Source organism: Methylobacterium oryzihabitans, assembly GCF_004004555.2.
GTDB classification, from domain to species: Bacteria; Pseudomonadota; Alphaproteobacteria; order Rhizobiales; family Beijerinckiaceae; genus Methylobacterium; species Methylobacterium oryzihabitans.
The window spans coordinates 57672-114671 of the sequence record NZ_SACP01000018.1 but is presented as its reverse complement, the minus strand read 5'-3'; the positions used below and the strand labels follow the sequence as shown (position 1 = coordinate 114671).

Here is a 57000-nt window from a genome sequence, read left to right as displayed (position 1 = left end):
GGGCCGGCAGATCACCGGCGCGGCGGCGTTCGGGCTGATCGTCCTGAGCCTGTCGGGGCTCTACCTGCGCTGGCCGGCTTCGCGGGCGCGCGACTGGCGGGTCTGGCTGAAGCCCGCCCTCGGCCGCCGCGGCCGGCCTCTCTACTGGTCGCTGCACGCGGTCGTCGGCACCTGGGTGCTGGTGCTCTACCTCGTCATGGCGCTGACCGGCCTGTGGTGGTCCTACGGCTGGTACCGCGCCGGGGCGACGATGCTGCTCACCGGCCGTGCCCCGGCGGCGGAGGCGCGGCCCCCGCGCGACGAGGCCGGCCGCGCCGGGCCCGTCCCGGCCCTCGATCCGGCCTTCGCGGCCTTCCGGGCCGCCGCCGGCCCCTACGCCTGGGCGAGCGTGAGCGTGCCGCGCAACCCCGCCGGCACGGTCCGCATCCGCTCGCTCGCCGCCGACGCCCCCCATCCCCGCGCCCGCGACGAGTGGCGGATCCGGCCCGACGGGCGGATCGAGGGCAGGACCCTCTACGCCGCCGAACCCCTCGGCGAGCGCCTCGTCACCGCGATGCTCGACCTGCACCAGGGCCGCTGGTTCGGCATGGCCGGCACCGTCGCGTTCCTGCTCGCCGCCCTGGCGATGCCGCTCTTCGCGGTCACCGGGCTGCTCCTGTATCTCGGCCGGCGCCGCAGCCGGCGGCGGATTGCGCGGGCGCCGGCGGTTCCGGCCGCGGCGTCGCGGTGACGGCGACCGCCGCCCGGGCGGCGCGGCCGAACAGCAGCGTCGCGGCGGCGACGCCGCCGAGCTGGAGCGCGCAGCCGGCGGCCTCGGCGGCGCTCGGCCAGCGCGCCTCGAACAGGAAGCCGTAGACGAGGCCGAACACCGTCTCGGCGACGATGAGCTGGGCCGCCAGCGCCAGGGGCAGCCGGCGGGCGGCGACCATCCAGCTCCAGGTCGCGAACCACGACCCGACCACCCCCATCAGCAGCGCCCAGGCGGCGAAGACCTGCCACTCGCGCTCCGACACCGGCGCGCCGTCGCCGAGCGAGACCAGCGGCAGCAGCGGCAGGCAGCCGAGCGCGGCGCCGAGGCCCTGGATCCCGGTCCAGCGCAGCCCGTCCGGCGCGTCGGGCGCCCGCATCACCGCCGCATTCACGAGGCCGTACGCGATCCAGATCACCAGGGCGAGCCCGGCGAAGGCGGTGCCGAGCCACACCGCCTCCCGGTTCTCCGGCGGCGCCTGGGCGAGCGCCGCGGCATCGACCAGGGCGACGCCGGCCGCGATGGCGGCGAGCGGCAGCGCCAGCCGGCGCCAGGGCAGGGCGCGTTCGCGCAGGTTGGCGATCACCGGCAGCACCACCGGCATCGTCCCGATGACGACCGGCGGGATCGCGGCCCCCGCCGACCGCACCGCGAAGGCGGCGGCGACGAAGTAGGCGACGTAGCCGATCCAGCCGAGCAGCAGCCCGGTGACGAGGCGGCGCGGGCCGAGCCCCCGGGGCCGCAGGCGCGGATGCAGCATCAGCCCGGCCGACACCACCCCGAAGACGAGGTAGCGCGCCACCGTCAGGTCCCAGGTCGTGAACGGCGCCACCGCCCGCGGCGCCACGAAGGTCAGCCCCCACAGCGCGCAGGTGACGAGGCCGGCGGCGATGCCGAGGATCATGACGGATCTCCGAGGCCCGGGCGGTGCCGGGCGTGTGGGGGGGACGATCGGCTCCATCCGACGACGCGGCTTCGCGCGGTTCACGGCCGATCGCCTCGCGGTGCGATAGAGCGATTCCGGGACGGCGTCGCGGCTCGACGTGACGGGCCCGGGGTTCCTTTCCCGTCCGCGTCCACACGCCCGGGAAACGGACGGGACGGCAGCGGGGGAGGCCGGCTTCCGCGGCGCGAAGAGCGCGACCGGGAGCCCTGCCGGTCGGATTCCTTCCGAGTGTGACCCGGGCGCCGATTGCCGATCCGGCACCGCGGCGGCCATAACTTCGACATCGGGGGGGCGCAGGGCGGGGACGGGCGCGCGGCGGGGGCGGCGGCGCGTTCGAGCCCGGAAGCGCATGTCAGGTGGTCACGCCAGTGCTGGAAGCGGTCGAGACCTCGATCCCCGCGGAACCCTCTCCCACGGGACCGGCCGGTGACGCGCGCCGGTCGCGGGCGCATCGCCGTGCGCGCCGGCACAGCGTCCAGGTGCGCTGGCTGCGCCGGGCGATCCCGCTGGCCGCCGGCCTCTCGGCGCTCGCCATCGCGGCCGCGGCGTGGCTCAACCCGTTCGCCGATCTCGGCGTCTCGGTCAGCCTCGGCTCGATCGGGGTGTCGGGCTCGAAGGTGACGATGGAGAGCCCGCGCCTGTCCGGCTACCGCTCCAAGGACAACCGCCCCTACGAGGTGACCGCCCGCGCCGCGCTCCAGGACGTGCGCAAGCCGTTCATCATCGAACTCGAGAGCATGCGCGGCCGCCTCATCACCGACGCCAGCGGGGGGCTGGCCCATATCGAGGCCGCCGCCGGGGTGTTCGACACCCAGAAGGAGGCGCTGGAGCTGAACCGCAGCATCCGCCTGTGGACCGACAAGGGCCAGGAGGCGCGGCTGACCTCGGCCCATGTCGACTTCAAGTCCGGCAGCATGACTTCCGCCGAGCCGGTCACCGTGACCATGCCGACCGGCTCGATCCGCTCCGACACCATCGCGGTCGCCGAGAACGGCAAGACGATCTCGTTCGTCGGCAACGTCAAGGCGGTGTTCACCAGCCAGCCCGAGCCCGAGGCGCCCGTGACCCTGCGCACCTCGTCGGCCGAGATCCGGGACGACCGTCCGTGAGACCTCTCCTCCGCCCCGCGCTCGCCGCGATCCTGCTGCTCACCGTGCCGGCGCTCGCCGCCAACGGCGAGACCGCGCCGCCGGCCGCCAAGGAGCGCAATTCCGGCTTCGGCGCCTTCGGCAAGGGCACCGGCAAGGAGCCGATCAAGATCGACGCCGACCGCCTCGACGTGTTCGACCGCGAGAACCGGGCGGTGTTCGCCGGCAACGTCGTGGCGGTGCAGGGCGACAGCACGATTCGCTGCTCCAGCATGACCGTGCACTACCAGCGCAAGCAGGACGGCAAGGGCGGCGACAAGGCGGCCGATCCCAAGCCTGCGGAGACGAAGCCCGCGGAGACGAAGCCCGGCGACCCGACCGACGGCAGCGCGATCAGGCAGGTCGTGTGCGCCGGGCCGGTGACGGTGGTGTCGAAGGATCAGGTCGCGACCGGCGACAACGCGGTGTTCGACCGGGTCGCCAACCGCGTCGTGCTGACCGGCAACGTCGTGCTGAGCCAGTGCCAGAACGTCACCCGCGGCAGCCGCCTCGTCTACGACATCACCACCGGCCGGGCGAACATGGACCCGGTGGCGGGCGGGCGCGTCTCGGCGATGTTCGTGCCGGGCGGCAAGGACGAGAAGAAGCCCGAGGGCAAGCAGGCGGGCTGCCCGCAGCCGGCCCAGCCGGTCGCCGGCGCCAAGGCGGCGCCCAGGCCGAGGGCGCAGGCGAACTGAGATCCTGGCCCCGGCGTCACACCGGCCGGGTTCCGCACCGATGAGGCCGGTCCGCGCCTGTTGATCGCCGGAATTCGGTGGCACAAGAGGTTGACAGGGGCCGCCCGGCCTCGCCACATCCCGGGTACCATGAGCGATCCCGCCAACCAGAATACCGCCGGCGTTTCCGCCAAGCCCCCGCGGGAGAGCAAGCCCCCGCTTGAGATCCTGCTCTGCGCGCCGCGCGGCTTCTGTGCCGGCGTCGTGCGGGCGATCGACGTGGTGGAGCGCGCCCTCGCGATCTACGGGCCGCCGGTCTACGTCCGGCACGAAATCGTCCACAACAAGTACGTGGTCGAGGGCCTGAAGCGCAAAGGCGCGGTCTTCGTCGCCGAACTCGACGAGGTCCCGGACGGCAAGGCCCCGGTGATCTTCTCGGCCCACGGCGTCGCCAAGACGGTGCCGCAGACCGCCGAGGCGCGCCGCCTCATCACCATCGACGCGACCTGCCCGCTGGTGACCAAGGTCCACCGCGAGGCCGAGATCCACCACAAGCGCGGCCGCCACGTCCTGCTGGTCGGCCATTCCGGCCACCCGGAGGTGGTCGGGACCATGGGGCAACTGCCCCCGGGCTCGATCACCCTGGTCGAGGACATCGACCAGATCGAGGCGCTGACCGTCGACAACAGCCAGAACCTCGCCTGGGTGACCCAGACCACCCTGTCGGTCGACGACACCCGCCACATCGTCGAGGCGCTGAAGGCGAAGTTCCCGGCGATCGTCGGTCCCCACAAGGACGACATCTGCTACGCCACCACCAACCGCCAGGAGGCGGTGAAGCAGATCGCGCCGCTCGTCGACGCGCTGATCGTCGTCGGTTCCTCCAACTCCTCGAACTCGCAGCGCCTGCGCGAGGTCGCCGAGCGGGTCGGCTGCCCGATCACCCGCCTGCTCAACCGCGCCGAGGAGATCGACTGGGCCGCCTTCGAGGGCATCCGCCGCCTCGGCCTCACCGCCGGCGCCTCGGCGCCCGAGGTGCTGGTCGAGGAGATCATCGACGCCTTCGCGGCCCGGTTCGAGGTCACGGTCGACACCGTCTCGACCACGACCGAGGACATGGTCTTCCCGCTGCCGCGCGAGCTGCGCAGCGAAGCGGCGGAGTAGTCCGCCCGCGTCACGGCCCGGCCGTCCGAGGCGTCGCCCCATTCCGGGGCGACGCCTTTTTCGCGTCCTCTCACCCCAGCCTTAGACGGAAATCCCGGCCGTGGCGGTCTACACCGAAGTTCCCGACGAGGCGCTCGCCGCCTTCCTGGCCGCCTACGACATCGGCGACCTGCTGTCCTACAAGGGCATCGCCGAGGGGGTCGAGAACACCAACTTCTTCCTGCACACCACCGCCGGCTCCTACATCCTGACGCTGTACGAGAAGCGGGTCGCCGAGGGCGACCTGCCGTTCTTCCTCGGGCTGATGGAGCATCTCGCGGCGAACGGCCTTGCCTGCCCGCAGCCGATCCGCAACCGGGCCGGGGAGGCGCTGGGCCGCCTGTGCGGCCGCCCGGCGGTGATCGTGACCTTCCTCGACGGCGTCTCGGTGCGCCGGCCGGCGACGCGCCATTGCCGGGCGCTCGGCGCGGCGCTGGCCGGGCTGCACGCCGCCGGGGCCGGTTTCGGGATCCGCCGGCCGAACGCCCTCTCGGTCGCGGCGTGGCGGCCGCTCTTCGCCCAGGCCGAGGCGCAGGCCGACACCGTGGCGCCGGGCCTCGCCGCCCGCACCCGCGCCGACCTCGCGGTCCTCGAAGCCGGCTGGCCCCAGGACCTGCCGGGCGGGGTCATCCACGCCGACCTGTTCACCGACAACGTGTTCTTCATCGGCGACGCGGTCTCGGGCCTGATCGACTTCTACTTCGCCTGCAACGACGCCTTCGCGTACGACCTCGCGATCTGCCTCAACGCGTGGTGCTTCGAGGGCGACGGGTCGTTCAACCGCACCAAGGGGCAGGCGATGATCGCCGCCTACCAGGGGGTGCGGCCGCTGGAGCCGGCCGAGGTCGCCGCACTGCCGCTGCTGTGCCGGGGCGCCGCCCTGCGCTTCATGCTGACGCGGCTGGTCGACTGGCTCAACGTGCCCCCCGGCGCCCTGGTGAAGCCGAAGGACCCGCTCGAATACGACCGCAAGCTCGCCTTCCACCGCCGCGTCGCCGACGCCGCCGAGTACGGCTGGGCGTCGGCGGGCTGAGCGCCGGTCAGCGCCGCTCCAGCAGCGTCACGACGAGCGCCGCGGTCGCGAACAGGCCGCCGACGAGGCAGAGCGCCGGCCAGCCGGCCGCCGCGAAGGTGCGGGTGCCGACCGACGCCCCGACCGCGCCGCCGACGAAGATGAGGGTGAAGAACACCGTGTTGATGCGGCCCCGCGCGCCGGCCGCGAGGGCGTAGACCCGGGTCTGGTTGGCGATCAGCGCCGCGTTGATGCCGATGTCGATCAGCAGCACGCCGACCACCAGCGCGACGAGCGAGGTGCCGCCGAACAGGCCGAACACCGCGAAGGCCGCGATCGTGAGCAGCGCCCCGCCGACCACCACCGGGCGCGGGCTGCGGCTGTCGGCGAAGCGGCCGGCGAGGGGGGCGACCAGGGCGCCGGCGGCGCCGACGAGGCCGAACAGGCCGGCCCCGGCCGGGTCGAGCCCGAAGGGCGGCCCCTGCACCAGCAGCGCGAGGCTGGTCCAGAAGGCGTTGAACGCGGCGAAGAGCAGCGCCTGCGACAGCGCCGCGCGCAGCAGCGCCGGGTGGGTCCGCACCAGCTCCAGGACGGAGCGCATCAGCGCGCCGTAGCCGAGATGGCGGGCCGAGGGCGTGTGCGGCAGGGTCAGGGCGGCCATCAGCGCCAGCAGCAGCGACAGCCCGGCCGCGGCCCAGAACACCGCCCGCCAGCCGAAGCCGGCGCCGACGAACCCGCTCGCCGTGCGGGCGAGCAGGATGCCAAGCAGGAGCCCGGTCATCACCTGCCCGACCATCCGGCCGCGGCTGGCATCCGGCGCCAGCTCGGCCGCGAACGGCACCGCCTGCTGCGCCGCCGTCGACAGCACCCCGATCACGAAGCTCGCGCCGACCAGCACCGTGACGTCCGGCGCCAGGGCGGCGACGACCAGGACCAGGGCCAGGGCGACGAGCTGGCCGACGATCAGCCCCCGGCGGGGATACTTGTCGCCGATCGGAACCAGCCCGAGGATGCCGAGCCCGTAGCCGGCGAGCGTCGCGGTCGGCACCAGCACGGCGGCGGCGTGGCCGAGATCCTGCTCCAGCAGCCCGAGCAGGGGCTGGTTGTAGTAGATGTTGGCGACGGCGCCGCCGGCGATCAGGCTCAGGCTGATGCGGGTCGCGGCGGTGAGCGCGGGGACGCGGCCGGCCGTGACGGGCGGGGCGGGCGAGGCGGTCATGACGGGTGGCGGCTCCGGACGGATCCCGCACAAGGTAGGGATCCGCTGCACCGCAGCAGCCGTCGCGCCCGCGGGGCCGCCCTGTCCTGCGGACATGGCGCGGCCGGTCCGCCGGTGCCCGGATCGGGCCGCACGGGCGCCGCTCCGGGCCACGACTTGAATCGGATGCCGTCGATCCCGAAATGATGGGGACGGACGGAGTTCACGGCGCCGCTCGATCAAGTCGGCATCTTGATCAGGGATGGTCGCCGCTCTCACTGTCGTCGCCGCGAGGAACGAAACCCTGCGGCAGAATGGTCACCGCGGCAAGCGGGGCCCTATGCAACGAGGAGGAGTGTGGATGTCGCATTACCGCGTGCTGTTCGCCAAGCAGATCCTCGGCGTGCCGTTCACCATCGGCGCCGTGGAGATCACCCGCGCCCGCGATTCCGAGCGCGCGCTGCGGGCCGCGACCCTGCGCTTCGCCCGCCAGCACGGCGTCGAGGACTGGCGCGAGCGCGCCGACCGGGCCGACGTGACCGAGACCGAACCGGCAGCGGCGTGAGGCCGGCGGGTCCGGCCGGCGGCTCAGGCCGCCGACCCGCCCGCGAGCCGCGTCCGGGCGCGGCCGACGCCCCAGGCCAGCGCCGCCGCGACGGCCGGCCAGGTGAACAGCAGCACCGCCGCCGGCAGCGGCAGGTGCCAGGCGATCAGCGCCCCGACGCAGCCGGCGACCGAGCCGAGGATCGGGACGTAGAACACCGGGATCGCGATGAGGACGGCGAGCGCCACCGGCATGCCGGTGAGATGCACAAGGCCGGCCTGCACCGCCGCGAGGTTGGTCAGCCCCATGGCCAGGAACACCAGGAAGGCGAGGATCGGCATCGGTCGGGTCCCGTGACGAGGAGCGGCCATCCAAGCACCGGCGGCCGCGGGAAGTGTGGCGGAGCGCCGGCGGCGCATGGTTTTCCGCGCCGGTGTGGCGTGCAGACCACGCTTCAGCCGATCGGCCCCGGCAGCGCCTGCTCGGCCTCGATGGTCAGCCGGGCCTCGTGGCGTCGCACGAACAGCCACAGGGCGATGCCGCCGAACACCACGATCGCCAGCATGGCGAGGCCGACCGGCCCGGCGATGTGCTCGATCGAGCGGCCGCAGAAATAGGCGCCGAAGCCCATCAGCGACGCCCAGGCGATCCCGCCGGCGGCGTTGAACAGGAAGAAGCGGCGGGCGTCGAACTGGTTCACCCCGGCCAGCAGCGCGGCGTAGGCCCGCAGCATCGCGGTGAAGCGGCCGAAGAACACGATCTTCCCGCCGTGCCGGCGGAAGAGGTACTGGCCGAGCTTGAGCCGGCGGTGGTCGAGGGCGATGGCCTTGCCGTACTTGAGCAGCAGCGGCATGCCCCAGCGCCGCCCGACCCAGTAGCCGAGATTGTCGCCGAGGATCGCCGCCGCCGCCGCCGAGGCGACCACGAGCCAGATGCTGATGCTGCCGGTGCTGCCGGCATAGACCGCCGCGGTGATGAGAGCGGTCTCGCCCGGCATCGGCACGCCGGCGCTCTCGAGGGTGATGACGAAGAAGATCGCCCAGTATCCGTAATGCGCGATCAGGTCGGCGACCGGCAGGTCGTGAAGGAAGGACATCGGGTCCTCGTCGGCAGGTCCGGGGGCGATGAGCCGCCGCCGGGCCGGGTGTGGCGAAAGGGAACGGGCCCGGCGCCCGAAAAATCCGGCGCGGACGGGATGACGGGGTGGCCCGAGATCGTGGCTGTTCCAGGGCGCCGGCGGCCGGGTGGCGTTCAGCAATCTTGTCGCAACGTGCCGGCCGTACTGGTGACGTATTACCCTGGCGGATGGCCGGACGGGGCGCAGAGGGCTTCGATCCCGCCGGTGCGGTGGCGGCCCGGAGGCCGGGACCACCTCGCCGGCGCGGGTCTCGGAAACGCGAATGAACGAGTTGTCTCCCATCCGGACCGACGATGCCCAGGCGGAAGGGCGGTCGCGGCGCGGCAGGAGCTGGATCGTCTGGCTCCTGGTCCTGGCGCTGCTCGGCGGCGCCGGGTACTGGGGCTATCGCACGTACTGGCAGCCCGGCGCGCGGCCGCAGGCCGGGCCGGGACAGGCCGCCGGCCGCGCCGGCGGCCGGCGCGGCGGCATGGAGGGTCCCCAGGCGGTCGGCGTCGCCGCGGTGACGACCGGCGACATGCCGGTGACGTTCGCGGGCCTCGGCACGGTGACGCCGCTCGCCACCGTCACCATGCGCTCCCAGGTCAGCGGCTACCTCACGGCGGTCGAGTTCCGCGAGGGGCAGGCGGTCCGGCGCGGCGACGTGCTGGCGCAGATCGACGTGCGTCCCTACGAGGCGCTGCTGGCGCAGTACCAGGGCCAGCTCCAGCGCGATCAGGCCCTGCTCCAGAACGCCCGCCTCGACCTCGCCCGCTACCAGACCCTCAACCGGCAGGACTCGATCTCGAAGCAGAACGTCGACACCCAGGCCGCCACGGTGAAGCAGTACGAGGGCATCGTCGCCTCCGATCAGGCCCAGATCGACCAGCAGAAGCTCAACATCCAGTACGGCCGCATCGTCTCGCCGGTCGACGGCCGCGTCGGCCTGCGCAAGGTCGATCTCGGCAACTACATCTCGGCCGGCACGACCGATATCGTGGTGGTGACGCAGACCAAGCCGATGTCGGTGCTGTTCATCCTGCCGGAGGACCGGGTGCAGCGGGTGCAGGCGCGCCTGCGCGGCGGCGCGAGGCTGCCGGTGCGGATCTTCGACCGCAGCGACACGACCGAACTCACCACCGGCACCCTCGACACGATCGACAACCAGATCGACCCCACCACCGGCACGTTCCGGCTGCGCGCGCTGTTCCCCAACGACGACGAGCGGCTGTTCCCCAACCAGTTCGTCAACGTCCGGCTCCTCGTCGACACGATCCGCGACGCCACCCTGGTCCCGGCGGCGGCGATCCTGCGCGGCACGCCCGGCACCTACGTCTATCTCCTGGGAGCCGACGGCAAGGTCGCGGTCCGGCCGGTCGCCATCGGCGAGACCGACGGCCTGCGCACCGTCGTGACCTCCGGGCTGGCGCTCGGCGACAGGGTGGTGGTCGACGGCACCGACCGCCTGCGCGACGGCGCCGAGGTCCGGGTCGTCGGCGAGGGCGAGGCCGCCGGGGACGGCAAGGCACGGCGCCGGCCGGCCGAATCGGCGGCCGAGGCCGCCCCCACCCCGACCGCCCCGGCCGGCGAGGCGCCGCCGGAGGCCGGCCGCCACCAGGGACGGCGCCGGCCGGCCGCCCCGTGAACCCGTCGCGCCTGTTCATCCTGCGCCCGGTCGCCACGTCGCTGCTGATGCTGGCGATCCTGCTGACCGGGATCCTGTCCTACTTCAACCTGCCGCTTTCGGCGCTGCCCTCGGTCGACTACCCGACGATCCAGGTCCAGACCTTCTATCCGGGGGCGAGCCCCGAGGTGATGACCTCGGCGGTGACGGCGCCGCTGGAGCGGCAGTTCGGTCAGCTCGCCAACCTCAACCAGATGTCGTCCCAGTCCTCGGCCGGGGCGTCGGTCATCACGCTGCAGTTCAACCTCGACCTGCCGCTCGACATCGCGACCCAGGAGGTCCAGGCGGCGATCAACGCCGCCGGCAACCTGCTGCCGAGCGACCTGCCGGCGCCGCCGGTCTACGCCAAGGTCAACCCGGCCGACGCCCCGATCCTGACGCTGGCCCTGACCTCGAAGACCATGGCGCTGACGCAGGTCCGCGACCTCGCCGAGAGCCGGCTCGCCCAGAAGATCAGTCAGGTCGCCGGGGTCGGCCTCGTCACCATGGCGGGCGGCCAGCGCCCGGCGGTGCGGGTGCGCTTCAACACCCGGGCGCTCGCCGCCTACGGCCTCAACATCGACGACCTGCGCACCACGATCGCCAACCTCAACGTCAACACGCCGAAGGGCTCGATCGACGGGCCGACGCAATCCTACACCATCAACGCCAACGACCAGATCCGCGACCCGGCCGCCTATCGCGACGCGATCGTCGCCTACCGCAACGGCAACCCGGTGCGGATGTCCGACGTCGCCGAGGTGGCGGACGGGCCGGAGAACGTCTGGCTCGGCGCCTGGAGCGACACGACTCCCGCGGTGATCGTCAACATCCAGCGCCAGCCCGGCGCCAACGTCATCGCGGTGGTGGACCGGATCAAGGCGCTGCTGCCGCAGATCCAGGCCACCCTGCCGGCGGCGGTCCAGGTCACCCCGCTCACCGACCGCACGGTGACGATCCGCGCCTCGGTCCACGACGTGCAGGTCGAGCTGCTGCTCGCCATCGCCCTCGTGGTGCTGGTGATCTTCCTGTTCCTGCGCTCGCTGCCCGCCACCCTGATCCCGAGCCTGTCGGTGCCGCTCTCGCTGGTCGGCGCGCTGCCGGTGATGGATGCCTGGGGCTTCTCCCTCGACAACCTGTCGCTGATGGCGCTCACCATCGCGACCGGCTTCGTGGTCGACGACGCCATCGTGGTGATCGAGAACATCGCCCGCCACGTCGAGGAGGGCGAGAGCCCGCTCGAAGCGGCGCTGAAGGGCTCGCGCGAGATCGGCTTCACCATCATCTCGCTCACCGTGTCGCTGCTCGCGGTGCTGATCCCGCTGCTGTTCATGGGCGAGGTCGTCGGCCGGCTGTTCCACGAATTCGCCATCACCCTCGCCGCCACCATCGTGATCTCGGCGGTGGTGTCGCTGACGCTGGTGCCGATGCTGTGCGCGCGCCTGCTGCGCCACCAGCCGCCGCAGGCGCGCGCCCGCGGCCGCCTCGGCGCCGCCGCCGGCCGGATGATGGAATCCGGCCTCGCCGTCTACGGCCGCACCCTGCGCCTCGTCCTCGACCACCAGGGCTCCACCCTGCTGGTCGCCCTCGCGACCGTGGTCCTGACCGTCACGCTCTACGTCGTGATCCCGAAGGGCTTCTTCCCGATCCAGGACACCGGCCTGATCCAGGGCGTCACCCAGGCCGACCAGACCGTCTCCTACGGCGCGATGGCCGAGCGCCAGGGGCGGCTGGCGGAGGAGATCCTGAAGGATCCCGACGTCGCCGGCCTGTCGTCGTTCATCGGCATCGACGGCCAGAACGTCACGCTCAATTCCGGCCGCTTCCTCATCAGCCTCAGGCCGCGCGAGGAGCGCCGCGAGAGCGCCGGCGCGATCATCCGCCGGCTCGCCGAGCGCACCCGGGGCATGGCCGGCATCACCCTCTACATGCAGCCGGTGCAGGACCTCACCATCGACACCGCGGTGAGCGCGACCCAGTACCAGTTCACCCTGGAGAACCCCGACCTCGCCGCCTTCGACACCTGGGTGCCGCGCTTCGTCGACCGCCTGCGCGACCTGCCCGAACTCGCCGACGTGGCGAGCGACCTGCAGGCGGACGGCCTGTCGGCCTACGTCACCATCGACCGGGCGACGGCGGGCCGCTACGGCATCACCCCGGCGACGATCGACAACGCGCTCTACGACGCCTTCGGCCAGCGCATCGTCTCGACGATCTTCACCCAGTCGAACCAGTATCGGGTCATCATGGAGGCCGATCCCGACCTCCACCGCACCCTCGAGTCCCTCGGCCAGATCTACCTGCCGTCGGCCACCGCCGCCAACGGGCAGGTGCCGCTCTCGGCGATCGCCACGATCGGCGAGCGCCGTTCGCCGCTGCTCATCAGCCATCTCGGCCAGTTCCCCGCCACCACGATCTCGTTCAACCTCGCCCCCGGCGCCTCGCTGGGGCAGGCGGTGGCGGCGATCCGGGCGGCGGAGCGGAGCCTCGGCCTGCCCGAGAGCTTCGCCCTGCGCTTCCAGGGCTCGGCGCTGGCGTTCCAGGCCTCGCTCAACAACACCCTGTTCCTGGTGCTGGCCGCGATCGTGACGGTCTACATCGTGCTCGGCGTGCTCTACGAGAGCTTCGTCCACCCGGTGACGATCCTCTCGACCCTGCCCTCGGCCGGAATCGGGGCGCTCGCCGGCCTGATGCTGTTCGGGCACGACCTCGACATCATCGGCATCATCGCGATCGTGCTGCTCATCGGCATCGTCAAGAAGAACGCGATCATGATGATCGACTTCGCGCTCCAGGCCGAGCGCGAGCAGGGGGCCGACCCGCGCGACGCGATCACCGAGGCGTGCATCCTGCGCTTCCGGCCGATCCTGATGACGACCTTCGCGGCGCTGTTCGCCGCGGTTCCGCTGATCCTCGGCACCGGCACCGGCTCGGAGCTGCGCCAGCCCCTCGGCATCGCCATCGCGGGCGGGCTGATCGTGAGCCAAGTCCTGACGCTCTACACGACGCCGGTGATCTACCTCGCCTTCGACCGGCTCGCGCGGCGCCTGTCCGGGCGCCGGGGCGGGGGCCTGCGGCGGGGCGAGGTGGTGCCGTGAGGGGCGGTGACGGGCTTTTCGGCCTCCCCTTTTCCCGGACGACTGGAGCGATAGCGGAAGGAGATCCGGGATCCAGCACAGGAAGTGCCGCGAAGCGGCTCACCAGCGGCAACGTTGCAGAGAAGCGGACGCTTCGCGACTTGTCGTGCTGGATCCCGGATCTCCTTCCACTGCGTTCCAGTCGTCCGGGAAAGGGGGCGGCAAGCCTGACGCCGGCATGGGCTAGTCTCCCCTCGCCACCGGACGCCCCCCGGTGAACCTCTCGGCCCCCTTCATCCTGCGCCCGATCGCGACGACGCTGCTCACCCTCGGGGTGGTGCTCGCCGGGCTGTTCGCCTTCGTGAAGCTGCCGGTGGCGCCGCTGCCGCAGGTCGACTTCCCGACCATCCTGGTCCAGGCCCAGATGGCCGGAGCGAGCCCGGAGACGATGGCGAGCACCGTCGCGGCGCCCCTGGAACGGCGTCTTGGCCAGATCGCCGACGTCGACCAGATGACCTCGACGAGTTCGGTCGGGTCGACCCGGATCGTGCTCCAGTTCGGGCTCGACCGGAACATCGACGGCGCCGCCCGCGACGTGCAGGCGGCGATCAACGCCGCGCGGGCCGAGCTGCCGACGGCGCTGCGCCAGAACCCGACCTACCGCAAGTTCAACCCCGCCGACTCGCCGGTGCTGATCGTCGGCCTGACCTCGAACACCCTGAGCCCCGGCACGCTCTACGATTCCGCCGCCACCGTGCTGCAGCAGAAGCTGTCGCAGCTCGAGGGCATCGGCAACGTCGACATCGGCGGCGCCTCGCTGCCGGCGGTGCGGGTCGAGCTCGATCCGTGGGCGCTGTTCAACTACGGCATCGGCCTGGAGGGCATCCGGGCGGCGCTGGCCAGCGCCAACGCCAACTCGCCGAAAGGGGCGATCGAGGTCGGGCCGCGCCGCTACCAGCTCTACGCCAACGACCAGGGCCGGGTGGCGGCGGATTACCGCGACATCGTCGTCGCCTACCGCAACGGCGCCGCGGTGCGCCTCTCCGACGTGGCGCAGGTGGTCGACGGGGTCGAGGACCGGCGCAACCTCGGCCTCGTCAACGGCAAGCCCGGGGTGATGCTGCTGGTCTACAAGCAGCCCGGCGGCAACGTGGTCGAGACCGTCGACGCCCTCAAGGCGGCGCTGCCGCAGCTCAAGGCGGCGCTGCCCGGCGACGTCGAGCTCGTCGTCGCCGGCGACCGCAGCGTCACGATCCGGGCCTCCCTGGCGGAGGCCGAGCGGACCCTGGTGATCTCGGTCGGCCTCGTGATCCTGGTGGTGTTCGTGTTCCTGCGCTCGCCGCGGGCGACCCTGATCCCGGCGGTGGCGGTGCCGGTCTCGCTCATCGGCACCTTCGCGGTGATGTATCTGTGCGGCTACAGCCTCGACAACCTGTCGCTGATGGCCCTGATCGTCGCCGCCGGCTTCGTCGTCGACGACGCCATCGTGGTGCTGGAGAACGTCCAGCGGCACATCGAGGAGGGGCGCGGCCGGGTCGAGGCCGCCCTGCTCGGCGCCCGCGAGGTCGGCTTCACCGTGCTGTCGATGAGCCTGTCGCTGGTCGCGGTGTTCCTGCCGATCCTGCTGATGGGCGGCCTGATCGGCCGCCTGTTCCAGGAATTCGCCGTCGTGCTGTCGCTGGCGATCCTGATCTCCCTCGTCGTGTCGCTGACCACGACCCCGATGATGTGCGCCCGCCTGCTGGTGGCCGAGGAGCATCGCGGCCGGCCCGGGCGGCTCGCCCGCCTGCTGGAAGCGGGATTTTCCGCGCTGCTCGCCTTCTACCGGCGCACGCTGGGCTGGTCGCTGCGCCACGGCCCGCTGGTGATGCTGGTCCTGCTCGGCACGGTAGCGCTCAACGTCTGGCTCTACGTCATCGTGCCGAAGGGCTTCTTCCCGCAGCAGGATACCGGCCAGATGATCGGCGGCGTCCAGGCCGACCAGCGCATCTCGTTCCAGGCGATGAGCGTGAAGCTGCGCGAGGCCACCGCGATCGTGCGGGCCGACCCGGCGGTGGAAAGCGTCGTCGGCTTCACCGGCGGGCGGGGCACCAACTCGGCCAACGTCTTCGTCGGCCTCAAGCCGCGGGGCGAGCGCGACCCGATCGGCGCCGTCATGGCGCGGCTGCGGCCGAAGCTCGCCGGCATCCCGGGCGCCCGGCTGTTCCTGTTCCCGCGCCAGGACCTCAGCGTCGGCGGCCGCCAGAGCTTCGCCCAGTTCCAGTACTCGCTCCAGGGCGACAGCGCGGCGGACCTCTACGAGTGGACGCCGAAGCTCCTGGAGGCGATGCGCGCCGACCCGACCTTCGCCGACGTGAATTCCGACCAGCAGCAGGGCGGCCTCGAGACCCTGCTGGTGATCGACCGGCCGACCGCCTACCGCTACGGCCTGACCCCGGACACGATCGACAACACCCTCTACGACGCCTTCGGCCAGCGCGCGGTCTCGACGATCTACAACCCGCTCAATCAGTACCGGGTGGTGATGGAGATCGCCCCGCGCTACCTCGGCAATCCCGAGACGCTCAAGCTGATCTACGTCTCGACCTCGGGCGCGCGGGCGCGGGGCTCAGCGGTCACCAACGCGGTGGCGGGCACCGTCGAGGGGGCGGCGGCCGACCCGACCGCGGCTGCGGTCGCCACCGATTCGGCCCGCAACGCAGCCGGCAACGCCATCGCGGGCGGGCGCTCCGGCGCCTCGTCGAGCGCGCCGGTGAGCAGCGCCAAGGAGACGATGGTGCCGCTCACCGCCTTCGCCCGGTTCGAGACCGGCAACACCCCGGTCCAGGTCAGCCACCAGGGCCTGTTCGTCGCCACCACGCTGTCGTTCAACCTGCCCCCCGGAAAATCGCTCAGCGACGCCACCGCGGCGATCGACCGGCACATGCGCGCCCTGCGGATCCCGGCGACGATCCACGGCGAGTTCGCCGGCGCGGCGCGCAGCTTCCAGGCCTCGGCCTCGCGCCAGCCGCTGCTCATCCTGGCCGCCCTGCTCGCCGTCTACGCGGTGCTCGGCATCCTGTACGAGAGCGTCGTCCACCCCGTCACGATCCTCTCGACCCTGCCGTCCGCCGGCATCGGCGCCGTGCTCGCCCTGATGCTCGCGGGCGAGGAATTCGGCGTCATCGCGCTGATCGCGGTCTTCCTGCTCATCGGCATCGTCAAGAAGAACGCGATCATGATGATCGACTTCGCGCTCCACGCGGAGCGCAGCCGCGGCCTGTCCCCGCGCGAGGCGATCACCGAGGCCTGCCTCTTGCGCTTCCGCCCGATCCTGATGACAACCCTGGCGGCGCTGCTCGGGGCGCTGCCGCTGATCCTCGAGACCGGCGAGGGCTCCGAGCTGCGCCGTCCGCTCGGCATCGCCATCGTCGGCGGCCTCACGGTGAGCCAAGTCCTGACCCTCTACACGACCCCGGTGGTCTACCTCTACCTCGACCGGTTCCGGCTCTGGGCCAGGCGCCGCCGCCCCTCCGGTCCGCTCCCGGCCGGCGAATGACGGTCCGCGCGCTCCTCCGCACGGCCGCCGGCGGCCTGCTGCCGCTCGTCCTCGGCGGCTGCCTCGTCGGGCCGGACTACGCGCGCCCCTCGGTCGAGACGCCGCTCGCCTTCAAGGAGGGCGGTGCGCCGGCGGGCGATCCCGGCGGCCCCCGCGGTCCGGGCCGCAACTGGCGACCGGCCCGGCCGAGCGACGGCGCCGACCGCGGCGACTGGTGGCGGGTCTTCCGCGACGGCCAGCTCGACCGGCTCGCCCGGCTGATCGACGTCGACAACCAGAACCTGCGCGCCGCCGTCGCCTCCTACCGCCAGTCGCGGGCCCTGGTGCAGGAGGCCCGCGCCCAACTGTTTCCCACCGTGCTCGGCGCACCCTCGATCACCCGTGCCCGCACCCTCGGGATCGAGCGCACGACGGTGAATCTCCAGGGCACCGCGAACTGGGAGCTCGACCTGTTCGGCCGCATCCGGCGCCAGATCGAGAGCGACGTCGCGGCGGCGCAGGCCAGCGCCGCCGACCTCGCGGCGGTGCGCCTCGCCAACCAGGGCGAGCTGGCCACCGCCTATTTCCAGCTCCGCTACCAGGATTCGCTCCAGGGCCTGCTCGACCGCACGGTCGAGGCCTACCGGCGCTCGCTCGCCATCGTGGAGAACCAGTACGCCGCCGGCGTCGCGGCGCGCTCCGACGTCATCACGGCCCAGACCCAGCTCCAGACCACCCAGGCCCAGGCGATCGCGGTTGGGCTCCAGCGGGCGAACCTCGAACACGCCATCGCGACGCTGATCGGCCGGCCGCCCTCGGAACTGTCGCTGTCGCGCCGGGACCTCGCGACGCGCCCGCCCGCGGTGCCGGTGCGCCTGCCCTCCGACCTCCTGGAGCGCCGGCCCGACATCGCGGTGGCCGAGCGCAACGTCCAGGCGCAGAGCGAGCAGATCGGCGTCGCCGTGGCGGCGTTCTACCCCACGGTGACGCTGTCGGCCTCGGGCGGCGTCTCGGGCGGCACCGGGCGGGCGCTGTTCTCCGCCGCCAGCACGGTGTGGTCGGTGACCGGCGCGGCGAGCCAGGCGCTGTTCGACGGTGGCGCCCGGTCGGCGGTGCTCCAGGCGGCGCGGGCGGCCTACGACGTCACGGTGGCGAACTACCGCCAGACCGTGCTGACCGCGTTCCAGGAGGTCGAGAACGGGCTGGCCGGCCAGCGCATCCTGGCGAAGCAGGCGGCGGCGCAGGAGATCGCGGTGCTGTCGTCGCGCCGGGCCGTCGAGATCGCCCTCAACGAGTACCGGGCCGGCACCCAGAACTACACCACGGTCGTGACCGCGCAGGCGATCGAGCTGAACAACGAGGTGACGGCGCTGCAGATCCTGCTCAACCGCTACACCAACGCGGTGGCGCTGATCCGGGCGCTGGGCGGCGGCTGGGACGCCGCCGGCCTGCCGTCCGGCGACGAGCTCAAGCGGTTCGAGACCCTGCCGATCGACGACGGGCAGTCGCCGCGCGTCGACGAGTGATACGGTTTTCGGACGATCAGGTCCGACAACCGTATCACCGGCCTGCGCAGCGCATGAGCGAAGCCGAAATCCGCATCGCGAATGCGATCCGCCAGGATCGCCGAGCGATCAATCGGATTTCGTATGATGCGATTTCCGGGCGATCAGTCAGAAATCGTAGGATCCGATTTTCGGAACCGATCGTCCGGCAACGGCATCACGCGGGCGCTTTAAGCAGGGTCCGATCACGGTGCCGTCGGCCCCTGCTCTGGTTCATCGATGCTGCCGCATTCTCGACCGCGAAGCGGGATCCGGTCCGTCGGACGATGCTCTAGTCGATCGAGCGGCGGATCAGCATCGCGAGGCCGAACACCACGCCGGCGCCCGCCACCACGAGGCTCATCCACAGCAGGCGCCGCGGCTGCTGGGCCGATTCCGGCAGGACCGGTGCGACGACGAGGCTGAAGAACTCGATCTGCCGGTCGGCGATCATCCGCGACCGCTCCCGCGCCGCGATGGTCGCGGCGTAGAACTTCTCGGTGGTCTTGCGCTCCTCGTCGAGCTGCTCGAACCGGGTCAGGGTGTCGGCCAGGACCTTGCGCTGCTGCGGGTCCTGGGTCGTCGCCTGCCGCTCGATCCGGCCGATCTGCTCGTCGAGCTGGGCGATCTGCGCCTTCAGGTCCTGGATCGTGCGGGTGTCCTCCCGCAGGTCGCGCTGGAGCAGGTTGAGCTTCACCGCGAGGTTGATCCGGACCGAACGGATCTCGCCGAGCATCTTGAGGTTGGCGTCGTTGACCGCCTCGGCGTCGAGGACACCGTCGCGGTTGCGCAGGTCGCGGACGGCGACGTGGAGCCTGGTCAGCTTCTCCTCGGCCCGCGCCATCTCGCGGTCGCTCTCGGCCAGCGCGTCGTTGCGGGAGCGCTGGGTCAGGTCGTTGACCATCCGCTCGGCCTCGGCGACGACCGCCTTGGCCAGCGCCAGGGCGTCCTCCGGCGCGAAGGCGTTCACCGTCACCACCACGATGCCCGACGTGCCCTCGACCCGCACCTCGACCCGCTTCTGCCAGTAGCGCACCAGCTTCTCGATCGGCAGGTCGGGGTCGAAGCGCGAGACGGCATCGATCGAGGAGCGCGAGAACATCTCGCGCACCGGCAGGACCTTCTCGACCGCCTCGACCATCGGCCGGCTCTCGACGTAGTCCAGCACGATCGCGGTGTCCTGGGCGATCAGCTCCTTCGGGACGCCGCTGGAGGTGCCGATCTGATCCGGCGTCGCCTTCTCGGCGCCCCCGACCGCCGGCCGGATCGCGAAGCGCGTCTCGGTCACGTAGCGGTCCGAGAGGTACAGCCCGTAGAACGCGGCGCCGGCGAGCGCCGGGATCACGAACAGGGCCACGAACAGGATCGGCGTGATGATGTCGCGCCGGCCCTGCGCCCGGATCGCCCGCATGCCCTTCTTCGGATCGGAGAAGCGCGACACCCGCGCCATCTGGCGCAGGGACTGGGAGATCATGCGCGAGCGGTCGGCCGGGCTGAGCGGCTGGCCTTCCGGGTTGCGGGCGTCGACCGTCATGCGGCGGGGTTCCGGTTGGGGGAGGCGGCGAGCGGGGACGCGGGGCGGCGCGGGCGCCTCATACGGTTTCTGACGGATCGCTCGGCGACTGCGCCGCACTCGCTTTCGCGATGCACAAACCGGTGTCGCTCATGCGCCGCGCGGGCTGCGACACGGCTTTGGAACGAGTTGTTCAAAAGCCGTGTCATTGGTTCAGCCGCTTGTAGACCTCGATGGCGTCGTTGATGTCGGGATAGATCACCGCGCGGCCGTTGGCGATGACGATGCCCTGGCTGCAATAGGCGCGCAGCGAGTCCATGCCGTGCGAGATCATGATGATGTCGGCATTGGCCCGGCGCTTCGACCACACCTCGTCGCAACGCTTGGCGAAGCGCGCGTCGCCGACCGCCGTGACCTCGTCGACGAGGTAGCAGTCGAACGGGATCGCCATGCTCATGCCGAAGGCGAGCCGGGCGCCCATTCCCGAGGAGTAGGACGAGATCGGGACGTTCATGTACTCGCCGAGTTCCGAGAAGTCCTCGACGAATTCGAGCACCTTGCGCGGATCCTCGCCGTGGATGCGGGCGACGAAGATGACGTTCTCCTTGCCCGTCATCAGCGGATGGAAGCCGCCCGAGAAGCCGAGAGGCCAGGAGACCCGGGTGGTGCGGATGACGCGGCCGCGGGTCGGCATGTCGGTGCCGGCCATCAGCCGCATGGTGGTGGACTTGCCCGCCCCGTTGATGCCGAGGATGCCGTAGCTGACGCCCGGCTTGAGGGTGAGCGAGGTGCGGTCGAGGATGACCCGGCGGTGCCCGTTGGTCTTGTAGATCTTGGTGACCGAGTCGAAGCGGATCATGGCGCGAGGGTCCGTTCCACGGGGCGCGCGGCGGCGCCCGGCCCGGCGGGGTCCCTGCGCCGCAAAAGCGGCGAATCTGAGAAAACAGGCCCGGCCGCGCCGCCGTTCGGGAGGCGCCGGCGGCAGGACGCCGCGTCGCGGCGACGGACATGAAAAAAGCCGGGCGAAGCCCGGCTTGGTCGTGAGAGGCGTCCGGCGGGGCCGGCGCCGCTTGGTCGTGGGCGGCGTCCGGCGGGGCCGGCGCCTCAGCCGAGGTTGAGGCGGTCGGCCTTCAGGGCGCGCAGGGTCTCGGGCAGCGCGTCGAAATCGGCGTAGCCCGCCTCGCGCGCGAGGGCGTCGAGCGCCTGCCGCTCGTTCTCGGCGCCGCCGGTCCACAGCACCGCGCCGGTGGTCGTCTGCTTGATCTGGAAAATCGCCACCAAACCGCTCCCTTGCCCGTGACTCTTGCCTGTGACTTTGCTGCATCAGTAACGCATGGCGGCCGGATCGGTTGCAAGCGCCTGCGCGCACGCGGCCCTGGATAAGTCGGTCGGCGGGAACCTTGAGGCTGGACCGTGACTTGGTGCCCGGTGAAGACTTGGTGCCCGGTGAAGGTCGCCGTGCAGCCGGCTCGCCCCGCCCTGGCTGCCGCCGGCGGAAGGCGCTAAGGTTCGCCGGGTCCCGCCGGGACGCCCGGCAGGATCGCGCTCCGCCGGCAGGGTCGCCGCCACGGGAGTTGGATGCCGCATGTCTCCTGTCCGCCTCGACCTGATGCCGATCGACGCCTTCTCGGACCTGGGGCTGCACGACAAGAACCGCTATCTCCAGCGGCTCGCGGACGAGTTCTGCCGCAAGACGGCCCGGCCGGCGATCGCCCTCGATCGCGACGCCCTGAGCCGGTTGCGGCGGTTCTACAGCCGGCGCAGCCTCGCCGACCTCAAGCTTTCCGTCTCCGAGCCCTCGACGACCCTGGACCGGGCGCTGCGCGACCTCGGCCATGCGGTGAAGCTCAACGACCGGCGGACCGACATCGTCGGCGCCCTGGTCGCCGAACTGCCCGCCCCGGTCCCGGCGATCCCGGACCCGTACCGGCCGGCGCCCCGGGAGGAGGCCGAGCCGCAACTGTCGTTCTTCGCGCCGAGCATCTACGATGCGCCGCTCAAGGACGACATCAACCTGATGGACATCGCCCCGTTCTCGCTGAGCAAGAACCGCCGCGACGGGGTGATCCGCTACGAGCTGAAGGACTGCATCATCACGATCGACGGCAGCGCCTCGGCCGGGCTCGCCACCGTCTTCGACTACGACATCTTCCTGCACATGGTGTCGAGCCTCGCCGATGCGGTGCGCCGCTACCGGATCGACCAAGCCAAGGGCCTGCGGGTCGACCTGCCGGGCCGGGTCTACCGGCCCAACACCGCCCACATCCTGCGCTTCTGCCGGCGCAACTCGGGCGGCAAGCAGTACAAGGACATCGAGGCCGCCCTCGACCGGCTCCAGGGCACCCGGATCAAGATCGTCAACCTCCTCAACGGGCGCCGGCGCGAGGTGGTGTCGATGCCGCTGATCCAGATGTTCAGGGTCGTCAGCAAGACCGTCACCGGCAACATCGACGTCGTGGAGATCGGGATTCCCGACTGGGTCTACGACGGCGTGGTCCACGGCGACACCGCGCCGCAGATCCTGACCCTCAACCCGGAATACTTCCTCATCAACCAGGGGATCGGACGCTTCATCTACCGGCTGGCGCGCAAGGCGGCGGGCCAGGGCGAGGCGCGCTACGGCATGTCCGAGATGCTGAAGCGCAGCGGCTCGCCGCAGGCGCTGCCGCAATTCGCCCACAAGGTGCGCCAGTTCGTGACCCAGACGCAGGTTTTTCCGTTTCCGGACTACGAACTTGAGATCGTCGCCGGGCGGCGCGAGGACGTCCTGCTGATGAAGGCGCGCCAGGAGGATGCGCCGCTCGGGGTCCGCTCCGCCGAACTGCTGCTCTGATCCGGCTCAGGCGCGCCCCGGCGCCGGCATCGCCTCGACGGGCCCGGCGCTGCCCGCCGGATCGGTCCCGATGCGGCCCCAGCCCGGCAGCTTGAGCGCCGGACGGCGCAGGTCGAGGCCCAGCACCGCGCCGAAAAGGTTGATCTCGACGCCCTCGACCCAGCCGAGCGTCAGCCCGGCATAGCCGCGCCACGTCACCTGCCAGCCGGTGCGGCTCGGGGTCGGCGCGACGATCCGCTCGGAGAAGTCCTTGCCCAGCGCGGTCGGCGGCAGGGCGGCGCCGAGGTCCGGCACGGCGCGCAGGACCTGCGCCACGAAGGTGTTGGAGTTCGGCCCCGGCCAGACCGTGTAGCTGCCCGCCGCCCGGTACGGGTAGACCGCCACCGCGGCGCGGATCCGCGGCACCGCCCGGGCGGCGGCCTCGCCGTCGAGGGCGAGCACCACCTGGGGCGGGTTGCCGAACCAGCGCGCATCCGCCGCGTAGGCGTCGGTCCGCACCGGCAGGCCCCAGCCGACCACGTCGAAGCGGGTGTAGCGGGCTGCGCCCGCCTCCTTGACGACGATCCAGCAATGATGGGCGAAGATGCCCCGCCAGAGCCCGACCCGGGCGGCGTAGACCCGCACCATCGCGCCCGGCATCGCGGCGGCCGGCGGCAGCAGGCGGGCGCTCGACCAGTCGGCGGTGGCCCAGTCCGGGGTCGGGTCGTTGCGGCTGAGCCACCACACCGCGTGGGCGGCGAGCGGCGCCAGGAACAGCACCGCGACCGCGAGGGCGAGCCGGCCCAGCAGGCCGGCGAGGCGCGGGAGCACGGGAGGCCGAGGGTCAGTCGATCCAGCCCCGCAATTCGCGCGCGACGACGTGCGCGATCACCCGCATGCCGTCCGGCCCGTCGTTGAGGCACGGGATGTAGGCGAAACGCTCGCCGCCGGCCTCCTCGAAATAGTGCCGGTTCTCGCCGTCGAGTTCCTCCAGGGTCTCCAGGCAGTCGGCGGTGAAGCCCGGGGCCACGATGGCGAGGCGCTTGACCCCCTCGGCCGCCAGCGCCTTCACGGTCTCGTCGGTGTAGGGCTTGAGCCATTCCTCGTTGCCGAAGCGCGACTGGAACGTCACCCGCATCCGTTCGGGCGAGTAGCCGAGCGCCTCCCGCAGCAGCCGCCCGGTCTTGTGGCACTGGCAGTGATAGGGGTCGCCCTTGAGCAGGTAGCTCTTCGGCACGCCGTGGAACGAGGTCAGGATCACCTCGGGCTCGAAGTCGAGCTTCGCCAGCCCGTCCCGGATCGAGTCGGCGAGCGCCGCGATGTAGACCGGGTCGTCGTGATAGGGCGGCGAGACCCGCACGGTCGGCTGCCAGCGCATCCTCATCAGCGCCCGGAACGCCTGGTCGCAGGCGGTGGCCGAGGTCGCGGCGGCGTATTGCGGGTAGAGCGGCACCAGCAGGATGCGGTCGCAGCCCTGGTCGAGCAGCGCCTGGATCCGCTTGTCGACCTCCGGCTTGCCGTAGCGCATCGCCCAGTCGACCACGACCCGGTCGCCCATCGCCGCCTGGAGCTTCTCCGCCTGCCCGCGGGTGATGGTCTTGAGCGGGCCCTCGTCGCGCTCGGTGTTCCACACCGAAGCGTAGTCGCGCCCCTTCGGCCCGGGGCGCTTGGTGAGGATGACGAGGTTGAGCAGCGGCCACCAGATCGCGCGGGGCACCTCGATCACCCGCCGGTCGGACAGGAACTCCTTGAGGTAGCGGCGCATCGGCCAGTAGCTCGTGCCCTCGGGCGTGCCGAGATTCATCAGCAGCACGCCGACGCGGCCCCACTTCACCGGCGGATGCCCGCTGGGCAGGGTGCCGGCCCCCGGGGCCAGCGGGGTGGCGCCGCGCTCCAGGACGGCCGTCTGTGTCACCTCGGTCATGATCGCTCGGATTTTCCTCAGGGGAAGGCTGCGCCCGCCTTGCAACGGGCCTTAGATAACGCACGATGCGCGCGATCCAACGCGGCGGAGCCGCGCGGCCCGCCCGACATCCGCCGGTCATCGCGGCCGGATACGGGCGGCCGAGCCGGATCGATCGTTGGAGATGTCGCCGCTCATGTCTCGCCCCAACCGCCGCCAGACCCTCGGCCTCGGGCTCGCGGCCGGGCTCGCCCCCCTCCTGCACGACGGGACCGCCCGGGCCCAGGGGGGGCGCCTCTCGGAGGCCGACTTCACCCTCGTCCTCGTCAACGACATCTACCGGATGGGCACCGAGGACGGCCGCGGCGGCTTCCCGAAGCTCGCCGCCATCGTCAAGGCCGAGCGGGCGCGGGGCGTGCCGGTGCTGGTCTGCCACGCCGGCGATACCCTGTCGCCCTCGCTGCTGTCGGGCTTCGACAAGGGCCGGCACATCATCGCGCTCACCAACCTGATCCGGCCGGACGTGTTCGTGCCGGGCAACCACGAGTTCGATTTCGGCCAGGAGGTGTTTCGCCAGCGCATGGCGGAGGCGACCTTCCCGGTCTTCGCCGCCAACCTGCGGCAGGCCGACGGCACCCCGCTGCCGGGCCTGCAGGATTCGACGATCGTCACCCTCGGCGGGCTCAAGGTCGGGATCGTCGGCATCGCCCTGCCGGAGACCGCCGGCAAGTCCAATTCCGGCGACTGGCGCTTCGGCCCGGCCCTCGACACCCTGCGGCGCGAATCCGAGCGGCTGCGGACGGCCGGCGCCGAGATCGTGGTCGCGGTCTGCCACACCGACCGGGCCACCGACGACGTGCTGGTGGCGAGCCGGCTCGCCGACATCGTGCTGTCGGGCCACGACCACGACCTCGCCCTGCGCTACGACGGCCGCACGGTCTTCGCCGAATCCGGCCACGACGCCGAGTACGTCACGGCGATCGAGATCCACGCCGAGACCGCCGGCGAGGGCAAGACCCGCCGCACCACCTGGACGCCGCGCTTCCGCATCCACGACTCGGCCACGATCGAGCCCGATCCCGAGGTGCAGGCGGCGGTCGACCGCTACAACCGCGAGTTCGACGGCGTGCTCGACCAGCCCCTCGGCCGCACCGAGACGGCGCTCGACACCCGCACCGGCGCGGTGCGCCAGGGTGAATCGGCCTTCGGCGACCTCGTCGCCGACGCGATGCGGGCGGCGACGGGGGCGGCGATCGCGCTGACCAACGGCGGCGGCATCCGCGGCAACCGGCTCTACCCGCCCGGCACCGTGCTCACGACCCGGGACGTGATGACCGAATTGCCGTTCGGCAACACCACGGTGCTCGTCGCGATCACCGGCGCCCAGGTGCGGGCGGCGCTGGAGAACGGGTTCCACGAGGTCGAGCGTCCGGCGGGCCGGTTCCCGCAGGTCTCGGGACTGCGCGTCACCGTCGACGCCGCGGCCAAGCCCGGGAACCGGGTGCGCGAGGTCACGGTTGCGGGCGAGCCGCTCGATCCGCTGCGGGTCTACGAGGTCGCGGCCAACAGCTTCATGTTCGGCGGCGGCAACGGCTACGGGGTGCTGGCGCAGGGCCGCACCCTGATCGGCGAGACCGACGGCACGCTCGTCGCGACGACGGTGGCGGACTATATCCGCCGCTCCGCGCCGCTCACCATCGAGACCGGGCGCATCGTGATCGTTTAGGACGGGCATGACTCGGACCGACATGACCGATCCCGCGACCGTGACGCAGGCCCTCGCGCGCTTCCGCGAGGGCGGCTCGCCCTGGCTGTCCCTGCCGTTCTTCCGCGACGGCGGCGCCGAGCGGGTCGCCGCCGCGGTTGATGCCCGGGCCGGCGCGGGCGCGACGGTGCTGCCGGCGCCCGGCGACGTGTTTCGCGCCCTTGCGCTGACGCCGCTCAATGCCGTGCGGGCGGTGATCCTCGGCCAGGACCCGTATCCGACGCCGGGGGACGCCCACGGGCTCGCCTTCTCCTACGTCGGCAAGCGACGGCTGCCGGCCTCGCTGAAGGTGATCCTCGCCGAGATGGCCGAGGAGACCGGCTCCGCGGTCCCGACCTCCGGCGACCTCACGCCGTGGGCGCGCCAGGGCGTGCTGCTGCTCAACGCCGCCCTCACGGTCGAGGCCGGACAATCGGGGGCGCACATGAAGCTCGGCTGGGACGCCCTAACCGATGGGGCGGTGGCCGCCGTGTCCGAGACCCGCCCGGCGGTCGCCTTCCTGCTCTGGGGCGCCCCGGCCCGGCGCCGCGCCGCCCTCGTCGACCGGTCGCGCCACCTCGTGCTGGAGGCCGGCCATCCCTCGCCGCTCAACCGACGGGCCGATTTCCGCGGCTCGCGGCCGTTCGGGCAGGCGAATGCTTGGCTCGCCGAGAAGGGGCTTGAGCCGATCGACTGGCGCTTGGCCTAGCGGGGCTGGCATAGCGGGGCGGCGGCAGGTCCGCCGCGACGCCGGGGAGGGCGCCATGCAGGCATTCGACGGGCCGGAGGCGCTGAAGGCGGCGCTCGGGCAGGAGATCGGGGTCGGGGAGTGGATCACCGTCGATCAGGCGATGATCGACCGCTTCGCCGACGCCACCGGCGACCACCAGTGGATCCACGTCGACCCGGAGCGCGCGGCGCGGGAATCGCCCTACCGCACCACGGTCGCGCACGGCTACCTCACCCTGTCGCTGGTGCCGCGCTTCATCGCCGGGGTGCGCCGCCTCGACGGGCTTCGCCTCAGCCTCAATTACGGCCTCGACCGAGTGCGGTTTCCCGCGCCGGTGCTGGTCGGCGCGCGCCTTCGCGGCCGCGTCACCCTCGCGGCCGCCCTGGACGTGCCGCCGAGCGGCCTGCGCGCCACCTACCGGGTCACCGTCGAGGTCGAGGGCCAGGAGCGCCCGGCCTGCCTCGCCGACGCGGTGGTGCTGCACCATTGGTGAGCGGGCCGGCGGGCGAGGGTGTGCAGGTCTGCCCCCGGAATGGGGTGGCGTGCGCCCCGGCGGGGTCGCGAGGTGGTCGGTTCGATGCTCGGTCGCTTATACCAATGCCCCAAGATGCTGACGCATCGGGCCATTGATCCATCTCGAATTTTCGATGCCAAGCCAAAGGCTTGACGAAAATTCAAGAACGGAACCAAAGGTCGTTTTCAACGACCGTTGGTATTACACGTAACTCAGATTCTGGAAGATGAACCAGGGACATCCCCGACGCGAACCCTCCCCCCACTGCGGGGGAGGGTGGCGAGCGGAGCGAGCCGGGAGAGGGGAACCACGCTTCCGGAGAGGTCGCGACCTGGATGAAGGGCGCACCCTGGATCAGCGTCGCGCTCCCCTCTCCCGCCCTGCATCCGCAGGGCACCCTCCCCCGCAGAGGGGGGAGGGTGAGGTCGGTCGTGTTGTCGATCAATCGTCAGGGATAATAAAATGTTTCGATTCTTGCCGATGTACCGCCATCTTCGTAGATCGCCACATATCGCGCCACGCGCCGAAATCACGAGGCCGCCGGATGCCCACGGTCACCATCCAAAATCTCTCCGAGGAAGCCCACTGCGCGCTTGAGGCACTCGCGGCCCGGCACGGTCGCGGCATCGAAGCCGAGATGCGGGAGATCCTCGAATCGGCCGCTCGCCCGGCGGGCCGCGTCCGCCTCGGCTCCGCGCTGTCCGCCCTCGGCCGTGATGCGGGGTTCACGGATGACGATGTCGCGCTAATCCGGCAGGTCCGAGATCGGGAGCCTGCCGACCCGATGACCTTCGAGTGACGCCGCCTCGGGGTGCCGTCCTCACCCCCGGATCATGTCGCGGATCCGGCTGGCCAGCGCCTCGATCACGAACGGCTTGGTCATCACCTGCATTCCGGGTTCCAACTGGCCGCTGCCGAGCACCGCGTTCTCGGCGAAACCGGTGATGAACAGCACCTTCAGGTCGGGCCGCATCCAGCGCCCGGCATCGGCCATCTGGCGGCCGTTCATGCCGCCGGGCAGGCCGACATCGGTGACGAGCAGGTCGAGGCGCACGTCCGATTGCAGCACCTTCAAGCCCGACGGCCCGTCGGCGGCCTCGATCGCGGTGTAGCCGAGGTCTTCCAGCACCTCGGTCACCAGCATCCGCACCGTCGGCTCGTCGTCGACCACCAGCACCGTCTCGCCCTGTCCGGCCCGCGGGACCGGGCCGGAGGACAGGCCGTCGTCGACGTCGTCGGCGGCGCCGTAATGGCGCGGCAGGTAGAGGCACACCGTCGTGCCCTGGTCCGGCTCGGAATAGATCCGCACCTGCCCGCCGGACTGGCGCACGAAGCCGTGGATCATGCTGAGCCCAAGCCCGGTGCCCTGGCCCAGCGGCTTGGTGGTGAAGAACGGGTCGAAGGCGCGGGCGATCACCTCCGGGGTCATGCCGGTGCCGGTGTCGGAGACGCACAGCGACAGGTACTGGCCCGGCGGCAGGTCGCGCATCCGCGCGGCGCGCTCGTCGAGCCAGCGGTTGGCGGTCTCGACCGTGATGCGGCCGCCGTCCGGCATCGCGTCGCGGGCGTTGAGGCACAGGTTCAGCAGCGCGTTCTCGAGCTGGTTGGGATCGACCAGGGTCGACCACAGCCCGGCCGCCCCGACGACGTCGACCGCCACCGCCGGCCCGACCGTGCGGCGGATCAGCTCCTCCATTCCCGCGACGAGGCGGTTCACGTCGGTGGGCTTCGGGTCGAGGGTCTGGCGGCGCGAGAAGGCGAGCAGGCGGTGGGTCAGCGCCGCGGCGCGCTGGGCCGCCCCCTGCGCCGCCGTGATGTAGCGCTCGACATCGGCGACGCGGCCCTGGCGCATCCGCGACTGCATCAGTTCGAGGGAGCCGGTGATGCCGGCCAGCAGGTTGTTGAAGTCGTGGGCGAGGCCGCCGGTGAGCTGGCCCACCGCCTCCATCTTCTGCGACTGGCGCAACTGCTCCTCCAGCTCGCGCTGGATCTCGGCCTGCTGCCTGGCCGCCGTGACGTCGCGCACCGTGGAGAAGATCTGGCCGTCGCGCGGCACGGCGTTCCACGACAGCCAGCGATAGCTGCCATCCCGGTGGCGGTAGCGGTTCTCGAACCGGAACTGGGTCTCGCCCCGGGCGAGGCCGGCGGCGGCCGCCTCGGTCGCGGCGCGGTCGTCGGGATGGACGAAGGCGAGGAACGGCTCGGCCATCAGCGCCGCCTCGCTCCAGCCGAGGGTCTCGGTCCAGGCCGGGTTGAGGCTGACGAAGCGGCCGTCGAGGGTCGCGACGCAGAGCAGGTCGCTCGTCGCCTGCCAGATCCGGTCGCGCTCGGCGGTGCGCTGCGCGACCTCGCGGGCGAGGCTCTCGCGGGAGCGCGCCAGCATCTCGCGGGCCTCGATCTGATCGTGGATGTCGGTGCAGGTGCCGAACCAGCGCAGGATCCGCCCGCCGGGGGCGCGCATCGGCTGGGCCCGGCCCAGCACCCAGCGCCACGCCCCCGAGCGGTGCCGCAGCCGGTACTCGATGTGGTAGGGCTCGCCGGTGGCGAGGCTGTGACGCCACACCGCCCAGGCCCGCTCCTGGTCGTCGGGGTGGAACAGGCCGTTCCAGCCCTCGCCGTCGGTCGAGCCGGCCGGAACGCCGGTGAATTCGTACCAGCGCTGGTTGTAGAAATCGTGAAAACCGTCGGCCCGGGTCGACCACACCATGTGGTCGATCGAGTTGGCGATGGTCTGGAACCGCGCCTCGCTCGCCCGCAGGGCATCCTCGATCTCGCGGCGCTCGTCGATGTCGATGACCGAGCCGACATAGCCGACGAAGCCGCCCTCGGGGCCGAAGCGCGGCGCGGCGGCGTCGATCGCCCAGCGGTAGGTGCCGTCGGCCCGGCGCAGGCGGTACTCGATCCGGAACGGCGCGCCGGCGGCGCTGGCCGCCAGGAAGGCGCGCTCGGTCGGTCCGCGGTCGTCCGGGTGGACGGCGTCGACCCAGCCGAGGCCGAGCCCTTCCGTCTCGCCCTGGCCGGTGAACTCGGACCAGCGCCGGTTGAGGTAGGTGCAGCGGCCGGCCGCATCGGTGACCCACATCATCACCGGGGCGTGGTCGGCCATGTTGCGGAAGCGGGCCTCGCTCTCGCGCAGGCCGCGCTGCGCCTTCACCTGCTCGGTGGTCTCGATGCAGGCGCAGAACATGCCGGCGACCCGGCCGGCCTCGTCGCGCACCGGCGTGTAGCCGAAGGCGAAGTGGGTCTCCTCCGGATAGCCGTTGCGGTGCATCGTGAAGGCGATGTCGCTGCTGTGCGTCGCCTCGCCGGCATAGGCCCGCGCCAGGATCGGCTCGACCTCGTCCCAGATGTCGTGCCACAGCGCCCGGAACGACCCGCCGAGCGCCGCCGGGTGGCGGGCGCCGCACATCTCGGCGTAGCCGTCGTTGTAGAGCGTCGTGTGCGCCGGACCCCAGACGATCAGCATCGGCTGGTGCGAGCCCAGCATCAGGCCGACCAGGGTCTTCAGCGCCGGCGGCCACCGATCCGGGGGGCCGAGCGGCGTCGCCGCCCAGTCCAGGCCCCGCATCAGCGCGCCGCTGCCGCCCCCGCCGGACAGGAAGGAGGGCGCCTCCACCGGGTCAGCCCGCATGGGCGTCCGCCGCAGGGTCACCCGGGCGCCTCGCCGGTCGGCACGGACCGGATCGCGGTAACGGGGCGACGGGAGCGGGATCTGTCTGGGGCATGACGCTGGGATATCGTGGGAGGCCGCGGTCTCGGTCCGCGGCCTGTTCGGCGCAAGTCCCCGTCCCGGGCGGACGGGGCGCCGGCCGGACAACGACGATCCGACGGCTTAGTTTCGCCGCTCGCCGAAAAGACTTCAGCGCGACGGCCCGGTCAGGGCGAACAGCGCGCCCTGCGGGTCGAGGCAGCGGGCGATCCAGCTTCCGCCCGGCACCTGCATCGGGCCCATCAGGACCTGTCCGCCCGCCTCGCCGACCCGCGCCACCGCGGCGTCGAGGGCCGGGACGGTGACGTAGAACAGCCAGCCCGGCATCGGCACCTGCGGCGGCCGGGTCATGATCCCGCCCGAGGAGCGCCCGTCGACGGAGAACAGCCGGTAGAGGCCCATCGGACCCATGTCGAGCGCCTCGTCCGCCGTCCAGCCGAACTGCCCGGCGTAGAAGGCCATGGCCTCGCCGCCGTCCTCAGCGCAGAGTTCGTGCCAGCCGACATGGCCCGGCGCGCCCGGCGCCGACGGCGGGCCGGGCGGCTCGGCAGTCGCGAGGAGTTGGAACGTCCCGCCGCCGGGATCGGCCACCACCGAGAACCGGCCGACGCCGGGAATGTCCTCGGGCGCCCGCAGCAGCCGGCCGCCGGCCGCGACGAGCCGGTCGGTGGCGGCGTCGGCGTCGTCGGCGGCGATCGAGCCGATCCAGCACGGCGGCACGCCCGCCGCCCTGGCCTCGTCCGGCAGCGCCATCACGCCGGCCACCATCCGCTCGCCGGCGCTCATGATGGTGTAGCGGGGGCCCTGGCCGCCCCAGTCGCGGGCGCTCCAGCCGATCACGGCGGCGTAGAAGTCCCGGGCAGCGTCCGGGTCGGTGGTCATCAGCTCGTACCAGACGAACGGCTTGGCAGAGGAGGCGGTCATGGTCGGGCCTTCCGATTCGCGGGGGTGCCGCTGGGGCAGGGCATCGAGGCGGTGATTCGTGACGCGGTGATGGCCGCCGCGCTCAGGCGGCCGGCGAAGCGGGCGGCACGGCCGCCGGATCCATCCACATCAGCTCCCAGATGTGCCCGTCCGGATCCTCGACGCTGCGGCTCGCCATGAAGCCGTGGTCCTGCGGTGGACCCGGATCCGCTCTCCCGCCCGCCGCGACGGCACGGTCCACCACCGCGTCGATCTCGGCGCGGCCGTCGAGGGAGAGGCACAGCAGCACCTCGCTCGCCGCCCGGGCGTCGGCGACCGGGCGCGGGGTGAACTGACGGAACTTGCCGTGGGTCAGCAGCATCACGTGAATCGCTTCGGACAGCACCATGCAGGCGGCGGTCTCGTCGCTGAAATGCGGGTTCTGCCGCCCGCCGATCGCCTCGTAGAAGGCGAGGCTCGCCGGCAGGTCGGCGACCGGCAGGTTCACGAAGATCATGCGGGACATCGCGGGCTCCGATCCGATTCGCGCCCGACCAGCATGCCGCTCCGATTCCCGAAGACAACCATCCCGCCTGTCGGACGTGCCGCTCCGTCGCCACGGCGGAGTTCCGCTCGAACGCCGCCCTGTCTCGGAGATTGACCGTCTCTCGCCTGAGAGACATGCTGGCTCCGTCGCGAGGAGGATCCGCCATGACCGGCCGGACGAGCATGCTGCATGTCCGCGTCGATGCCCGCCTCAAGGCCGAGGCGGCCGAGACGCTCGCCGATGTCGGCCTCACCGTGTCGGACGCCGTCAGGATCCTGCTGACCCGGATCGTGCGGGGAGGCGGCGTTCCAGCCGCGCTGGTCCTCGATCCCGAAGCCCACGACGCGTGGTTCCGTGCCAAGGTCCAGGAGGCTCTGGACGACACGCGGCCGGCGGTTCCGCATCAGGACGCCATGGCGGAGGTTCAGGCCGTGATCGACGGCAAGCGCCGTGCCCGTTCTTGAATGGCGCCCGAGCGCTAATCACCCGAGAGCCGGTTTGGGTGGCCGTTCGTCGTATTCATCGCATGATGCACCTCTTTCCCGGACGACTGCAGCGATAGCGGAAGGAGATCCGGGATCCAGACGTCAGATGTGCCGCGAGGCGGCTCCGTCTGTCAGCACTGTCGCTGAGTATGGACGCTTCGCGACTTCTTGTGCTGGATCCCGGGTCACATTCCGCTGACGCTGCATGCGCCCGGGAAAGAGGTGTCTTTTCTTTTAGACCAAGCATCCGACAGGCTCTGAACTCCGCCGCAGCCCGGCTCAATGGTCGTGCCCGTGCTCGGGCAGGGTCAGGCCGAAATGGCTCACGAGGTCGGCCACCTGGGCCGGGGTGAGGTGGCGCGGGTTGAGGTTGCGCAGGAGCAGGTGGAGCTTCGCGGTCTCCTCGAGTTCCTCGGTGGCGAAGACCGCGGCCTCCAGGGTGTCGCCGGCCACCACCGGGCCGTGATTGGCGAGCAGCACCGAGGAATAGCGCCCGGCGAGCCCGCGGATCGCGTCCGCCACCGCCGGGTCGCCGGGGCGGTAATATGGCACCAGGGCGACGGCGCCGGCCCGCATCAGGCCGTAGGGGGTCAGCGGCGGCAGCACCGCCCGCGGGTCGATGTCCGGCAGCATCGACACCGCGACGGCGTGGGTCGAGTGCAGGTGGACGATCGCCCGGGCCGAGGACCGGCTGTCGTAGAGCGCGCCGTGGAGCGGGATCTCCTTAGTCGGCTTGTCGCCCGAGAGCAGCCGGCCGTCGCGGTCGAGCCGCGAGATCTTTTCGGGGTCGAGGAAGCCCAGGGAGGCGTTGGTCGGCGTCACCAGCCAGCCGCCGTCGTCGAGGCGCACCGAGATGTTGCCCGACGAGCCCGGAGTGAGGCCGCGCTCGAACAGCGAGCGGCCGAAGCGGCAGATCGCCTCGCGCAGGGCGGATTCCATCATGGTGGATTCCTTCGTCATGCGGTCGCGCCCTCGATCAGCGCGAAGCCGAGATCGACCACCTCGCGCCGGCCGCCGGCGCGCACCAGCCGGGCGGCGGTCGCCCCGGCCTCGACCCGGGGCGTGCGGATCGTGGCGAGCGGCTGGGGCATCAGCCGGCCGACGTCGAGGCCGTTATGGCCGAACAGCGCCAGCCGCCCCGGGATCGACAGGCCCCGGGCGAGGCAGTGGAAGTAGCCGCCGAGCGCCATGTCGTCGTTGGAGAAGTAGACCGCGTCGAGGTCGGGCACGCGGGCGAGCAGCCGCTCCAGCCCGTGCCGGCCGGCCTCGACCGAGGACGGCGCCGGCACCCGCTCCTCGCCGTCGAGCGCCAGCCCCGCCTCCGCGAGGGCGCCGCGGAACCCGTCGAGCCGCTTGATCGCCCGCAGGTCGCGCGACAGGTCGTGGCCGAGATAGCCGATGCGCCGGTAGCCGCGCCCGGCGAGGTGGCGGGCGGCGGCGGCCCCGGCGGCGCGGTTCGAGTAGCCGACCACGATGTCGAGCCCCGGCTCGTCGACGTCGAGCAGTTCCACCACCCGCACCCCGCTCGCCCGCAGGCTGCGCACCGTGCCGGGCGTGTGCTCCAGCCCGGTGACGAGCAGCCCGGCCGGGCGCCAGCTCAGCAGCGAGACGACCAGCGCCTCCTCGCGGTCCTGGTCGTAGTCGGTGACGCCGATCACCGATTGGTAGCCGTCGGCCTCCAGCACGCCGGTGGCGCCGCGCAGCAGGTCGGGAAACACGATGTTCGACAAGGACGGGATCACGATGCCGATCAGGCGCGAGCCGGTCGAGGCGAGGGTGCCGGCGATGCGGTTGGGCACGTAGCCGAGGCGCGCCACCGCCGCCTCGACCTGGCTGCGGGTCTTCTGCGAGAACGAGCCGTGGCTGCGCAGCACCCGCGACACCGTGCTCTCGCCGACCTGCGCCTCGCGGGCGACGTCCGCCAGGGTCACGGGCCGGCGCAGGACCTCCCCGGTCAGCGCCTCGTCGTCCGGGCCGGGCCGGACCCGCTCGCCGTCGTCCATCGCCTCTCCTCGCCGCGTCGCCGTGCCCCCCGGCGCCGGTGCCCGGAAGGTGTCACGTCTCGCGGCCGCGCTCAACGGCCCCGACAAGCCGATTGGCAGCGCTGCCAACGACTGTTACACCGTGGTCGTGACGGCGCCGGACGCCATGTCCGGACGAGGTGCCTCGCCTTCCCGATCCACGAGGAGGGCAGGCCGGGAGGACGGTGATGTCGGAGATGGCTCTGCGCGCGGCGGTGATCGGCCTCGGCTCGATGGGGTACGGCATGGCGCAGTCCCTGCGCCGGGCCGGGCTCGGCGTCGCCGGCTGCGACGTGAACCCGGACGCGGTCGCGCGTTTCGCCGCCGAGGGCGGGCGCGGCGCCGCCGGCCCGGCCGAGGCCGCGGCGGGCGCTGCGATCGTGGTCTCGGTGGTGGTCAACGCCGCCCAGACCGAGGCGGTGCTGTTCGGGGACGGCGGCATCGCCGCGGCGATGCCGGAGGGGTCGGTGTTCGTCTCCTGCGCCACCATGGATCCCGCGGTGGTTCGCCGCCTCGCCGCGCGGCTGGAGGAAACCGGCCGGCACTATCTCGACGCGCCGATCAGCGGCGGGGCGCAACGCGCCGCCGAGGGCCAGCTCACCATCCTGGCCTCGGGCAGCGCCGCCGCCTTCGCGGCCGCCCGCCCGGCCCTCGACGCGATGGCGGCCACCCTCTACGAGCTCGGCGACGCCGCCGGCCAGGGCGCGGCGTTCAAGATGATCAACCAGTTGCTGGCCGGCGTGCACATCGCGGCGGCGAGCGAGGCGATGGCCTTCGCGGCCCGCCAGGGCCTCGACCTGAAGCGCGTCTACGAGGTCATCACCGCCTCGGCCGGCAATTCGTGGATGTTCCAAAACCGGATGCCGCACGTCCTCGACGGCGACTACGCGCCGCGCAGCGCGACCGACATCTTCGTCAAGGATCTCGGGATCATCCAGGACATGGCGCGGGCGCAGACGTTCCCGGTCCCGGTCGCCGCCGCGGCGCTGCAGATGTTCCTGATGACCTCCGCCGCCGGCATGGGCCGCGACGACGACGCCTCGGTGGCCCGGCTCTACGCGCAGGTGACCGGGACCGCGCTGCCGGGCGGCGGGCGGGGCTGAGCACGCACTTTGACCCTCCCCCCTCTGCGGGGGAGGGTGGCGAGCGGAGCGAGCCGGGAGAGGGGAACCACGTTTCCGGATCTGGCTCGGCAGCCGCGAAGTGCGCCACGTTCTGAGCCGTCGCGATCCCCTCTTGCGGGACTTCGTCCCGGCCCGCCCCGCGCACGAGTGCTTCGCACTCGCAGCGGGGCACCCTCCCCCGCAGAGGGGGGAGGGGAGTTTCTGGCCCTGCCGCCGCGGCCGGTCCATCATCGCCGCAACCCGCCGAGGCGGGCCCCCCCGCCGGGGGCACAACGAGGGAGGTCCCATGCCGCGCTTCGCCGCCAACCTGACGCTGATGTTCACCGAGGTGCCGTTCCTCGACCGCTTCGCCGCGGCGGCAGAGGCCGGCTTCACCGCGGTGGAGTTCCTGTTCCCCTACGACCACCCGCCGGAGGCGGTCGGCGAGCGGCTGTCGCGCCACGGCCTGACCCAGGCGCTGTTCAACCTGCCGCCCGGCGACTGGGCCGCCGGCGAGCGCGGCCTCGCGGCCCTGCCGGACCGGTTCGCGGAGCTGCAGGGGGGCGTCGAGACGGCGCTCGCCTACGCGGCCGCGACCGGCGTGCGGCGCCTGCACCTGATGGCCGGCATGGCGCCGCACCGCGACGAGGCGGCCCGGGCCGCCTACCGCCGCGCCGTCGCCTGGACCGCCGGGCGGCTGGCGCGCGAGGGGCTCGACCTCGTGCTGGAGCCGATCAACGCCCGCAACATGCCGGGCTACTTCCTCAACGACTTCGGGTATGCCGCCGACCTGATCCGCGAGCTGGCGCTGCCGAACCTGAAGCTCCAGTTCGACCTCTACCACTGCCAGATCCTGCACGGCGACGTGACGATGCGGCTGCGCGACCTGATGCCGATCGTCGGCCACGTCCAGACCGCGAGCGTGCCCGAGCGCCACGAGCCCGGCACCGGCGAGATGAACGACGCCTTCCTGTTCGCCGAGCTCGACCGGCTCGGCTACGACGGCTTCGTCGGCTGCGAGTACAACCCGAAGGCCGGCACGGTGCCCGGCCTGTCCTGGTTCGACCCCTACAGGCCCACCCAGACCGGAGCACGGGCATGACCCTCGCCCTTGGCTGCATCGCCGACGACTACACCGGCGCCTCCGACCTCGCCAACACCCTGAGCAAGGCGGGCCTGCGCACGGTCCAGACCATCGGCGTGCCGGCGGACGACCTCGCCCTGCCCGAGGTCGACGCGGTGGTGGTCTCGCTCAAGAGCCGGTCGATTCCGGCGCCGCAGGCGGTGGCCGCCTCGCGCGAGGCCGATGCGTGGCTGCGCGCGCGGGGCGCCGCCCACGTGATGTTCAAGGTCTGCTCGACCTTCGACTCGACCGATGCCGGCAATATCGGCCCGGTCACCGATGCCCTGCGCGAGGATGCCGGCGAGGCGATCGCCCTCGTCACCCCGGCCTTCCCGGAGACCGCCCGCACCGTCTACCAGGGCAACCTGTTCGTCGGCGCGGTGCCGCTGAACGAGAGCCCGTTGAAGGACCACCCGCTCAACCCGATGCGGGATTCGAACCTCGTGCGGGTGCTCGCCCGCCAGAGCCGCGCTCCGGTCGGGCTCGTGGATCTGGCCACCGTGGCCCGCGGCGTCGAGGCGGTGCGGGCGCGGCTGCGGGCGCTCGCGGGGGAGGGGCACGGTGCGGCCATCGCCGACGCGGTGTTCGACGGCGACCTCGCGGTGCTCGGCGCCGCGGCGCTCGACGCCAGGGTCTCGACCGGCGCGTCCGGCCTCGGCCTCGGCCTCGCCCGGGCGCTGATCGCCGCCGGAAGGGTCGCGGGACAGCCTGCCGGGACGGACGCCGGCACCGCGCTCGGCGGACCGGCGGCCTGCCTCGCCGGGAGCTGCTCGCAGGCGACGCTGGCCCAGGTCGCGGCGGCGGAGGCGGTCATGCCGGTCCACCGGCTCGACCCCGGCCGCCTGCTCGCCGGCGAGGACGAGGCCGGCGCGGCGCTCGCCTGGGCGATGGAGCGGATCGGCGACGGCCCGGTGCTGATCGCCAGCAGCCAGGATCCCGGCGCGGTCGCGGCGCTCCAGGCCCGGCACGGCCGCGACGCCGCCGGCCACGCCATCGAGGCCGCGATGGCGACCATCGCGGCCGGCCTCGTGGAGCGCGGGGTGCGCCGCCTCGTGGTGGCGGGCGGCGAGACCTCGGGCGCGGTGGTCGACCGCCTGAAGCTGCCGGCCTTCCTGCTCGGACCCGAGATCGCCGCTGGCGTGCCGGTCCTGCGCACCACCGACGGCGGCATGGTGCTGGCGCTGAAATCGGGCAATTTCGGCGGGCGGGCGTTCTTCGCCGACGCCCTCGCGCTGATGCCCTGAGGCGGGCGCGCCCGCGCGGGGTCATGCTCCCGCGGGCGTCTCCTCCCACCAGCCCTTCTCGGCCCGCAGGCCGTGCCCGCCGCGATAGGGCGCGACCTGCGGGCTCGACCAGCCGGCGAGCACGGCGGGGTCGAGCCGGTAGACCTCGACGGCGAGCGGACGGCAGACCTCGATCGGGTCGCGGGCGTCCGGCCCCCAGAGCGGCACCGACAGGTCGCCGCCTGGGCAGGTCGAGAGCGCGCAGAGCAGGTCGATCTCGGCGAAGAACTCAAGGAAGTCGCCGGCCTTCGCCGGGCAGTCGCGCATGAAGTACAGGTCGTCGTGGTTCAGGCCGGTCACCTGGAACACGTTGAGCACGTCGTGCACATCGAACTCGGTCAGGCCGAACGGCAGGACCGCGCGCACGAGGTTCGAGTGGCAGTGGAAGTGGAAGTCCTGCCCGGTGAGCAGCTTGTTGACGTAGGGGTCGCAGCGGGTGCCGAGCAGGTCGTGGACCCGCCCGCCATACTCGTCGGTGCCGTAGCCGGCCAGCGTGTCGGCGGTGATCGTCACGAGGGGACGCAGGAACGGCAGGGTCGACCACAGCCGGTCGAAGGTCGTGACGTGCGCCCCCTGGAGCTGGCGGGTGCGCGCCGCCCACAGCCGCTCGCGCGGGTCGTGCCGGTTCCAGATATTGAGGTCGCCGACCTGCGGCCCCTCCGGCGCGACGACCCGGACGACGTGGCCCGCCGGCACCTCCCACGCCCGCCCGGTGCGGATCGGGATGGTGAAGGATTCGACCAGCTCGCGCCCCGGCGCCTCGGCGAGGCGGGCGTAGAACGGGCGGTCGAGATCGAGGGCCGAGCCCTTCGAGACCTGATAGGCGGCCGGGAAGTCCTTCATGCCGTGCCCTCGCTCTGCTCCCGCATCCTGGTTGCAGATGCGGGAGCGGTCGGCAAGGAGCAACCGGCCGCCGGCTACTCCGCAGGGCGATCGGTTCACCGATCGTCCTGCGGTCGCCCGCAGGGCGACGCTCCATGCCGGGCGCGAAAAGCGCCCCGCGGAGCGGGTTCGAGGGGACGGATGTCCCCTCGAACGCGTAAGCGAAGCGAGAGCCAAGTGAACGGACGCGAACGCCGGCGCTTGAGGCCGGGCAACAAATCAGGGCGATCGCTTCAGAGCGATTGCCCGGGCCTACTCGGCCGCCGCGGCCACCGGCGCCTCCGGCGCCCGGAACCGGGCGAGCAGGGCCGCCTCCTCGGATTTGGCGGCGGCGAGGTTCTTCGCCTTGACCGGGCCGTAGCCGCGGATCGCCTGGGGCAGGTTGGCGAGGCCAACCGCGACGGCGTGGTTGGCGGGGGTGAGGCCGCGGCCGATCTCCTCCAGCAGCGCCTCGTACTCGGCGATCAGCCGGCGCTCGCCGCGCCGCTCGTGGGTGTAGCCGAACGGGTCGAAGGCGGTGCCGCGCAGGACCCTGCCGCGGGCGAGCAGCCCGAACGCCCGCATCATCCAGGGGCCGAAGCGCATCTTGCGCGGCCGGCCGGTCGCCGGGTCGGTGCGGGCGAGGAGCGGCGGCGCGAGGTGGAACTCGTAGGAGAGGTTCTCGCCCTCGAAGGTCCGTTCCACCTGCGCCTGGAAGCTGCCGTCGGTGTAGAGCCGCGCGACCTCGTACTCGTCCTTGTAGGCCATCAGCCGGAACAGCGCGCGCGCCGCCGCCTCGGCGAGCGGTGCCGCGCCGGGATGCACCACCGCCTCGCGGCCGCGGATGCGCGCCACCGCGTCGGCGTAGCGGTCGGCATAGGCGCGGTCCTGGTAGGCGGTGAGGAAGGCGATGCGCCTGGCGATCACCGCGTCGAGGTCGGGTGCCTCCTCGGCCGGCGCCGGCGCGTCGAGCACCGGCATCGTCTCCGGCGCGGCCGCCGCCCGGCGGCCCCACGCGAAGGCGGCGAGGTTCATCGCCACCGCCTCGCGGTTGAGTTCGATCGCCTTCGTCAGCGCGCCGTGCGACAGCGGCACCTGCCCGCGCTGCCAGGCGTAGCCGAGCATGAACAGGTTGGCGGCGAGCGCATTGCCGAGCAGCGCCACCGCGAGCCCGGTCGCGTCGGCGAAATCGGCACGGTCGGCGCCGGCCGCCTCGCGCACCGCGCGCTTGATCCGCTCCGCCGGCAGCGAGAAGTCCGGCTTGCGGGTGAAGTCGCCCGGCATCACCTCGGCGGTGTTGACGACGAGGTGGGTGCGCCCGGGCGTCACCGCGGCCAGCACCTTGCGCGAGCCCGTCACCACGAGGTCGCAGCCGAGCACGAGGTCGGCGGCCCCCGCGCCGACCCGGATCGCGTGGATGTCGTCCTGGCGGTTCGCGAGGCGGACGTGGCTGAACACCGCGCCGCCCTTCTGGGCGAGCCCGGCCATGTCGATCATGCCGAGGCCCTTGCCCTCCAGGTGGGCGGCCATGCCGAGGATCGCGCCCACCGTCACCACGCCGGTGCCGCCGACGCCCGTGACGATGATGTTGAAGGTGCCGTCGATCGCGGGAAGCGCCGGCTCGGGCAGGCCGTGATCCGGAGCCTCGCCGCCCGTCGCCGCGGGCAGGCCGACGGGCGTGGTGCGCGGCTTGGCGCCGTGCACCGTCACGAAGGACGGGCAGAAACCGTTGACGCAGGAAAAGTCCTTGTTGCAGCTCGACTGGTCGATGCGGCGCTTGCGGCCGAACTCGGTCTCGACCGGCTGGACCGCGACGCAGGTCGACTGCACCGAGCAGTCGCCGCAGCCCTCGCAGACGAGCTCGTTGATGATGACGCGCCGGTCCGGGTCGGGGAAGGCGTTGCGCTTGCGGCGCCGGCGCTTCTCCGAGGCGCAGGTCTGGTCGTAGATCATCACCGACACGCCCGGCACGGTCGCCAGTTCGCGCTGGACCGCGTCGAGGTCGTTGCGGTGGTGGATCGACAACCCGCCCGGCCACCGGATCGTGGGCGGATACTTGTCCGGCTCGTCCGTCACCAGGGCGATGCGCTCGACACCCTCGGCCCGGACCTGGGCGGCGATCCGGTCGACGGTGAGCGCGCCCTCGTGCGGCTGGCCGCCGGTCATCGCCACCGCGTCGTTGAACAGGATCTTGTAGGTGACGGTGGTCTTGGTGTGGATCGCCCAGCGCAGGGCCAGCGACCCCGAATGGTTGTAGGTGCCGTCGCCGAGGTTCTGGAACACGTGGCCGCGCTTCGAGAAGGTCGACTCGCCGACCCAGTTCGCGCCCTCGCCGCCCATCTGGGTGAAGCCGTCGGTGCCGCGCTCCATCCACTGCGCCATGTAGTGGCAGCCGATGCCGGCATAGGCGCGCATGCCCTCCGGCACCTTGGTCGAGGAATTGTGCGGGCAGCCGGCGCAGAAATGCGGGGTCCGGGTCGCGATGTCGACGGTGGCCGCCAGCCGCGCCTGCGCGCCCTTGAGCCGCGCGACGCGGCCCGCGAGGTCGTCGTTGCGGTGGTAGCGCAGCAGCCGCTCGCCGAGCGCCACCGCGATGTCGTTGGGATCGAGCGCGCCCTTGACCGGAAACAGCCAGTTGCCGTCCTCGTCCTTCTTGCCGATGCAGACCGGCTGGTTGGGCGTGCCGTACAGTTCCTCGCGGACCTGGACCTCGATCAGCGAGCGCTTCTCCTCGACCACCATCACGAGGTCGAGCCCGTCCGCGAAGGCGACCAGTTCGCGCCGCGACAGCGGCCACGGGCAGGCGACCTTGTAGAGCCGCAGCCCCATATCGTTGGCCTTGACCTCGTCGAGGCCGAGATCGTCCATCGCCTGCCGCACGTCGAGGTAGGACTTGCCGACCGTGATGACGCCGATCCTCGGCCGGCGCCCGCCCGAGAGCACGATGCGGTTGAGGTTGTTGGCGCGCACGAAGGCCAGCATCGCGTCGCGCTTGAAGTCCTGCAGCCGGGCCTCCTGCTCCAGGATGTTGTCCGGCGTGCGGATGTTGAGCCCGCCCGGCGGCATCATGACATCGTCGGGCAGCAGGATCTTCACCCGGTCGAGGCGGCCGTCGATGCTCGCCGTCGACTCGATGTTCTCCTTGATGCACTTGAACGCGACCCAGGTGCCGCAGAAGCGGCTCATCGCGTAGCCGTAGAGGCCGTAATCGACGATCTCCTGCACCCCGGCCGGGTTGAGGATCGGGCTCATCACGTCGACGAAGTGGAACTCCGACTGGTGCGCCACCGTGGAGGATTCGGCGGTGTGGTCGTCGCCCATCAGCGCCAGCACGCCGCCGTGGCGCGAGGTGCCGGCCATGTTGGCGTGGCGAAACACGTCGCCGGAGCGGTCGACGCCGGGGCCCTTGCCGTACCACAGCCCGAACACGCCGTCGTGGCGGCCCTCGCCGCGCATCTCGGCCTGCTGCGTGCCCCAGATCGCAGTCGCGGCCAGTTCCTCGTTGAGGCCGGGCTCGAAGCGGATGCCGGCGGAGTCGAGGACCTTGCGGGCACGCACGAGGTTCTGGTCGAGCCCGCCGATCGGCGAGCCGCGGTAGCCCGAGACGAAGCCGGCGGTGTCGAGCCCGGCGGCGCGGTCGCGGGCCCCCTGCATCAGCAGCATCCGGATCACCGCCTGGGTGCCGGTGACGAAGACCTGATCGCGGGAGAGGTCGTACTTGTCGTCGAGGGAGACGGCCCTGAGAGCCGGGGCGTCCGAGCGCGAGCCCATCCGTGCGTTCCTCCGTGCGGCGCGTCGCGGCCGGTTGGTCCGGCCCTCGTGGATCGCGCCCGATATGTCAGGAATGCTGACATTTCTGCCGGGGGGCGTCAACGCGGGTTGGAACGGTTGCAAGCTGGAGTGGGGACGCTCGCCTCGCCAACATCCCGCGACTGTGCTAGGCGACCGCCTTTGTTGCGCGGCGCGACGCGAGGCGGCGAGTTCAGGGTCGATGAAGGAAGACGAGTTCATCCGCGAGGTCAACGAGGACTACCGTCGTGACCGCGTGGCGCAGATCTGGCAGCGCTACAGCGGCGTCTTCATCGGCCTCGCGGTGCTGGTCGTGGTCGCGGTCGGCGGCTGGCGCTACTGGCAGCACCAGCAGACGGTCCAGGCCGAGGCGGCGGGGCAGAAGTTCGACGAGGTGGTGCGCGCCTCCAAGGGCGCGACGCCCGAGGCGGCCGAGAAGGCGTTCGCGGCGGTCGCCGCCGAATCGCCGGGCGGCTATCGCCTGCTCGCCCGCCTGCGCGCGGCGGCGGAGGCCGGCAAGGCCGACCCGGAGGCCGGCGCCAGGGCCTACGCGGCGATCGCCGACGACGCCTCGGTCGGCCACGGCCTGCGCGACCTCGCGCGCCTGCGCGCCGCGCTGCTGCGCCTCGACAAGGACGAGCCCGAGACCCTGAACACCCTTCAGAGCCTCGCCGCCCCGACGAGCGCCTTCCGCCACACCGCCCGCGAGATGCTCGGGCTCGCGGCCCTGCGCAAGGGCGACTACGACAAGGCCGGCTCGTGGTTCGAGCAGATCACCACCGACCGCGAGACGCCGCCGGGCCTGCGCCAGCGCCTCGAGGTCTACGTCGCGCTGGTGGCCGGCGGTCCGGTCCAGGTCACCGACGCCGCGCCCGCCGCTCCGGCCGCCCCGCCGCCGCCGGTGCCGGAGGCGACGACGCGGTGAGGAGCCGCCGCGGCTCGGTGGGCGATGGTTTCAAATCGTTGATTCCAGGGTTGAATTTTATAGCGCGGGATCCCCTCTCCCACTCGGGAGAGGGAGATTTCGCCAAGTCCTTCAGATCCTTTCGAGACAGGTAACACTCCCATGTCGATGCCCACCGTCGCGATCGTCGGGCGTCCGAACGTCGGCAAGTCGACGCTGTTCAACCGCCTCGTCGGGCGCAAGCTCGCCCTGGTCGACGACCGCCCCGGCGTCACCCGCGACCGGCGCGAGGGCGAGGTCCGCCTCGGCGACCTGCACTTCAAGATCCTCGACACCGCCGGGCTGGAGGAGGCCGAGGCCGATTCGCTCGCCGGGCGGATGCGGGCCCAGACCGAGGCGGCGATCCACGAGGCCGACGTCGTCCTGTTCGTGATCGACGCCCGCGCCGGCCTGCTGCCGGCCGACCAGCCCTTCGCCGAACTGGTGCGCCGGGCCGACAAGCCGGTGGTGCTGCTCGCCAACAAGGCCGAGGGCAATGTCGGGCTGTCGGGCGCCTACGAGGCGTTCGGCCTCGGCCTCGGCGATCCGGTCCCGGTCTCGGCCGAGCACGGCGAGGGCATGGGCCAGCTTCACGACGCCCTCGCGGAGGTGCTGCCGGAGCCCGAGCGCGACGACGACGGGGAGGACGCCGAGGGCCGCGCCCTCAAGGTCGCGATCGTCGGCCGGCCGAATGCCGGCAAGTCGACCCTCATCAACCGGATGCTCGGCGAGGACCGGCTGCTGGTCGGGCCGGAGGCCGGCATCACCCGCGACTCGATCTCGCTCGACTGGGAGTGGCGCGGGCGCCGGATCAAGCTGCACGACACCGCCGGGATGCGCCGCCGCGCCCGGATCGACGACAAGCTGGAAAAACTCGCGGTCTCCGACGGGCTGCGGGCGGTGCGCTTCGCCGAGGTGGTGGTGGTGCTCCTCGACGCCACGATCCCGTTCGAGAAGCAGGACCTCACCATCGTCGACCTCGTCGAGCAGGAGGGCCGCGCCCTGGTGATGGGTCTCAACAAGTGGGACCTCGTCGCCGACCAGCCCGGCCTGCTCAAGGACCTCAAGGAGAAGGCGACGCGCCTGCTGCCGCAGGTGCGCGGCGCCGCGGTCGTGCCGCTGTCGGGCCTCGCCGGCGAGGGAATCGACCGGCTGATGCAGGCGGTGGTCTCGACCTACGAGACGTGGAACCGCCGGGTCTCGACGGCGAAGATCAACCAGTGGCTGTCCGAGGCGACGCAGGCCAACCCGCCGCCGGCGGTGTCGGGCCGACGGGTCAAGATCCGCTACGCCACCCAGGTCAAGGCGCGCCCGCCGCACTTCGCGCTGTTCGGCAACCAGCTCGATGCGTTGCCGAAATCCTACACCCGCTATCTCGTCAACGGCCTGCGCGAAGCGTTCGAGCTGCCGGGCGTGCCGATCCGGCTGTCCCTGCGCACCTCGAAGAACCCGTTCGACAAGGGAGAGTAGCGATCACTTGGGCTTCGGGTCGGCCGGGAGGTTGCGGGCGTAGGCCTCGCGCTCCTCCTTCTCGCGCAGGATCGCCTCGTAGGCGGCCTTCGTCTCGGCCGAGACCGTGACGGTGCGGCCGCGCTCGGACTTGCGCCGCGGCGCGCGCCTGAAGCGGTCGGTGGTGTCGCTGCTCATCGCCTGCACTCCCCTCCGGTCGCCCCGCGATCGAGGCGACGCAACGTGAGGGGACCGCACGGGCGGGTCAAGCGGTCAATCGCGGCCGCGGCCGACGAGCCAGACCGGGTCGAACCAGCGGTCGGCCTCGCCGTCGTAGGGCAGGCGGGTGATGTCCCAGTTCTGGATGAACGGCGCGTAGACGTTCCAGACCGCGATCCCGCCGCCGACGAAGATCCGCCGGCCGGGATAGCGCGCCAGCACCGCCCGCGGGTCCTCGTGCGAGCGGATCACGTCGATCGTGCGGTCCCGGTAGGCGAAGTCCGGCACCGCCTCGATGGTCTTCGGGCCGGCGATCAGGACGTGCCCCTGCGTCTCGGCGAAGAACCGCGTCACGTCCTCGACGTAGAGCGGGTCGGTGTTGCCCTCCCAGGGCAGGCGGCCGTGAAGCCCGAGCTGGCCCCGCTGCCCGATGGCGCACATCGCCCGCACGTCGATCATCCCGGTTCTCCCGCGGGCCGCGCCGCCCTCAATCCGGCTTGCGCGGGGTGAGCAGCCGGTCGCCGACGAAGTCGTAGATCAGCCCGCTCTCGCTCCAGTCCGGCGAGGCGAGGCGCACGAAATGCGGTGCCAGATCCTCCGGGGTGCGCAGGGTCTCGGGATCCTCGCCCGGCATCGCCGCCTGGCGCATCTTGGTGCGCAGCGGACCGGGGCTCACCAGCATCGCGCGGACCGGCGTCGTCGCGGTCTCGGCGGCGTAGGTGCGCACCAGCGCCTCGAGCGCCGCCTTGGTCACCGCGTAGGGGCCCCAATACGCCTTGCAGGCACTCGCCGCCCCGGAGGTGACGAAGATCGCCCGCCCGGCGTCCGAGCGGCGCAGCAGCGGGTCGAGGGAGCGGATCAGGCGCCAGTTCGCCGTGACGTTGACGTCGAGGGCGCTCGCCCAGGTCTTCGGGTCGACATGGGCGAGCGGCATCAGGGCGCCGAGCACCCCGGCATTGCCGACCAGCACGTCGAGCCGGCCCCAGCGCTCGTGCAGCGCCGCGCCGAGACGGTCGATGGCGTCGAAGTCCCTGAGATCGAGCGGGACCAGCGTCGCCGAGCCGCCGGCGCCGCGGATCTCGTCGTCGAGTTCCTCCAGGGCGCCCTGGGTGCGGGCGAGGGCGACGACGTGCGCGCCGGCCGCCGCCAGGGCGAGGGCGGCGGCGCGGCCGATGCCGCGCGAGGCGCCGGTGACGACCGCGATGCGGCCGGCGAGGGTCTGGTCGGTCATCGGACGCTCAATCGGCCTCGGCGAGGATCGCCATCTGCCGCGGCGAGGCGATCGCGAGATCGGTCAGCGGCGTCGGGTAGTCCCCGGTGAAGCAGTGGTCGGTGAATTGCGGGCTGGCGGCGTTGCGGCTCTCCTCGCCCATCGCCCGGTACAGCCCCCCGATCGACAGGAAGGCGAGCGAGTCGGCGCCGATCACCCGCCGCATCCCCTCGAGGTCGTGGGTGGCGGCGAGCAGCTTCTCTTTCTCCGGCGTGTCGATGCCGTAGAAGTCGGGATGGGTGATCGGCGGCGAGGCGATGCGGAAATGCACCTCGCGGGCGCCGGCCTCGCGCATCATCCGGACGATCTTCATCGAGGTCGTGCCGCGCACGAGGCTGTCGTCGACGAGCACGATGCGCTTGCCCTCGATCGCCGCGCGGTTGGCCGAGTGCTTCATCCGCACGCCGAGCTCGCGCACCGACTGGGTCGGCTGGATGAAGGTGCGCCCGACATAGTGGTTGCGGATGATTCCCATCTCGAACGGCAGGCCCGCCTCCTGTGCGAAGCCCAAAGCCGCCGGCACGCCGGAATCCGGCACCGGGACCACGATGTCGGCCCCCGCCGGCGCCTCCTTGGCGAGTTCCACGCCGATGCTCTTGCGCACCGCGTAGACGTTCTTGCCGTTCACCACCGAGTCGGGGCGGGCGAAGTAGATGTACTCGAAGATGCACGGGCGCATCGGCTGCGCCTTGGCGAAGCGGATCGACTCGACCCCGTCGTCCGAGATCACCACCATCTCGCCGTTGTCGATGTCGCGCACGAAGCGGGCGCCGATGATGTCGAGGGCGCAGCTCTCGGAGGCGAGGATGTAGCGGCCGTCGAGCTCGCCGAGCACCAGCGGGCGGATGCCGAGGGGATCGCGGGCGCCGATGAGCTTCTTGTTGGTCAGCATCACCAGGGCGTAGCCGCCCTCGATCTGGCGGAGCGCGTCCATCAGGCGGTCGACCATGCGGACGTGGCGCGAGCGGGCGACGAGGTGGAGGATCGCCTCGGTGTCGGAGGTCGACTGGCAGATCGCGCCGTCGCGCACGAGCTGGCGGCGCAGCAGCAGGCCGTTGGTGAGGTTGCCGTTATGCGCCACCGCGAGGCCGCCGGATTCGAGCTCGGCGAAGAGCGGCTGCACGTTGCGCAGGATGGTCTCGCCGGTGGTCGAGTAGCGCACGTGGCCGATCGCGGCCCGGCCCTTGAGCCGCTCGATCGTCGCCAGGTCGGAGAACGAGTCGCCGACGAGGCCCATCCGGCGCTCGGAGTGGAACACCCGGCCGTCGAACGAGACGATGCCGGCCGCCTCCTGGCCGCGGTGCTGGAGCGCGTGCAGGCCGAGCGCCACGATCGCGGCGGCATCCGGGTGGTTGTGGATGCCGAAGATGCCGCATTCCTCGCGCAGGCGGTCGCCGTCGAGTTCCTCGCGCCAGTCGACCTCGTAGACGTCGCTGGCTCCCGACCCCGCCCGGCCGGTTTCGCTGCGTGCTGCCATGATGAGAAGCCCTTTGCGGCCGGTCACCCCGGCAGCCTCCGGTGTCCGAAATCCCACCCGCTCGCGCGGGACCCCGCCCGCACAGGCGGGCCACGACCCAACCCGAGACATCGTTCCCGACCCACGAGGGCGCGTTGTGCCGCCGGTTTTCGTCCCGGGGCGGCCCGTTCCCTTCGGCCGTCATGTAATCGTCAGATGGGGCGGCGCCAAGGCGAGGAACACCGCGCCGGCGCCGGGGACCCCTGCGCCGGGCGCCGGGCCCGCGGGGGCGTCAGCGACGGGCCGGGGTCGTGCCCGCATCGGTGCGCCGCTGGGGCGGCGCGTCGCCCTCGGCCGGGACGTCGGTGCCGGGATCGCCGTCGGGCTTGGGCTTGCGGAACTGCTTGAGCAGGCCCTCGGGGTTGTCGGGCAGCATCGCGACGAGGCGCTGGCCGCTGGTCTCCAGGACCTCGCGGCTGCGGGCCTGCTGGGCCCAGTCCGGCACCTTGCCCTGGACGAGCCAGGACAGGAACACCCAGCCGATGACGCAGATCAGGAAGCCGCGCGCCGCCCCGAAGGCGAGGCCGAGGCTGCGGTCGACGGCGCCGATGCGCGAGTCGAGGATCAGGTCGGAGATCTTCACCGTGATGATCGACACCACCAGCAGCGTCACGAGGAAGATCGCGGCGATCGACGCGACCAGCGCGACGGTGTCGCTGGAGACGTGCTGCTTGATCGTCGGCAGCAGCAGCGGGTGGAGCGTGTAGGCGACGACGGCCGCCGCCACCCAGGCGACGATGGCCAGCACCTCGCGGGTGAACCCGCGCACCGCCGCGAGCAGCGCGGAGATGACCACCACGCCCAGAACAACGAGATCGAGAACGGAAAACGGCATCGCAGGAACGGTTCGGGGGCGAGGTCCATGGCCGGAGAGCGCGGCTGCCCTGACCGCGCCGGCCGGTATACTCTGCCCCGGTCGCCCCGTCACCCTTGTGCCGGCGGGGCCGGTGCCGGCGGGGCCGGATCCCCCTCCAACGGGAAACGGCCGCGCCCCGGGGGGGAGCGCGGCCGCCGACGACGGGCTGGAGCCCGACGCCTACCGGAACAGCGACAGGATGTTCTGCGCCGCCGAGTTGGAGATGCTGAGCGACTGGATGCCGAGCTGCTGCTGCGTCTGCAGCGCCTTCAGCTTCGTCGACTCCTCCTCCATGTCGGCGTCGACCAGGGCGCCGATCGAGCTGGTGTTGATGTCCGATAGCTTCTTGGTGAAGTCCTGCTGCGAGGCGATCAGGGTCGAGGTCGAGCCGAGGCTCGACGAGCCCGACTGCAGCTTCAGGATCGTGGCGTCGATGACCTTGATGTAGGCCTGGATCTGGGCCTTGTCCGCGTCGCCCTTGCCGAGGGCCGAGATGTTGAAGTCCTTGATCGACTGGACGACCGCCGTGGCTCCGGCGGCGCCGGGCGTGATGACGTACTTGGTGTCGAGGAAGCCCTTCTTGTCGGCCGCGGTGCCGCTCACCGCAACGGTGGCCCCTTCGGCGCCGGCGACCGTGGATGAGGCGGCGATCGCCGTGAAGGCGGTGGTCAGGGTGGTGTTCGAGGTGCCCGAGGCGTTGGAATCGTAGATGATGAACGAGCCGGTATCGAGCTTCGAGGTGCTGACCGTCACCGTGCCGTTGTTGCGCGAGAACGCCGACACGAGGCCGACCTGATCCGAAAAGCCTGCGGCGCCGGAGTTGACCGACAGCCAGTTCGACCCGTTCATCACGGTGTTGTCGGCGGTGGTCTTGATGCCCTTGAGCAGGTCGTTGATCTCGTTCTGGGTCGTCGCCCGATCGACGTTGGTCGAGATCGCGTTGATGAGCTTGTTCTTGATCGTGGTGAGGTTCTCGGTGACCTGGTTCACGCCGCCGGCCGCGGCCTTGACCGAGTTGGCGTCGAGCCGCATCGCGTCGGTGACCGCCGACAGCGAGCCGTTGTCCGACCGCAGGGTCTGGGCGATCGACCAGTAGGCGGCGCCGTCGGCGGCCGACGAGATGCGCTGGCCGGTCGAGATCCGGTTGCTGGTGGTATCGAGGTCCTTGTTGATCGAGCTGAGCGTCTGCAGCGCGATGATGGCCGAGTTGTTCGTCAGGATGCTCGTCACGATACGTCCCCTTGCGCGCCGATTGGCTTGGGATGGGTCTTCGAGAGGACATCCGGGCTCACACCGGGGCAGCGGAGCGGCATCATGCCTTTGCCCGCCGGACGGCGGGCAACCCACTGTGCGTTGTTCAAGGTTGCCGTCGCCGTCCCGGCGGGGACGCCTCCGCCCCGAACGGAGGCGGCGGTGTCCCGTGCCGTGGGCGGCGTCGTCGCCCTGTTCCGCACAAGCTGCCTGTGAGACCCTAGAGAACCGTTAAGCGGCCGCCGCCCCAGCCGTCCGGCTCACCCGACGCGGCCTTCGTCCGACACGATCGCCATCCGACGCGGCCCTTCGACCGACGCGGCTCTTCATCCCACGAAGGTGTAGCCCACCATCCGCTTGGCTTCGATCGGATCGCGCCCCAGGCGCCCGCGGAGCTTCTTGCGCAGCTTGCTGATGTGGCCCTCGACCACGCTCTCCTCGACGTCGCAGCCGCCGTCGCGGTAGATCGCGTCGAAGATCTGGGTCTTGGTCAGCCAGCGGCCGCGGTTGCGCGCGAGGTATTCGAGGATGTGCCGCTCGCGGCGCGGCAGCATCAGGCTGTCGCCGTCGATCTCCGGGTCGCGCCCGTCGAAATGCACGGTGAGGCTCTCGGCCCGCTGCGGCGCCATGATCCGGGCCTCGCCGCGGTGCATGCGCCGGCGGATCGCCTCGGCCCGGGCGAGGATCTCGCGCACGTGGACCGGCTTGCGCACGACGTCGTCGATGCCCGCCGTCAGCAGGTCGAGGGTGTTCTGGAGCGAGCGGGTCTCGCTGAGCGCGATGATCGGGGCCTGGGAGCGCCGGCGGATCGTGGCGGTGTGGCCGGTGCGGTCCTCGCAGGCGCCGAGCAGGAAGCCCTTCACCGCCGCGAGGTCGCCGGCCCGGCTCCGGTCGAGCCAGGAGCCGAAGTCCTGCGACTGCACGCCCTGGGAGGCGACGCCCTCGTGGCCGAAGCCCGCCACGTATTCCGCGGTCACGCACTGCCGCTCATCGACGACGATGTACACTGCCGCTACCCCTTCAGGCGGATGCCGGTTGCCGTCGCGCGCCCTCGCGCCCCACGAGGAGCGCCGCGTCGCGGCGTCGGACGAGTGGATTGTCGGGATGGCCTGCCGGCGGGCGGGGGAGGGGACCGGTCTCGACCGGTTCCCCTCGCGCCCCGTCAGATCACGATTAACGTTTATTGACGGGGATGGTTAAGGACCGGTTAACGGGGAGGCTTGCGAGGTTTCCGGAGGGTGTTCGGCCGGCCCGGTGGCGTCAGAGGCCATGGCCCGCCGCCCTCGACGCCCGGCCGGTCGGGCCCTGACGCAGGGACCTCTTCGCCCGAGACCCGGGGATCCGTCCGGCAAAGCCTGAGGTGTGGGCTTTTTGCCGCGATCCCGAGCAACTGTTCTTGAAGCCGGCGGAACGCTGCGACGCGAAAGCGATGCAGGTGCGGGCCGGCCGGAACCGCGCTAGAAGTTGCCGAATCACCCGACCGGACGCCGACGGGTCCGCGCCGCACCCGGCCTCGCGCCGCGGCGCCCGGCCGGCGAGCCCCACCCCGCTCCGGCGCGGACGGCACGAAGCGCCCACGAGGACGACATGACCGAGATCACGCTGAGCGTCTGCGTCACGACCGGACGCCGGCCCGCCTTCCTCGACGGGCTCCTGACGCGGCTCGCGGCGGAGATCCGGCCCGGCGTCCCGTTCGAGGTCGTGGTCTCGGATGCCGGCGAGGACGATGCGGCGCGGAGAATCGTCGAGCGGCACGCGGCCGCCGGCCTGCCGGTGGTCCACCTGCGTCATGCCGGCCCGGTCGACGGCCCGGCCCACCTCGTCGACGCCCTGCACCGCGGCCGCGGCCGCTACCTCGTGGCGCTGGCCGACGACGCCCTGCTCGATCCGCAGGGCCTCGCCGAGACGATCGCCTTCCTCGACGGCGCGCCCGAGGTGCTGGCCGCCTACGCGCCTCCCAATTTCCATGACGACACCACCGGCCGCTCGGCCGGCCCGCTCCACCGGCTCGACGGCGACGCGGTCTTCGCGACCGGGGACGCCCTCGACCTGCTCGGCTTCCTCGTGCGCCACGGCCTGCGCCCCGACCACGCGGTGTTCCGGGCCGAGGCGGTCCGCCGGATCCTGTCGCCGGGCGCCGCCTGCCACTGGAGCCTCGTTGCCCTGAGCCGGATCGTCGCCGCCGGCGCGGTGGCGTTCCGCGCCCGTCCGTTCCTGCGCCTCGTCACCCGCAGCGGGGTCGCCGAGGCCCGCGGACGCGACCTCGTCGAGGAGCAGTGGGACCTCGACCGGGGCGGGCTCGAATACCTCGTCCAGGGGTTGCTGGCGCAGATCGGCGCCCAGCTCGATGCCGGCCAGCGTCAGGTGTTCCGCGACGCCGTCGACGCCTACGTCCAGTCGCGCCTGCGCCTCGCCCTGCGGCAGTGGCAGGCCCTCGGCGACTTCGTGCGCACCCACGAGATCCTGTGCCGCCTGCGGGCGATGGCGGCCGGGCCGGTGCCGGAGATCGAGGCCGAGATCGAGAACCCCGAGCGCCTGCCGCTCCTCGTGGCGGTGCAGACCCTCGCCCGGTTCGCCAACGGGCTCGCCGGCGTCAACCGCCTCGTCCTCGTCGGGGTCGCGGACGGACCCTCGCTCAGCAGCCTCCTGCGCGAGCTCGGCCTCGACCGCCGCATCCTGGTCACGCCGCCGGTGGCTGGCGCGCCGGCGGTGAACGGGTCGAGCCTCGTCTTCCTCGCCGACGAGGCCGAGCGGCAGCGCTTCCTCGACCAGGGCTACGCGCCCGGCCTGATCGTCAGCGAGCGCGACCTCGTCGGCGGGCCGGCGTGAGACGATCGTCTCATACGATTTCCGATTGATTGCTTCGCAATGCGGAAATCGGCTTCCCTCAGGCGCCGCGCGGGCTGGTGATACGGTTTTACGGAACGAATCGTCCGAAAACCGTATCATACGAAATCCGATTGATTGCTCCAGGCGATCCTGGCGGATCGCTTTCGCAATGCGGATCTCGGCTCCGCTCAGGTGCGCGCAGAGCTTTGCTCTGCGCCGCGCGGGCTGGTGAGACGATTTCCGGAACGGATCGTCCGGAAATCGTCTCACGCCGCCGTCAGCTTCTCGATGCCGTAGACCCGGTCGGTGACGACGAGCGCCACGATCGCGACCAGCATCTGCACGGTGCTGACCGCGGCGATCGAGGGGTCGAACTGATTCTCCATGTAGCTCAGCATCACCACCGGCAGGGTGCTGGTGCTGGCGCTGCCGAAGAAGAACGACAGCGGCAGGTTGTCGAGGGAGGTCAGGACCGCGAACAGGCCGCCGGCGAACACGCCCGGCCGCACCAGCGGCAGCGTGGTGTAGCGGAAGGTCTGCCAGCGGGTGGCGCCGAGCACCGCCGACGCCTCCTCGAGGTCGGGCGGCAGCGAGCGGTAGACCGCCAGCACCGTGCGGGTGACGTAGGGAATCCCCGCCACCGTGTGGGCGATCAGCAGCGCGGTGAACGACAGCCCGAACGACAGGCTCGCCAGGAAGTACAGCAGGGCGAGGCCGAGCACGATCGCCGGCACGGTGATCGGCGCGAGCAGGAAGTTCGACACCAGGGCCGCCGGCACCCCGCGGGAGCGGGCGAGCGCCAGGGCCGCCGGCACGCCGAGCGCCGCCGCCAGAACCGTCGAGGCGAGCGCCACCTCGATCGAGACCAGCATCGCGTCGAGGAACGGCCGGTACTCGATGATCCGCCAGTACCAGCGCAGGGTGTAGCCCGGGATCGGGAAGGTGATGAACGAGGCCGAGGAGAACGACACCAGCACCACCGCGGCGATCGGCGCCACGATGAAGCCCAGGAAGGCGACGACGTAGGCGCCGAGCGCCAGGGCGGCCCAGTTCGGCCGGCGCCGGCGGCGCGGCGGCATCGCGGTCAGGCTCGGCGTGCTCATGCCTTCACCCCTTCCCGGCGCAGGAACCGCGCCTGGAGCGCGAGGCAGATCAGCGCCATGAACAGCAGGAGGTTGCCCATCGCGGCGGCGAAGCCGGTGTCCTGCGCCACGTTGAACTGCTGGTAGATCAGGAGCGACAGCGTCGTGACCTTGCCCCCGCCGAGCAGCAGCATGGTGAGGAAGCTGCCGTTGGTGACGACGAAGACCAGGATGCAGCCGGTCGCGACCCCGTCGAGGCTCAGCGGCAGGGTGATGCGGAAGAACGTGGCGAGCGGCCCGGCGCCGAGCACCCGCGAGGATTCCTCCAGTCGCACGTCGACCTGCTGCAGCACCGCCACGATGGACAGCACCATGAACGGCACCAGCACGTGGACGAGGGCGACGTAGACCGCGATCGGGTCGTCGGCGAGGTTGGTCGGCCGGGCGATGAGACCCCAGTCGTGCAGCAGCAGCGTCACCGGCCCCTTGCGGGCGAGCAGCACCCGCCAGCCGAAGGTGCGCATGATGATCGAGGTCAGGAGCGGCGCGATCAGCAGGAAGACGATCAGCCCGTTCCAGCGCCCGGCGTAGCGCACCATGAAGTAGGCGACCGGGTAGCCGACGACGAGGCTCGCCAGCGTCGCGATCACCCCGACCTTCAGCGTCTCGGCGAGGATGCCGGCATAGTACGCGTCGCCGAGCAGCTTGGCGTAGAACGCGAACGGGCCGTGCACCAGCGCGTCCCCGGTCGCGACGCTGCGCCACAGGTTGGCGCCGAGCGGGATGACGAAGAAGAACCCGAGGAAGACCATGACCGGCACGGTCCAGCTCGAACTCGCCAGCCGGTAGGGCGTGCCGCGGCGCCGGGCCGGGGCGGGCTCCGCCAGGGCGGCGGGGACGGGGTCGGCCTTCACGGTCGTCATGGCGCGTCCTGCGATGCCGGGGAGTCCTGCGATGCCGGGGAGTTCTGGGACGAGGGAGCGTCCTGCAGCACGATGGCGCCGGAGGCCGGCCAGGACAGGCCGACGCGGCCGTCCGCCGGCACCTCGCGCCGGGCCTGGCTGTAGGCGAAGACCGGGCCGTCCTGCCCCGGCACGTCGAGCTCGTAGGCGAAGTAGCTGCCGCGGAACACCACGTCCTGCACCCGGGCCGGGATGCCGTCCTCCTCGGGCGGGCCGATCGTCAGGCGCTCGGGCCGGACCGCGAGCAGCACCCGGCGCCCGGCGGCGAGCGGCTCGGGCGAGCGCACGAGGCTGCGCGGGGCGCGGTCGAGGTCGAGGGTCACGGCCCAGTCCTCCGGGCCGGCCCGGTCCGCCACCGTGCCGGCGAAGATGTTGGCGGTGCCGAGGAATTCCGACACGAAGCGGGTGCGCGGACGCTCGTAGACCTCGGTCGGGGCGCCGACCTGGACGATGCGGCCCTCCGCCATCACGGCGACGCGGTCGCTCATCGTCAGCGCCTCTTCCTGGTCGTGCGTCACGATGATCGACGTGATGCCGAGGCGGCGCTGGATCTCCCGCAGCTCGAACTGCATCCGCTCGCGCAGGTTCTTGTCGAGGGCGCCAAGCGGCTCGTCGAGGAGCAGCACCGAGGGATTGGTGACCAGCGAGCGGGCGAGCGCCACCCGCTGCTGCTGGCCGCCGGAGAGCTGGTGAATCTGCCGGTCCTCGTACTGGCCGAGCCGCACGAGGTCGAGCATCCGGCGCACCCGCACCCGGCGCTCCGCCGCCGGCACGCGGCGCATCTTGAGGCCGTAGGCGACGTTCTCGGCCACGCTCATGTGCGGGAACAGGCTGTAGTTCTGAAACACCATGCCGAGGCCGCGGCGGTTCGGGGCCAGGTCGGTGACGTCCTCGCCGCCGATCAGCACCTGGCCGGTATCGGGCGCCTCGAACCCGGCGATGATGCGCAGCGTCGTGGTCTTGCCGCAGCCCGACGGCCCGAGCAGAGCGAGCATCTCGCCGCCGCCGATCGCCAGCGTCAGGGGCTTGAGCGCCTGGAGCGATCCGAAGCTCTTGCTGATCTCGGCGAGCTTCAGCGGCACCGCACTGGTCATCGGCCATTCCCCGGGCTGTGGTGTGCGGACGGGCGGACCTGCGAGGCGCCGCGCCGTCACATCTTCACTAAAATGAACGCGGCCCGTCAAGCAATCCTGGTGCGGGAATCGGCCGG

48 protein-coding genes (1 of these 48 cut by a window edge) are annotated in these 57000 nt (G+C 71.9%); 22 read left to right on the top strand and 26 right to left on the bottom strand.

The features are described from left to right. Nucleotides 1-730 carry the 3' portion of a PepSY-associated TM helix domain-containing protein gene (locus EOE48_RS18330; RefSeq protein ID WP_187371464.1) on the top strand. It extends 449 nt beyond the left edge of the window, so 730 of the gene's 1179 nt are visible here — the last part of the coding sequence; its start codon lies off the left edge, out of view; its stop codon occupies nucleotides 728-730. Here EOE48_RS18330 and EOE48_RS18325 read toward each other — a convergent pair. Further along, complete coding sequence (locus EOE48_RS18325; RefSeq protein WP_187371463.1) at nucleotides 642-1652, bottom strand: DMT family transporter; 1011 nt, start codon at nucleotides 1650-1652, stop codon at nucleotides 642-644. The genes EOE48_RS18330 and EOE48_RS18325 overlap by 89 nt on opposite strands. 413 nt (nucleotides 1653-2065) lie before the next feature. Between EOE48_RS18325 and lptC the strand changes: the two genes are divergently transcribed. The 4 genes from lptC (at nucleotide 2066) to EOE48_RS18305 (ending at nucleotide 5734) form a co-directional block, all read left to right on the top strand. Next, nucleotides 2066-2803: an LPS export ABC transporter periplasmic protein LptC gene (lptC, locus tag EOE48_RS18320; protein WP_425463674.1), complete on the top strand. Its 738-nt coding sequence runs from the start codon at nucleotides 2066-2068 to the stop codon at nucleotides 2801-2803. Then, complete coding sequence (locus EOE48_RS18315) at nucleotides 2800-3519, top strand: LptA/OstA family protein (RefSeq protein WP_127731767.1); 720 nt, start codon at nucleotides 2800-2802, stop codon at nucleotides 3517-3519. Before lptC ends, EOE48_RS18315 begins: the two co-directional genes overlap by 4 nt. A 129-nt stretch (nucleotides 3520-3648) precedes the next feature. Beyond that, nucleotides 3649-4662, top strand: a complete 1014-nt coding sequence (ispH, locus tag EOE48_RS18310; protein WP_127731765.1) for a 4-hydroxy-3-methylbut-2-enyl diphosphate reductase — start codon at nucleotides 3649-3651, stop codon at nucleotides 4660-4662. Nucleotides 4663-4762: 100 nt separating this feature from the next. Beyond that, nucleotides 4763-5734 (top strand): homoserine kinase, encoded by a 972-nt coding sequence (locus EOE48_RS18305; RefSeq protein WP_127731763.1) that lies wholly within the window; start codon nucleotides 4763-4765, stop codon nucleotides 5732-5734. 7 nt (nucleotides 5735-5741) lie between these two features. Here the strand turns inward: EOE48_RS18305 and EOE48_RS18300 are convergent, their stop codons facing one another. After that, nucleotides 5742-6932, bottom strand: a complete 1191-nt coding sequence (locus EOE48_RS18300) for an MFS transporter (protein WP_127731761.1) — start codon at nucleotides 6930-6932, stop codon at nucleotides 5742-5744. Between the two features lie 340 nt (nucleotides 6933-7272). Between EOE48_RS18300 and EOE48_RS18295 the strand changes: the two genes are divergently transcribed. Next, a complete protein-coding gene (locus EOE48_RS18295) occupies nucleotides 7273-7476 on the top strand; it encodes a hypothetical protein (RefSeq protein ID WP_127731759.1) in 204 nt (67 codons plus the stop codon). 23 nt (nucleotides 7477-7499) lie between these two features. On the opposite strand, the gene EOE48_RS18290 is transcribed toward EOE48_RS18295, so the two are convergent. Both EOE48_RS18290 and EOE48_RS18285 read right to left on the bottom strand, forming a co-directional pair. Beyond that, on the bottom strand, nucleotides 7500-7796 hold the full coding sequence (locus tag EOE48_RS18290) for a hypothetical protein (protein WP_127731757.1): 297 nt from the start codon (nucleotides 7794-7796) through the stop codon (nucleotides 7500-7502). Nucleotides 7797-7909: 113 nt separating this feature from the next. Continuing rightward, on the bottom strand, nucleotides 7910-8551 hold the full coding sequence (locus EOE48_RS18285) for a DedA family protein (RefSeq protein ID WP_127731755.1): 642 nt from the start codon (nucleotides 8549-8551) through the stop codon (nucleotides 7910-7912). A gap of 304 nt (nucleotides 8552-8855) precedes the next feature. On the opposite strand from EOE48_RS18285, the gene EOE48_RS18280 reads away from it, so the two are divergent. From EOE48_RS18280 to EOE48_RS18265, 4 genes are all read left to right on the top strand, one after another. Further along, nucleotides 8856-10217, top strand: coding sequence for an MdtA/MuxA family multidrug efflux RND transporter periplasmic adaptor subunit (locus EOE48_RS18280; protein ID WP_127731753.1), 1362 nt, complete (start codon nucleotides 8856-8858; stop codon nucleotides 10215-10217). Continuing rightward, on the top strand, nucleotides 10214-13333 hold the full coding sequence (locus tag EOE48_RS18275; RefSeq protein WP_127731751.1) for an MdtB/MuxB family multidrug efflux RND transporter permease subunit: 3120 nt from the start codon (nucleotides 10214-10216) through the stop codon (nucleotides 13331-13333). Before EOE48_RS18280 ends, EOE48_RS18275 begins: the two co-directional genes overlap by 4 nt. Before the next feature lie 253 nt (nucleotides 13334-13586). Then, nucleotides 13587-16850 carry an efflux RND transporter permease subunit gene (locus EOE48_RS18270; RefSeq protein ID WP_127731749.1) on the top strand — a complete coding sequence of 1088 codons (3264 nt, stop codon included), beginning with the start codon at nucleotides 13587-13589 and terminating at the stop codon, nucleotides 16848-16850. After that, complete coding sequence (locus EOE48_RS18265) at nucleotides 16847-18355, top strand: efflux transporter outer membrane subunit (RefSeq protein WP_127731747.1); 1509 nt, start codon at nucleotides 16847-16849, stop codon at nucleotides 18353-18355. The genes EOE48_RS18270 and EOE48_RS18265 overlap by 4 nt, the downstream gene beginning before the upstream one ends. Before the next feature lie 310 nt (nucleotides 18356-18665). Here the strand turns inward: EOE48_RS18265 and EOE48_RS18260 are convergent, their stop codons facing one another. From EOE48_RS18260 to EOE48_RS29260, 3 genes are all read right to left on the bottom strand, one after another. Next, nucleotides 18666-19907 carry a KpsE/RkpR family capsule polysaccharide export protein gene (locus EOE48_RS18260; RefSeq protein ID WP_127731745.1) on the bottom strand — a complete coding sequence of 414 codons (1242 nt, stop codon included), beginning with the start codon at nucleotides 19905-19907 and terminating at the stop codon, nucleotides 18666-18668. Nucleotides 19908-20091: 184 nt separating this feature from the next. Then, a complete protein-coding gene (locus EOE48_RS18255; RefSeq protein WP_127731743.1) occupies nucleotides 20092-20745 on the bottom strand; it encodes an ABC transporter ATP-binding protein in 654 nt (217 codons plus the stop codon). 245 nt (nucleotides 20746-20990) lie between these two features. Next, nucleotides 20991-21164 carry a hypothetical protein gene (locus tag EOE48_RS29260; RefSeq protein WP_187371462.1) on the bottom strand — a complete coding sequence of 58 codons (174 nt, stop codon included), beginning with the start codon at nucleotides 21162-21164 and terminating at the stop codon, nucleotides 20991-20993. Nucleotides 21165-21471: 307 nt separating this feature from the next. Here EOE48_RS29260 and EOE48_RS18250 point away from each other — a divergent pair, with 307 nt between their 5' ends. Then, nucleotides 21472-22719, top strand: coding sequence for a replication initiator protein A (locus EOE48_RS18250; RefSeq protein WP_127731741.1), 1248 nt, complete (start codon nucleotides 21472-21474; stop codon nucleotides 22717-22719). 6 nt (nucleotides 22720-22725) lie between these two features. On the opposite strand, the gene EOE48_RS18245 is transcribed toward EOE48_RS18250, so the two are convergent. Continuing rightward, nucleotides 22726-23529: a DUF3750 domain-containing protein gene (locus tag EOE48_RS18245; protein ID WP_127731739.1), complete on the bottom strand. Its 804-nt coding sequence runs from the start codon at nucleotides 23527-23529 to the stop codon at nucleotides 22726-22728. 13 nt (nucleotides 23530-23542) lie between these two features. Next, entirely contained in the window at nucleotides 23543-24622 is a 1080-nt protein-coding gene (hemH, locus tag EOE48_RS18240) for a ferrochelatase (RefSeq protein ID WP_127731737.1), read from the bottom strand. A gap of 175 nt (nucleotides 24623-24797) precedes the next feature. Here hemH and EOE48_RS18235 point away from each other — a divergent pair, with 175 nt between their 5' ends. The 4 genes from EOE48_RS18235 (at nucleotide 24798) to EOE48_RS18210 (ending at nucleotide 28388) form a co-directional block, all read left to right on the top strand. Continuing rightward, a complete protein-coding gene (locus EOE48_RS18235) occupies nucleotides 24798-26327 on the top strand; it encodes a bifunctional metallophosphatase/5'-nucleotidase (protein WP_127731735.1) in 1530 nt (509 codons plus the stop codon). Between the two features lie 22 nt (nucleotides 26328-26349). Then, nucleotides 26350-27054 carry a uracil-DNA glycosylase gene (gene ung, locus EOE48_RS18230; protein WP_127731791.1) on the top strand — a complete coding sequence of 235 codons (705 nt, stop codon included), beginning with the start codon at nucleotides 26350-26352 and terminating at the stop codon, nucleotides 27052-27054. A 55-nt stretch (nucleotides 27055-27109) separates the two neighbouring features. Next, nucleotides 27110-27568 (top strand): MaoC family dehydratase, encoded by a 459-nt coding sequence (locus tag EOE48_RS18225; RefSeq protein WP_127731733.1) that lies wholly within the window; start codon nucleotides 27110-27112, stop codon nucleotides 27566-27568. 565 nt (nucleotides 27569-28133) lie between these two features. Next, on the top strand, nucleotides 28134-28388 hold the full coding sequence (locus tag EOE48_RS18210; protein ID WP_127731729.1) for a FitA-like ribbon-helix-helix domain-containing protein: 255 nt from the start codon (nucleotides 28134-28136) through the stop codon (nucleotides 28386-28388). Between the two features lie 21 nt (nucleotides 28389-28409). On the opposite strand, the gene EOE48_RS18205 is transcribed toward EOE48_RS18210, so the two are convergent. The 3 genes from EOE48_RS18205 to EOE48_RS18195 all read right to left on the bottom strand — a co-directional run bounded on the left by EOE48_RS18205 (nucleotide 28410) and on the right by EOE48_RS18195 (nucleotide 32727). Beyond that, nucleotides 28410-31220: a PAS domain S-box protein gene (locus EOE48_RS18205; protein ID WP_246154581.1), complete on the bottom strand. Its 2811-nt coding sequence runs from the start codon at nucleotides 31218-31220 to the stop codon at nucleotides 28410-28412. 228 nt (nucleotides 31221-31448) lie between these two features. Further along, the gene (locus tag EOE48_RS18200; RefSeq protein ID WP_127731727.1) at nucleotides 31449-32222 is read right to left on the bottom strand and encodes a VOC family protein; all 774 of its coding nucleotides are present in this window, start codon (nucleotides 32220-32222) and stop codon (nucleotides 31449-31451) included. Between the two features lie 82 nt (nucleotides 32223-32304). Continuing rightward, the gene (locus EOE48_RS18195; protein ID WP_127731725.1) at nucleotides 32305-32727 is read right to left on the bottom strand and encodes a VOC family protein; all 423 of its coding nucleotides are present in this window, start codon (nucleotides 32725-32727) and stop codon (nucleotides 32305-32307) included. Between the two features lie 185 nt (nucleotides 32728-32912). On the opposite strand from EOE48_RS18195, the gene relB reads away from it, so the two are divergent. Beyond that, on the top strand, nucleotides 32913-33212 hold the full coding sequence (relB, locus tag EOE48_RS18190; RefSeq protein ID WP_127731723.1) for a type II toxin-antitoxin system RelB family antitoxin: 300 nt from the start codon (nucleotides 32913-32915) through the stop codon (nucleotides 33210-33212). A 300-nt stretch (nucleotides 33213-33512) separates the two neighbouring features. Here relB and otnC read toward each other — a convergent pair whose 3' ends face one another. Both otnC and EOE48_RS18180 read right to left on the bottom strand, forming a co-directional pair. Then, a complete protein-coding gene (gene otnC / locus EOE48_RS18185; protein ID WP_127731787.1) occupies nucleotides 33513-34175 on the bottom strand; it encodes a 3-oxo-tetronate 4-phosphate decarboxylase in 663 nt (220 codons plus the stop codon). A 14-nt stretch (nucleotides 34176-34189) separates the two neighbouring features. Beyond that, nucleotides 34190-35236 carry a LacI family DNA-binding transcriptional regulator gene (locus EOE48_RS18180; RefSeq protein WP_127731721.1) on the bottom strand — a complete coding sequence of 349 codons (1047 nt, stop codon included), beginning with the start codon at nucleotides 35234-35236 and terminating at the stop codon, nucleotides 34190-34192. Between the two features lie 206 nt (nucleotides 35237-35442). Here EOE48_RS18180 and ltnD point away from each other — a divergent pair, with 206 nt between their 5' ends. The 3 genes from ltnD (at nucleotide 35443) to otnK (ending at nucleotide 38724) form a co-directional block, all read left to right on the top strand. Beyond that, nucleotides 35443-36357, top strand: a complete 915-nt coding sequence (ltnD, locus tag EOE48_RS18175) for an L-threonate dehydrogenase (RefSeq protein ID WP_127731719.1) — start codon at nucleotides 35443-35445, stop codon at nucleotides 36355-36357. A gap of 307 nt (nucleotides 36358-36664) precedes the next feature. Continuing rightward, entirely contained in the window at nucleotides 36665-37459 is a 795-nt protein-coding gene (gene otnI, locus EOE48_RS18170) for a 2-oxo-tetronate isomerase (protein WP_127731717.1), read from the top strand. Continuing rightward, nucleotides 37456-38724: a 3-oxo-tetronate kinase gene (otnK, locus tag EOE48_RS18165; RefSeq protein ID WP_127731715.1), complete on the top strand. Its 1269-nt coding sequence runs from the start codon at nucleotides 37456-37458 to the stop codon at nucleotides 38722-38724. Before otnI ends, otnK begins: the two co-directional genes overlap by 4 nt. Before the next feature lie 21 nt (nucleotides 38725-38745). On the opposite strand, the gene EOE48_RS18160 is transcribed toward otnK, so the two are convergent. Together EOE48_RS18160 and EOE48_RS18155 are read right to left on the bottom strand one after the other, a co-directional pair. Next, nucleotides 38746-39606 carry an urea carboxylase-associated family protein gene (locus EOE48_RS18160; protein WP_127731713.1) on the bottom strand — a complete coding sequence of 287 codons (861 nt, stop codon included), beginning with the start codon at nucleotides 39604-39606 and terminating at the stop codon, nucleotides 38746-38748. Nucleotides 39607-39897: 291 nt separating this feature from the next. Then, entirely contained in the window at nucleotides 39898-43395 is a 3498-nt protein-coding gene (locus EOE48_RS18155; RefSeq protein ID WP_127731711.1) for an indolepyruvate ferredoxin oxidoreductase family protein, read from the bottom strand. Nucleotides 43396-43615: 220 nt separating this feature from the next. On the opposite strand from EOE48_RS18155, the gene EOE48_RS18150 reads away from it, so the two are divergent. Then, nucleotides 43616-44338: a tetratricopeptide repeat protein gene (locus EOE48_RS18150; protein WP_127731709.1), complete on the top strand. Its 723-nt coding sequence runs from the start codon at nucleotides 43616-43618 to the stop codon at nucleotides 44336-44338. Nucleotides 44339-44479: 141 nt separating this feature from the next. After that, nucleotides 44480-45826 (top strand): ribosome biogenesis GTPase Der, encoded by a 1347-nt coding sequence (gene der, locus EOE48_RS18145; protein ID WP_127731707.1) that lies wholly within the window; start codon nucleotides 44480-44482, stop codon nucleotides 45824-45826. 3 nt (nucleotides 45827-45829) lie between these two features. Here the strand turns inward: der and EOE48_RS29255 are convergent, their stop codons facing one another. From EOE48_RS29255 to EOE48_RS18115, 7 genes are all read right to left on the bottom strand, one after another. Further along, a complete protein-coding gene (locus tag EOE48_RS29255) occupies nucleotides 45830-46003 on the bottom strand; it encodes a hypothetical protein (protein ID WP_187371461.1) in 174 nt (57 codons plus the stop codon). Between the two features lie 75 nt (nucleotides 46004-46078). Then, nucleotides 46079-46483 carry a dihydrofolate reductase gene (locus tag EOE48_RS18140; RefSeq protein WP_127731705.1) on the bottom strand — a complete coding sequence of 135 codons (405 nt, stop codon included), beginning with the start codon at nucleotides 46481-46483 and terminating at the stop codon, nucleotides 46079-46081. Nucleotides 46484-46511: 28 nt separating this feature from the next. Continuing rightward, entirely contained in the window at nucleotides 46512-47255 is a 744-nt protein-coding gene (locus tag EOE48_RS18135) for an SDR family NAD(P)-dependent oxidoreductase (RefSeq protein ID WP_127731703.1), read from the bottom strand. Between the two features lie 7 nt (nucleotides 47256-47262). Continuing rightward, nucleotides 47263-48771, bottom strand: coding sequence for an amidophosphoribosyltransferase (gene purF, locus EOE48_RS18130; RefSeq protein WP_127731701.1), 1509 nt, complete (start codon nucleotides 48769-48771; stop codon nucleotides 47263-47265). Nucleotides 48772-49042: 271 nt separating this feature from the next. Further along, on the bottom strand, nucleotides 49043-49645 hold the full coding sequence (locus EOE48_RS18125; protein WP_127731699.1) for a CvpA family protein: 603 nt from the start codon (nucleotides 49643-49645) through the stop codon (nucleotides 49043-49045). A 201-nt stretch (nucleotides 49646-49846) separates the two neighbouring features. Then, the gene (locus EOE48_RS18120; protein WP_187371460.1) at nucleotides 49847-50896 is read right to left on the bottom strand and encodes a flagellin N-terminal helical domain-containing protein; all 1050 of its coding nucleotides are present in this window, start codon (nucleotides 50894-50896) and stop codon (nucleotides 49847-49849) included. A 347-nt stretch (nucleotides 50897-51243) separates the two neighbouring features. Continuing rightward, complete coding sequence (locus EOE48_RS18115; RefSeq protein ID WP_127731695.1) at nucleotides 51244-51924, bottom strand: response regulator transcription factor; 681 nt, start codon at nucleotides 51922-51924, stop codon at nucleotides 51244-51246. Nucleotides 51925-52504: 580 nt separating this feature from the next. On the opposite strand from EOE48_RS18115, the gene EOE48_RS18110 reads away from it, so the two are divergent. Then, on the top strand, nucleotides 52505-53746 hold the full coding sequence (locus EOE48_RS18110; RefSeq protein WP_127731693.1) for a glycosyltransferase family A protein: 1242 nt from the start codon (nucleotides 52505-52507) through the stop codon (nucleotides 53744-53746). 266 nt (nucleotides 53747-54012) lie between these two features. On the opposite strand, the gene EOE48_RS18105 is transcribed toward EOE48_RS18110, so the two are convergent. From EOE48_RS18105 to EOE48_RS18095, 3 genes are read right to left on the bottom strand one after another with little or no spacing between them, the layout of a single operon-like run. After that, nucleotides 54013-54849 (bottom strand): ABC transporter permease, encoded by an 837-nt coding sequence (locus EOE48_RS18105; RefSeq protein ID WP_246154580.1) that lies wholly within the window; start codon nucleotides 54847-54849, stop codon nucleotides 54013-54015. After that, nucleotides 54846-55751 carry an ABC transporter permease gene (locus tag EOE48_RS18100; RefSeq protein ID WP_127731691.1) on the bottom strand — a complete coding sequence of 302 codons (906 nt, stop codon included), beginning with the start codon at nucleotides 55749-55751 and terminating at the stop codon, nucleotides 54846-54848. The genes EOE48_RS18105 and EOE48_RS18100 overlap by 4 nt, the downstream gene beginning before the upstream one ends. After that, nucleotides 55748-56884, bottom strand: coding sequence for an ABC transporter ATP-binding protein (locus tag EOE48_RS18095; protein ID WP_127731689.1), 1137 nt, complete (start codon nucleotides 56882-56884; stop codon nucleotides 55748-55750). The genes EOE48_RS18100 and EOE48_RS18095 overlap by 4 nt, the downstream gene beginning before the upstream one ends. Between the last annotated feature and the right edge of the window lie 116 nt (nucleotides 56885-57000).

Coding starts and splice junctions, on each gene's coding strand:
- EOE48_RS18325 (WP_187371463.1), bottom strand. CDS start 1,652: ATGATCCTCGGCATCGCCGCCGGCCTCGTCACCTGCGCGCTGTGGGGG.
- ispH (WP_127731765.1), top strand. CDS start 3,649: ATGAGCGATCCCGCCAACCAGAATACCGCCGGCGTTTCCGCCAAGCCC.
- EOE48_RS18300 (WP_127731761.1), bottom strand. CDS start 6,932: ATGACCGCCTCGCCCGCCCCGCCCGTCACGGCCGGCCGCGTCCCCGCG.
- EOE48_RS18295 (WP_127731759.1), top strand. CDS start 7,273: ATGTCGCATTACCGCGTGCTGTTCGCCAAGCAGATCCTCGGCGTGCCG.
- EOE48_RS18290 (WP_127731757.1), bottom strand. CDS start 7,796: ATGCCGATCCTCGCCTTCCTGGTGTTCCTGGCCATGGGGCTGACCAAC.
- EOE48_RS18285 (WP_127731755.1), bottom strand. CDS start 8,551: ATGTCCTTCCTTCACGACCTGCCGGTCGCCGACCTGATCGCGCATTAC.
- EOE48_RS18280 (WP_127731753.1), top strand. CDS start 8,856: ATGAACGAGTTGTCTCCCATCCGGACCGACGATGCCCAGGCGGAAGGG.
- EOE48_RS18265 (WP_127731747.1), top strand. CDS start 16,847: ATGACGGTCCGCGCGCTCCTCCGCACGGCCGCCGGCGGCCTGCTGCCG.
- EOE48_RS18260 (WP_127731745.1), bottom strand. CDS start 19,907: ATGACGGTCGACGCCCGCAACCCGGAAGGCCAGCCGCTCAGCCCGGCC.
- EOE48_RS18255 (WP_127731743.1), bottom strand. CDS start 20,745: ATGATCCGCTTCGACTCGGTCACCAAGATCTACAAGACCAACGGGCAC.
- EOE48_RS18250 (WP_127731741.1), top strand. CDS start 21,472: ATGTCTCCTGTCCGCCTCGACCTGATGCCGATCGACGCCTTCTCGGAC.
- hemH (WP_127731737.1), bottom strand. CDS start 24,622: ATGACCGAGGTGACACAGACGGCCGTCCTGGAGCGCGGCGCCACCCCG.
- EOE48_RS18235 (WP_127731735.1), top strand. CDS start 24,798: ATGTCTCGCCCCAACCGCCGCCAGACCCTCGGCCTCGGGCTCGCGGCC.
- ung (WP_127731791.1), top strand. CDS start 26,350: ATGACCGATCCCGCGACCGTGACGCAGGCCCTCGCGCGCTTCCGCGAG.
- EOE48_RS18225 (WP_127731733.1), top strand. CDS start 27,110: ATGCAGGCATTCGACGGGCCGGAGGCGCTGAAGGCGGCGCTCGGGCAG.
- EOE48_RS18210 (WP_127731729.1), top strand. CDS start 28,134: ATGCCCACGGTCACCATCCAAAATCTCTCCGAGGAAGCCCACTGCGCG.
- EOE48_RS18205 (WP_246154581.1), bottom strand. CDS start 31,220: ATGCGGGCTGACCCGGTGGAGGCGCCCTCCTTCCTGTCCGGCGGGGGC.
- EOE48_RS18200 (WP_127731727.1), bottom strand. CDS start 32,222: ATGACCGCCTCCTCTGCCAAGCCGTTCGTCTGGTACGAGCTGATGACC.
- EOE48_RS18195 (WP_127731725.1), bottom strand. CDS start 32,727: ATGTCCCGCATGATCTTCGTGAACCTGCCGGTCGCCGACCTGCCGGCG.
- relB (WP_127731723.1), top strand. CDS start 32,913: ATGACCGGCCGGACGAGCATGCTGCATGTCCGCGTCGATGCCCGCCTC.
- otnC (WP_127731787.1), bottom strand. CDS start 34,175: ATGATGGAATCCGCCCTGCGCGAGGCGATCTGCCGCTTCGGCCGCTCG.
- EOE48_RS18180 (WP_127731721.1), bottom strand. CDS start 35,236: ATGGACGACGGCGAGCGGGTCCGGCCCGGCCCGGACGACGAGGCGCTG.
- ltnD (WP_127731719.1), top strand. CDS start 35,443: ATGTCGGAGATGGCTCTGCGCGCGGCGGTGATCGGCCTCGGCTCGATG.
- otnI (WP_127731717.1), top strand. CDS start 36,665: ATGCCGCGCTTCGCCGCCAACCTGACGCTGATGTTCACCGAGGTGCCG.
- otnK (WP_127731715.1), top strand. CDS start 37,456: ATGACCCTCGCCCTTGGCTGCATCGCCGACGACTACACCGGCGCCTCC.
- EOE48_RS18160 (WP_127731713.1), bottom strand. CDS start 39,606: ATGAAGGACTTCCCGGCCGCCTATCAGGTCTCGAAGGGCTCGGCCCTC.
- EOE48_RS18155 (WP_127731711.1), bottom strand. CDS start 43,395: ATGGGCTCGCGCTCGGACGCCCCGGCTCTCAGGGCCGTCTCCCTCGAC.
- EOE48_RS18150 (WP_127731709.1), top strand. CDS start 43,616: ATGAAGGAAGACGAGTTCATCCGCGAGGTCAACGAGGACTACCGTCGT.
- der (WP_127731707.1), top strand. CDS start 44,480: ATGTCGATGCCCACCGTCGCGATCGTCGGGCGTCCGAACGTCGGCAAG.
- EOE48_RS29255 (WP_187371461.1), bottom strand. CDS start 46,003: ATGAGCAGCGACACCACCGACCGCTTCAGGCGCGCGCCGCGGCGCAAG.
- EOE48_RS18140 (WP_127731705.1), bottom strand. CDS start 46,483: ATGATCGACGTGCGGGCGATGTGCGCCATCGGGCAGCGGGGCCAGCTC.
- EOE48_RS18135 (WP_127731703.1), bottom strand. CDS start 47,255: ATGACCGACCAGACCCTCGCCGGCCGCATCGCGGTCGTCACCGGCGCC.
- purF (WP_127731701.1), bottom strand. CDS start 48,771: ATGGCAGCACGCAGCGAAACCGGCCGGGCGGGGTCGGGAGCCAGCGAC.
- EOE48_RS18125 (WP_127731699.1), bottom strand. CDS start 49,645: ATGCCGTTTTCCGTTCTCGATCTCGTTGTTCTGGGCGTGGTGGTCATC.
- EOE48_RS18110 (WP_127731693.1), top strand. CDS start 52,505: ATGACCGAGATCACGCTGAGCGTCTGCGTCACGACCGGACGCCGGCCC.
- EOE48_RS18105 (WP_246154580.1), bottom strand. CDS start 54,849: ATGAGCACGCCGAGCCTGACCGCGATGCCGCCGCGCCGCCGGCGCCGG.
- EOE48_RS18100 (WP_127731691.1), bottom strand. CDS start 55,751: ATGACGACCGTGAAGGCCGACCCCGTCCCCGCCGCCCTGGCGGAGCCC.
- EOE48_RS18095 (WP_127731689.1), bottom strand. CDS start 56,884: ATGACCAGTGCGGTGCCGCTGAAGCTCGCCGAGATCAGCAAGAGCTTC.